The 56,107-nt window shown below is 67.8% G+C and carries 41 protein-coding genes and 1 pseudogene (1 of these 42 running past the window's edge); 16 read left to right on the plus strand and 26 right to left on the minus strand.

The window, feature by feature from the left end; genetic code table 11:
* From C556_RS19950 to galU, 3 genes are all read right to left on the minus strand, one after another.
* Positions 1-440 carry the 5' portion of an adenylyl-sulfate kinase gene (locus tag C556_RS19950; RefSeq protein WP_018748010.1) on the minus strand. It extends 100 nt beyond the left edge of the window, so the window shows 440 of its 540 coding nt (coding positions 1-440); the start codon lies at positions 438-440; the stop codon falls past the left edge of the window.
* A gap of 424 nt (positions 441-864) precedes the next feature.
* Positions 865-1,827, minus strand: coding sequence for a class I SAM-dependent methyltransferase (locus tag C556_RS0109485; protein WP_018748011.1), 963 nt, complete (start codon positions 1,825-1,827; stop codon positions 865-867).
* Between the two features lie 541 nt (positions 1,828-2,368).
* Positions 2,369-3,433 (minus strand): UTP--glucose-1-phosphate uridylyltransferase GalU, encoded by a 1,065-nt coding sequence (gene galU / locus C556_RS0109490; protein ID WP_018748012.1) that lies wholly within the window; start codon positions 3,431-3,433, stop codon positions 2,369-2,371.
* A 347-nt stretch (positions 3,434-3,780) separates the two neighbouring features.
* Between galU and C556_RS0109495 the strand changes: the two genes are divergently transcribed.
* Complete coding sequence (locus tag C556_RS0109495; RefSeq protein ID WP_018748013.1) at positions 3,781-4,359, plus strand: acetate uptake transporter; 579 nt, start codon at positions 3,781-3,783, stop codon at positions 4,357-4,359.
* Positions 4,360-4,549: 190 nt separating this feature from the next.
* Here C556_RS0109495 and ligA read toward each other — a convergent pair whose 3' ends face one another.
* From ligA to C556_RS0109525, 6 genes are all read right to left on the minus strand, one after another.
* The gene (ligA, locus tag C556_RS0109500; RefSeq protein ID WP_018748014.1) at positions 4,550-6,955 is read right to left on the minus strand and encodes an NAD-dependent DNA ligase LigA; all 2,406 of its coding nucleotides are present in this window, start codon (positions 6,953-6,955) and stop codon (positions 4,550-4,552) included.
* Between the two features lie 51 nt (positions 6,956-7,006).
* A complete protein-coding gene (locus C556_RS0109505) occupies positions 7,007-8,143 on the minus strand; it encodes a cell division protein ZipA C-terminal FtsZ-binding domain-containing protein (RefSeq protein ID WP_026262960.1) in 1,137 nt (378 codons plus the stop codon).
* A 191-nt stretch (positions 8,144-8,334) separates the two neighbouring features.
* Complete coding sequence (smc, locus tag C556_RS0109510; RefSeq protein WP_018748016.1) at positions 8,335-11,817, minus strand: chromosome segregation protein SMC; 3,483 nt, start codon at positions 11,815-11,817, stop codon at positions 8,335-8,337.
* Positions 11,818-11,982: 165 nt separating this feature from the next.
* Positions 11,983-13,071 (minus strand): iron-sulfur cluster carrier protein ApbC, encoded by a 1,089-nt coding sequence (gene apbC, locus C556_RS0109515; protein WP_018748017.1) that lies wholly within the window; start codon positions 13,069-13,071, stop codon positions 11,983-11,985.
* A gap of 182 nt (positions 13,072-13,253) precedes the next feature.
* Positions 13,254-13,556 (minus strand): PsiF family protein, encoded by a 303-nt coding sequence (locus tag C556_RS0109520; protein WP_018748018.1) that lies wholly within the window; start codon positions 13,554-13,556, stop codon positions 13,254-13,256.
* A 267-nt stretch (positions 13,557-13,823) separates the two neighbouring features.
* Entirely contained in the window at positions 13,824-16,079 is a 2,256-nt protein-coding gene (locus C556_RS0109525; RefSeq protein ID WP_018748019.1) for a patatin-like phospholipase family protein, read from the minus strand.
* A gap of 148 nt (positions 16,080-16,227) precedes the next feature.
* On the opposite strand from C556_RS0109525, the gene C556_RS21620 reads away from it, so the two are divergent.
* The 3 genes from C556_RS21620 to C556_RS0109540 all read left to right on the plus strand — a co-directional run bounded on the left by C556_RS21620 (position 16,228) and on the right by C556_RS0109540 (position 18,727).
* Positions 16,228-16,902: a glycerophosphodiester phosphodiesterase gene (locus tag C556_RS21620; RefSeq protein WP_018748020.1), complete on the plus strand. Its 675-nt coding sequence runs from the start codon at positions 16,228-16,230 to the stop codon at positions 16,900-16,902.
* 60 nt (positions 16,903-16,962) lie between these two features.
* Positions 16,963-18,276 (plus strand): anaerobic C4-dicarboxylate transporter family protein, encoded by a 1,314-nt coding sequence (locus C556_RS0109535; RefSeq protein WP_018748021.1) that lies wholly within the window; start codon positions 16,963-16,965, stop codon positions 18,274-18,276.
* 115 nt (positions 18,277-18,391) lie between these two features.
* Positions 18,392-18,727, plus strand: a complete 336-nt coding sequence (locus C556_RS0109540; protein ID WP_018748022.1) for a hypothetical protein — start codon at positions 18,392-18,394, stop codon at positions 18,725-18,727.
* Positions 18,728-18,742: 15 nt separating this feature from the next.
* Here C556_RS0109540 and C556_RS24080 read toward each other — a convergent pair whose 3' ends face one another.
* Positions 18,743-20,530, minus strand: coding sequence for a PAS domain S-box protein (locus C556_RS24080; RefSeq protein ID WP_211214704.1), 1,788 nt, complete (start codon positions 20,528-20,530; stop codon positions 18,743-18,745).
* 238 nt (positions 20,531-20,768) lie between these two features.
* Here C556_RS24080 and C556_RS19960 point away from each other — a divergent pair, with 238 nt between their 5' ends.
* Positions 20,769-22,514, plus strand: coding sequence for a sensor domain-containing diguanylate cyclase (locus tag C556_RS19960; RefSeq protein ID WP_018748024.1), 1,746 nt, complete (start codon positions 20,769-20,771; stop codon positions 22,512-22,514).
* 27 nt (positions 22,515-22,541) lie between these two features.
* Here the strand turns inward: C556_RS19960 and hslO are convergent, their stop codons facing one another.
* From hslO to orn, 5 genes are read right to left on the minus strand one after another with little or no spacing between them, the layout of a single operon-like run.
* A complete protein-coding gene (gene hslO / locus C556_RS0109555; RefSeq protein WP_018748025.1) occupies positions 22,542-23,408 on the minus strand; it encodes an Hsp33 family molecular chaperone HslO in 867 nt (288 codons plus the stop codon).
* A gap of 39 nt (positions 23,409-23,447) precedes the next feature.
* Positions 23,448-23,924 carry a NanQ anomerase/TabA/YiaL family protein gene (locus tag C556_RS0109560; RefSeq protein WP_018748026.1) on the minus strand — a complete coding sequence of 159 codons (477 nt, stop codon included), beginning with the start codon at positions 23,922-23,924 and terminating at the stop codon, positions 23,448-23,450.
* Positions 23,921-24,496 (minus strand): Ntn hydrolase family protein, encoded by a 576-nt coding sequence (locus C556_RS0109565; protein WP_018748027.1) that lies wholly within the window; start codon positions 24,494-24,496, stop codon positions 23,921-23,923. The genes C556_RS0109560 and C556_RS0109565 overlap by 4 nt, the downstream gene beginning before the upstream one ends.
* A 56-nt stretch (positions 24,497-24,552) precedes the next feature.
* Positions 24,553-25,041 carry a CinA family protein gene (locus C556_RS0109570; RefSeq protein WP_018748028.1) on the minus strand — a complete coding sequence of 163 codons (489 nt, stop codon included), beginning with the start codon at positions 25,039-25,041 and terminating at the stop codon, positions 24,553-24,555.
* Positions 25,041-25,610, minus strand: coding sequence for an oligoribonuclease (orn, locus tag C556_RS0109575; protein ID WP_018748029.1), 570 nt, complete (start codon positions 25,608-25,610; stop codon positions 25,041-25,043). The genes C556_RS0109570 and orn overlap by 1 nt, the downstream gene beginning before the upstream one ends.
* Positions 25,611-25,850: 240 nt before the next feature.
* Here orn and C556_RS0109580 point away from each other — a divergent pair, with 240 nt between their 5' ends.
* From C556_RS0109580 to rsgA, 3 genes are all read left to right on the plus strand, one after another.
* On the plus strand, positions 25,851-27,098 hold the full coding sequence (locus C556_RS0109580; protein ID WP_018748030.1) for a M48 family metallopeptidase: 1,248 nt from the start codon (positions 25,851-25,853) through the stop codon (positions 27,096-27,098).
* Between the two features lie 93 nt (positions 27,099-27,191).
* Positions 27,192-27,506, plus strand: coding sequence for a 4a-hydroxytetrahydrobiopterin dehydratase (locus C556_RS0109585; protein ID WP_018748031.1), 315 nt, complete (start codon positions 27,192-27,194; stop codon positions 27,504-27,506).
* Positions 27,507-28,397, plus strand: coding sequence for a ribosome small subunit-dependent GTPase A (gene rsgA / locus C556_RS0109590; protein ID WP_018748032.1), 891 nt, complete (start codon positions 27,507-27,509; stop codon positions 28,395-28,397). It abuts the gene before it with no gap.
* Positions 28,398-28,601: 204 nt separating this feature from the next.
* Here rsgA and C556_RS0109595 read toward each other — a convergent pair whose 3' ends face one another.
* The 3 genes from C556_RS0109595 to C556_RS0109605 form a co-directional block, all read right to left on the minus strand.
* The gene (locus C556_RS0109595) at positions 28,602-29,297 is read right to left on the minus strand and encodes an endonuclease/exonuclease/phosphatase family protein (RefSeq protein WP_018748033.1); all 696 of its coding nucleotides are present in this window, start codon (positions 29,295-29,297) and stop codon (positions 28,602-28,604) included.
* A complete protein-coding gene (locus C556_RS0109600; protein ID WP_018748034.1) occupies positions 29,294-31,459 on the minus strand; it encodes a VTT domain-containing protein in 2,166 nt (721 codons plus the stop codon). The genes C556_RS0109595 and C556_RS0109600 overlap by 4 nt, the downstream gene beginning before the upstream one ends.
* Before the next feature lie 130 nt (positions 31,460-31,589).
* Positions 31,590-32,147 (minus strand): DUF2062 domain-containing protein, encoded by a 558-nt coding sequence (locus C556_RS0109605; RefSeq protein WP_018748035.1) that lies wholly within the window; start codon positions 32,145-32,147, stop codon positions 31,590-31,592.
* A gap of 127 nt (positions 32,148-32,274) precedes the next feature.
* Between C556_RS0109605 and C556_RS0109610 the strand changes: the two genes are divergently transcribed.
* On the plus strand, positions 32,275-34,476 hold the full coding sequence (locus C556_RS0109610; RefSeq protein ID WP_018748036.1) for a RelA/SpoT family protein: 2,202 nt from the start codon (positions 32,275-32,277) through the stop codon (positions 34,474-34,476).
* Positions 34,477-34,612: 136 nt separating this feature from the next.
* Here the strand turns inward: C556_RS0109610 and C556_RS0109615 are convergent, their stop codons facing one another.
* The 4 genes from C556_RS0109615 to C556_RS19970 all read right to left on the minus strand — a co-directional run bounded on the left by C556_RS0109615 (position 34,613) and on the right by C556_RS19970 (position 37,177).
* Positions 34,613-35,233: a PEP-CTERM sorting domain-containing protein gene (locus tag C556_RS0109615; RefSeq protein WP_083930532.1), complete on the minus strand. Its 621-nt coding sequence runs from the start codon at positions 35,231-35,233 to the stop codon at positions 34,613-34,615.
* A 367-nt stretch (positions 35,234-35,600) separates the two neighbouring features.
* Positions 35,601-35,828 (minus strand): hypothetical protein, encoded by a 228-nt coding sequence (locus tag C556_RS0109620; RefSeq protein ID WP_018748038.1) that lies wholly within the window; start codon positions 35,826-35,828, stop codon positions 35,601-35,603.
* Complete coding sequence (locus C556_RS19965) at positions 35,828-36,613, minus strand: hypothetical protein (protein ID WP_018748039.1); 786 nt, start codon at positions 36,611-36,613, stop codon at positions 35,828-35,830. The genes C556_RS0109620 and C556_RS19965 overlap by 1 nt, the downstream gene beginning before the upstream one ends.
* A gap of 3 nt (positions 36,614-36,616) precedes the next feature.
* Positions 36,617-37,177, minus strand: a complete 561-nt coding sequence (locus C556_RS19970) for a PAAR domain-containing protein (protein WP_018748040.1) — start codon at positions 37,175-37,177, stop codon at positions 36,617-36,619.
* Between the two features lie 317 nt (positions 37,178-37,494).
* Here C556_RS19970 and C556_RS24085 point away from each other — a divergent pair.
* Positions 37,495-37,623, plus strand: a pseudogene (locus C556_RS24085) (ribbon-helix-helix domain-containing protein); the annotation flags it as partial.
* Positions 37,624-37,746: 123 nt separating this feature from the next.
* On the opposite strand, the gene C556_RS0109640 reads toward C556_RS24085, so the two are convergent.
* Positions 37,747-38,664, minus strand: a complete 918-nt coding sequence (locus tag C556_RS0109640; RefSeq protein ID WP_018748042.1) for a DUF7916 family protein — start codon at positions 38,662-38,664, stop codon at positions 37,747-37,749.
* 185 nt (positions 38,665-38,849) lie between these two features.
* Between C556_RS0109640 and C556_RS0109645 the strand changes: the two genes are divergently transcribed.
* From C556_RS0109645 to cqsA, 3 genes are all read left to right on the plus strand, one after another.
* Complete coding sequence (locus C556_RS0109645; RefSeq protein WP_018748043.1) at positions 38,850-40,727, plus strand: methyl-accepting chemotaxis protein; 1,878 nt, start codon at positions 38,850-38,852, stop codon at positions 40,725-40,727.
* A 318-nt stretch (positions 40,728-41,045) separates the two neighbouring features.
* On the plus strand, positions 41,046-42,932 hold the full coding sequence (locus tag C556_RS0109650) for a methyl-accepting chemotaxis protein (protein WP_018748044.1): 1,887 nt from the start codon (positions 41,046-41,048) through the stop codon (positions 42,930-42,932).
* A gap of 585 nt (positions 42,933-43,517) precedes the next feature.
* Positions 43,518-44,768: an alpha-hydroxyketone-type quorum-sensing autoinducer synthase gene (gene cqsA / locus C556_RS0109655; RefSeq protein ID WP_018748045.1), complete on the plus strand. Its 1,251-nt coding sequence runs from the start codon at positions 43,518-43,520 to the stop codon at positions 44,766-44,768.
* A 242-nt stretch (positions 44,769-45,010) separates the two neighbouring features.
* Here the strand turns inward: cqsA and C556_RS0109660 are convergent, their stop codons facing one another.
* From C556_RS0109660 to fumC, 3 genes are all read right to left on the minus strand, one after another.
* Positions 45,011-46,018: a response regulator gene (locus C556_RS0109660; RefSeq protein ID WP_018748046.1), complete on the minus strand. Its 1,008-nt coding sequence runs from the start codon at positions 46,016-46,018 to the stop codon at positions 45,011-45,013.
* A complete protein-coding gene (locus C556_RS0109665; protein WP_083930534.1) occupies positions 46,015-47,328 on the minus strand; it encodes a sensor histidine kinase in 1,314 nt (437 codons plus the stop codon). The genes C556_RS0109660 and C556_RS0109665 overlap by 4 nt, the downstream gene beginning before the upstream one ends.
* Positions 47,329-47,719: 391 nt before the next feature.
* A complete protein-coding gene (gene fumC, locus C556_RS0109670) occupies positions 47,720-49,120 on the minus strand; it encodes a class II fumarate hydratase (RefSeq protein ID WP_018748048.1) in 1,401 nt (466 codons plus the stop codon).
* Positions 49,121-49,259: 139 nt separating this feature from the next.
* On the opposite strand from fumC, the gene C556_RS21625 reads away from it, so the two are divergent.
* The 3 genes from C556_RS21625 to C556_RS24090 all read left to right on the plus strand — a co-directional run.
* Positions 49,260-51,068, plus strand: a complete 1,809-nt coding sequence (locus C556_RS21625; RefSeq protein WP_018748049.1) for a PAS domain-containing protein — start codon at positions 49,260-49,262, stop codon at positions 51,066-51,068.
* Positions 51,065-53,491 (plus strand): two-component system response regulator, encoded by a 2,427-nt coding sequence (locus C556_RS0109680; protein WP_018748050.1) that lies wholly within the window; start codon positions 51,065-51,067, stop codon positions 53,489-53,491. Before C556_RS21625 ends, C556_RS0109680 begins: the two co-directional genes overlap by 4 nt.
* 190 nt (positions 53,492-53,681) lie before the next feature.
* Positions 53,682-56,107, plus strand: a 2,426-nt coding sequence (locus C556_RS24090; RefSeq protein ID WP_085951154.1) for a DNA translocase FtsK, incomplete at its 3' end; no start/stop codon positions are given.

Below are 56,107 nucleotides of genomic sequence, written 5' to 3' on the forward strand. Positions count from 1 at the left end.
TCGATCAGCAGATGCGGATCGGTCGGCAATTCATAGGCGGGATTGAGCCCGACCACATCCTGGGATATGGCGGGATCGCTATAGAAGGCACGGCGTTCGAGCAGATGATCCACCGGCGCGACCACGTAGATTTCGCGATACCCGGGAATATGCTCGCGATTCCATTGGCGCACGCTGGCGAACATCGACACCGTCGCGCAGACCACGTCGGCGCCCTGGTCGGCCAGCATGCTGCACAGACGCGCATAGCACATCGCGAGATAACGGCGCTCCTCGACCGAATAGCCGTGCTGCCCGCCGAACACCTCGCGCAGGCGGTCGCCGTCGAGCAGGATCGCGCGGCATCCGGCATCCAGCAGCCGGCGATACAGTGCACCGCCCAGGGTGGTCTTGCCCGCGCCGGCAAGGCCGGTCACCCAGAATACGCGGCCGCCGCTCATCGCCGGCCCCCGCTCGCCCGCGCGCCATTTACCGGCCGATCCGCGGCCGGCGGTTTACCGGACCCATGCAAACCATGCATTTCGAATAACGCCTCGATTCCTTTCCGGATCTTTGCATCTTAAGGGAAGAAACGCGCGCCGTATCGGCGTCGTGAGGCCATGGGCCGTCCGGCCAGGGCGCCGGCATCGCCGGAGAAAAGATCGCCCCGATAAATCAGCAGCTTCCAAAAACCGGGCCGTTTCATTTGCGCAACGCCGCCAAACCGCCGCGCGGCACCAAGCGCATTGAAAGCATCAGCCGACAGGCCCCTTCATGTGGCGGAATGGGGCGCCGCTTCCGGGGCAACCATGCCGGCGGCACGGCCCGCGATTGAAAGGATTGGACTCGCAGCGGCATGCCGCTCGCGCCCGGGGGAGCGTCGAATCAAGACTCGTCGCCGAGCCTCAGCAGATAGGTATCCTGCGCTCGGGTGGCGCGAATGATTCGGCGACCGTATTCATTGACGGCCAGATAAAGGTCTATCGACCCCTTCTGCGCGACCTGAGCCTGCAGGACTTCCGGCACGTCGTAACCGATGGTGGAAACAGGCTGGTCCATCCCGTGCTGCTGGGGAGAAAGGCCCATGTACTCCCATGAGCTCAGCATGGAATGTCGAGCCCAATTGTCATTGGCGGGCAGGGCATTGCCGCGATCCACTGCGCGGCAGACGATGGAAATGAATCCACATTCCTTGCCCGGCACGAACAGCGCCGAATCGGAGGGGTGTCGGCTATAGAGGCAGTCGATGGGGGCAAAGTTGAAGTATCGGAGCATGTACTCCAGCAGCGGAATCGAGGGATACCAGAAAGTGTTCGGCTCGGTCTGAAGTTTGCCGGCCGTATTGAAGTGCATCACGTCTGACTGCTCGTTGACCACATTGGTCGATATCATGAACAGCCCATTCTTTTTGACCAACGGGCGAATGCAGGCCAAGGTGTGCATCGGCGAAAATACATGGTAAAGAACGCCGGAAAGATTGACGTAATCGAAGCTTCCTTCATTCGCCAACTTCTGATCGAGGTCGTACATCAGGCCAACTTCGCGGAAATCCCAGTTTGCGTTGTAAGCCTTTTTGAGCCAGTCCATCTTCTGAGTACAGTGAGGCACCGCATCGACCGCCAATACCCGATTCGCCCCCTTGCGATTCATTAATACAGGTATCACCCCTTCCATGGTGCCCAAGTCCAAGCAATCCTGTTTCTGCAAATGAGCCTGTCTCATCAGTATGCGCGGCATATAAGGAAAGTCGGGCGGATAGGCGCCTTGAACCACCATCCCGGGAGAGAGTTCCACGGTGTAGTACCACCAATCTTTGGCGGCCTGTTCCAATTCTTCATTGCTGAGCATCAGTAGGGACTCCTGTGCATTTCCGTGGATGTGGATGTTCAAGGGCGTTCGAAGCAAGCCACTGCTTGCGAGCCTGGGTCGGGGCCAGTGGCCAGTATCGGTCGGGCCAGCCTGCCGCTGCATTGGGATACGATGCCACGACTCAACCCTGCGAAGATTGAAGCGGCCAAGCGAAATGAGCATAGCAGCCGCAACGCGACAGTGACCAGATTCCGCGGATGTTTTACAGGTAAGGGTTTGATTCAAACCAAACAACCGCTGGCTAAAGCCAAGGGCTTGTTTTACCGCCCGCAGGGCCGGATACACATTGACCAAACGACGCGTCGTTCAGCCGCGCGCCATCCACGACACATCATCCGTATTCGGCATCAAAATCGCTGCGCCGGTTAGGATTTGGATCTTTTTTTCGCCATCCGCCCTCCCCTGTAGCGGCGAGGCATTGCCACAGCCAAAACCGACCGGCCAAATCCAGCGGCCTTAACTTGTGAGGAACAATTAAAAAGGGCGGGTTACCCCGCCCTGTCGCAATCAGCCGCCCCACTCACACCGCTTTACAAAAATCCTTGAGGTAGGCCGCGAATTCCGGGCCGACCTCATCGTGCTTCAGGCCATAGGCCAGCGTGGCCTTCAGATAACCCAGCTTGGAGCCGCAGTCGTAGCGCGTGCCCTTGAGGGTGTGCGCCAGCACGTGCTGTTCCTGCATCAGCGCGAAGATGCCGTCGGTGAGCTGGATCTCGCCACCCTTGCCCGGCTGCACGTTCTGCAGGTGATGGAAGATGCGCGGAGTGAGGATGTAGCGGCCGACCACCGCCAGGTTGGACGGTGCCTCGTCGGGCTTGGGCTTCTCGATGATGTTGCTGATCTTCAGGCGATTGTTGCCGCCTTCCTGCACCTCGACGATGCCGTAGGAGCCGGTGTCCTCGTGCGGCACTTCCTCCACCCCCAGCACCGAGCAATGGGTGTCGCCGAACACCTCGACCATGCGCTTCATCTCGGAGGTGCCGTTGCCGTCGATCAGGTCGTCGGCCAGGATCACCGCGAACGGCTCGTCGCCCACCACCGGCTCGGCGCACAGCACCGCGTGGCCCAGGCCCAGCGCCTCGGGCTGACGGATGTAGATGCAGCTCACCGACTTGGGGATGATCGATTGCAGGATGTCGAGCAGCTTGCGCTTGCCCTTGGCGGCCAGTTCGCTTTCCAGCTCGTACGCCTTGTCGAAGTGGTCCTCGATGCTGCGCTTGTTGCGGCCGGTGATGAACACCATCTCGGTGATGCCGGCCTCCAGGGCCTCTTCCACCGCGTACTGGATCAGCGGCTTGTCCACCACCGACATCATTTCCTTCGGGCTGGCCTTGGTGGCGGGCAGGAAGCGCGTGCCCATGCCGGCCACCGGAAAGACTGCCTTGCGAACCTTCTGCATCGTGAATTCCCCTCTGAAATCGGAAGCGGTCAGCAAACCCAGGCGCAGCGCAGCGCCCAGCACCTGATCGGCGTGGCGCTGGGGCAGATCGTCCGGCCACTGCGACACCGCCGAGCGCCCCAGCCCGAGGGCGGCGGCCAGGCGGCTTTGCGTGCCGAACAACTGGATGGCTTCGAGTTTGCGCATGCGGCCATGTTCATTAAATTGAACATCGTCGTCAATCGCCGTTTGAAAATTCCTGACGTTCAGAAAATTAAACAATCCTGATATGGCAGGCCCGTTGCGGGGTGCGCCGGGCCGGGTTGCAGATCTTCCAAGACGGGCGGTCACCCACGGCCCCTGGCCGGGCCCGGGTGATTACGCGGCGCAAGCAGCCGTTACGCACGGAAACTCCTGCCAAGGTCAGGGTTTGCCGGTAGTCAAGGCAATGCGAAATGGCGCGGCCGGGGGGATGGCCCGATTCGGCGGGCGCCGTAGCATGCAGCCGTTTCGCCTTCGGGCGCCCGCTTTGCCAACTTCCAGGAATCACCCCCATGTCCGCTTCGTCGTCCCCGTTCGCCAACCCCGCGCCGCTCGGCCTGATGGGTTTCGGCATGACCACCATCCTGCTCAACATCCACAACGCCGGCTTCTACCCGGTGAGCGCGATGATCATGAGCATGGGCCTTTTCTACGGCGGTCTGGCGCAGATCTTCGTCGGGGTGATGTGCTTCAAGCGCGGCGATACCTTCGGCACCACCGCGTTCATGTCCTACGGCCTGTTCTGGCTGACGCTGGTGGGCCTGTGGCTGCTGCCGGCGCTGAAGCTCACCGCGCCCACCGAGCCGGGCTTCATGGGCATGTACCTGGCGCTGTGGGGCGTGTTCACCCTGTTCATGTTCTTCGGCAGCCTGCGCTACTGCCGCGCCAAGCAGTTCGTGTTCGGCAGCCTGACCGTGCTGTTCGCGCTGCTGGCCGCGCATAACTTCGCAGGCAGCGAGCTGGTGGGCGTGATCGCCGGCTACGTCGGCATCGTCTGCGGCGCCAGCGCCATCTACTGGGCGATGGCGCAGGTGCTGAACGAAACCTACGGCCGCGCCGTACTGCCGGTGGGCGAACTGCGCCCCGCCTGATCCGCATCCGCCCCGGTTTCGGCCGGGGGGATGGAAAGAAACCCCACACCTTGAACCACAGAGGACGGTGAGAGCACAGAGATACACGGAGGAAACCAAAGCGGGAGGGTAAACCTTCTGGCGCTTTGCCTTTCTCTGTGTGCCTTCGTGTTCTCGCCGTCCTCTGTGGTTCAAGGTTCAGGGTTCAGCCCTACCCCGCCAGCAACTTCCTCAACCCCTCCTCGTCCAGCACCGGCACGCCCAGTTCCTCGGCCTTGGTCAGCTTGCTGCCGGCCGCTTCGCCGGCGACGACGTAGTGGGTCTTCTTCGACACGCTGCCCGATACCTTGCCGCCGGCCGCCTCGATCAGCGCGCCGGCTTCGTCACGGCTCAGCGTGGGCAAGGTGCCGGTGAGCACCAGCGTCTTGCCCGCCAGGATGCCTTCGCTGGCCGCCTGGGCCGGCAGCGCGGCGTGCAGTTCGCGGCACAGCGCGTCCAGTTCGAGCAGGCGCTGCCGTTGCACCGGCTGTGCCAGCCAGTCGCGCAGCGCGGCGACCACGTCGGCGGGCAGGCCCGCCAGCAGCGCGTCGTCGGCGTCGGCCAGCGCCGCCAGTGTGGGCAGCGCGTCGGACAACTGGCGGCTGCGCACGGGGGTGAGGCGGGCGACGCCCAGCGCGCCCAGCAGCTCGGCCGACGGCTTCGATCCGCCGGCGAACAGCTTGTCGCGCAGCTTGGCGCTGGGCGCGTGCTCGTCGGCGATGGCGATGCCGTGGGCCAGCAACTGGTCGATCACCTGTTCGTTCTTCGGTTCGGCGAAGAACTCGGCGATGGCCTCGGCCACGGTGCCGCCGACATCGGGCAGCACCCGCAGCAGCGCCGCCGGCGCACGGCGCACCACCGCCAGGCTGCCCAGCCAGTCGGCCAGCGTCTTGGCGGTGGATTCGCCCACGTGGCGGATGCCCAGCGCGAACAGGAAGCGCGCCAGCGGCGGTCGCTTGCTGGCGGCGATGCCCGCGATCAGGTTCTCCGCCCATTTGGTCGGTATCTTGCCGGCCTGCACGGTCTCCGGCGTCACGCCGTCGCGCTCGTCGGCGCGGCGCTTCATCTCCAGGAAATCGTCCAGCGTCAGCGCGTACAGGTCGGCCACCGAGTGCACGTAGTCCAGCTCGACCAGGTTGTCGATGTAGCGCTCGCCCAGACCGTCGATGTCCATCATGCGGCGCCCGGCGAAGTGGCGGATCGCCTCCTTGCGCTGGGCCGAGCAGATCAGCCCGCCGGAGCAGCGCGTCACCGCCTCGCCCTCCTCGCGCACCACGTGCGAGCCACACACCGGGCACTGCGCCGGCAGGCGGTACGGCGGGTGCAACGGTTGCTGCGCGGCGTCGAACAGGTCGCCGCCGGGCACGGCCTGCATCGGCCGGCGCTCCAGCACCACGCCGACCACTTCGGGGATCACGTCGCCGGCGCGGCGCACGATCACGGTATCGCCGATGCGCACGTCCTTGCGCTCGACTTCGTCCTGGTTGTGCAAGGTGGCGTTGGTCACGGTCACGCCGCCGACGAACACCGGCTGCAGGCGCGCCACCGGCGTCAGCGCGCCGGTGCGTCCCACCTGCACGTCGATGGCCTCGACCACGGTCAGCGCCTCTTGCGCCGGATACTTGTGCGCCACCGCCCAGCGCGGCTCGCGGGTGCGAAAGCCCAGCTCGCGCTGCAATGCCAGCGAGTTCACCTTGTAGACCACGCCGTCGATGTCGAACGGCAGCGCGTTGCGCCGCTCGCCCATCCCGGCGTGGAACCGCGCCAGCGCCTCGCCGCCCTGCGCCACGGTGCGCTCGGCGCACACCGGCAGGCCGAACGCCTTCAGCGCGTCGAGCACGCCGCTGTGCGTGGCGGGCATGGCCGGCCAGTCGCGCACTTCGCCCAGGCCGTAGGCGAAGAACGACAGCGGCCGGCTGGCGGTGATGGCGGGGTCGAGCTGGCGCAGGCTGCCGGCGGCGGCGTTGCGCGGGTTGACGAAGGTCTTGCCGCCGGCCGCGAGCTGGCGCTCGTTCATCTTTTCGAAATCGGCGCGCCGCATGTAGACCTCGCCGCGCACCTCCAGCACTGCCGGCGGCTCGCCGTCCAGCCGCAGCGGGATCTGCCGCACGGTGCGGATGTTCTGGGTGACATCCTCGCCGGTGGCGCCGTCGCCGCGGGTAGCGGCCTGCACCAGCACACCGGCCTCGTAGCGCAGGCTGATCGCCAGCCCGTCGAACTTCAGTTCGGCGGCGTATTCCACCGGCGCGTCGGCGGCGTCCAGGCCCAGCTCGCGGCGCACGCTGGCGTCGAAGGCCAGCGCGCCCTGGTCGGTGACGTCGGTCTCGGTGCGGATCGACAGCATCGGCACCACGTGGGTCACCGACGGGAACTGCGGCAGTGGCGCGCCGCCGACCCGGCGGGTGGGCGAATCGGGCGTGCGCAGTTGGGGGTGCTGCGTCTCCAGCGCCTCCAGCTCGCGGTAGAGCCGGTCGTACTCGGCGTCGGGCACGGTGGGCGCATCCAGCACGTAGTACTCGTGGCCGTACTGATGCAAAAGGCGGCGCAGTTGCGCCGCCCGTTCTATGGCTTCGTTCATGGTATTCATCCAACGGGGTCCGGCCCGCCACGCGGGCCGGGAAAAACAGAGCTACGCAAACAATCGCAATGCCGACACCGAGCCCGGCGCGATGCCGCGATCGTCCATCGTGGCATACAGCCGCGCCAGTTGCCGGCGGATGTTGTCCAGGCTGGCGGCGGCTAGCGGCCGGCCGTTGTCGTCGACCAGCGAACCGCCCAGGCTGCCGGCCAGTTGCTGCGCGAAATCGGACAGGTAATCGAACACCGCCAGGCCGCCGGCCACGCGCGGTACGTCGAACAGCAGCGTCAATCCGTCCGAGGTCGGCCCCAGGCCGGCCTGATCCTGGTTCGACACCGCGAACAGCGTCTTGCCCGACTCGCTCTTGTAGACGAAGGTGCCGTCGGCGGCGCGGCTCAGGCCGGCGTTCTCGGCCAGCAGGCGCACCCGCTCCAGCGGGAACGGCCGGCCGGAGGAAGCGATGTTCAACCCGATCAGCACGTCGACCGACGCGCAGAATTCGTCCAGATCGCGCGCGGCCGCTAGCTTGGCGGCGCGCTGCGGAAAGGTGGCCACCGCGTCGTGCGCGTCGGCGAATTGCTGCACCGCCATGCAGAAGGCGTTCAACTGCTCGCCGGTCAGCGCGCCCTGGCGATCCGCCAGTTGCAGGGCGACGCGCAGTTCGCTGTAGCTGGCGTTGCTGCCGCCGCCCACCTGCTCCCAGTGATCGTGCTCGGTCAGGCCGATGGCCTGCACCCGCTTGGGCGCGGGAAAGCGCGGCACGTCGCCGGCGGGGATGTTGTCGCGGGCGTGCACTTCGGCGATAAAGTCGAGCGCGGGGTCGAGCAGGCTTTCCGCCAGCGCGTCGCGGTCGTCCTCGTCGCGCGGGCGCGGGGCCGGCGGCGCGGCCGGCACGGGTTCGGCGGCGAATTGCGGGGTCAGCTGCGGTTCGATCGGTTCGGGCGGGACGATGGTCGCGCCGGGGGTGGCGGGCGGCTCGAAGCGGGTGGGTTCGTCGAGCGCCGGCTCGAAGCGCTCGCCGCCGCGCACCATGTTCTTGGGGGTGTCCATCAGCACGTCGGGCTGGTTGCGGGCGAAGGCGCGCTGGGTGTTCTTGCGGTAGCGGTATTCCTGCCACCAGTTGAAGAGGTAGACGGCGCCGACGATGGCTCCGGCCACGATCAACGATCCAAGCTGCAAATCAGTCATGTTCTCTGGCTCTGGCCGCGGCTGGAACGGCCTCTTTCGTTCGGTATGGGGTGCATTCAATCACAAGCGCAGCTTGCTTCAAAGCTTTGGTTTTCAGCCGGTAGCCGTCAGGCCGGGCGCGTGGCGGAACGTTCCCCGCCAGCGTGCGATTGTGCCACGCGGCGACGGCCTCCGCCGCGCCGCTCGCGCGCTCAGACGGTGGCCGGTTCGCGCATCGACAGCGCCTGCTCGATATCCACCGCCACCACCCGCGACACGCCCTGCTCCTGCATGGTGACGCCGACCAGCTGGCTGGCCATTTCCATGGTCAGGCGGTTGTGGCTGATGTAGAGGAACTGGGTGCGCTCGGCCATCTTCTTCACCAGGCTGCAGAAACGCAGGGTGTTGGCGTCGTCCAGCGGCGCGTCCACTTCGTCCAGCAGGCAGAACGGCGCGGGGTTGAGGCGGAACAGCGAGAACACCAGGCTCAGCGCGGTCAGCGCTTTTTCGCCGCCCGACAGCAGGTGGATGGTGCTGTTCTTCTTGCCCGGCGGCTGCGCCATGATGGTCAGCCCGGCGTCGAGGATCTCCTCGCCGGTCAGCACCAGTTCGGCGTGGCCGCCGCCGAACAGCGTGGGGAACAACTCCTGGAGGTTGCCGTTGACCGTGTCGTAGGTCTCTTGCAGCAGCGCCCGCGTTTCGCGGTCGATGCGGCGGATGGCGTTCTCCAGCGTGTCGATGGCCTCGGCCAGGTCGGCCGACTGCGCGTCGAGGTACTGCTTGCGTTCGCGAGCGGCGTTCAGTTCCTCCAGCGCCGCCAGGTTCACCGCGCCCAGGCCGTTCAGCGCCTGCCCCAGCCGGCCGATCTCGGCGGTCAGGGCGTTGACCTTCAGGCCGGTGCCCAGCTTTTCGCGCAAGGCGGTCTCGTCGGCCCCGGCCTCGGCCAGTTCCTGGGCGAAGCGTTCGGCGGCGAGGCGTGCTTCCTGTTCCTTCAACCGCAACGCGTTCACCGCTTCGCGCGCCGGTTCCAGCCCGATCTCGATCCGCTGCTTGTCACCTTCGCGCTCGCGCACCTGGTTGGTCAGGCCGTTGAGCCGGTCGCGGGTGGCGGCCAGCGCGCGTTCCTTTTCGGCGCGCGCGTTCACCGCGTCCTGGAAGCCGACGTCGAACTGGCCTTCGTCGACGCTCTCCAGCTCCAGCGTCAGTGTCTCGCCGCGCTCCAACAGGCGTTGCCGCTGTTCGTCCAGGTCGCCGCCGCGCCGCGCCAGTTCGGCCAGTTTCTGTTCGGCGGTCTGCACCGCGAAGCGGGTTTCCTGGGCCTGGCGTTCGGCCTGCCGCAGGCGGCTGCGTTGCAACTCGCACGCCGATTCGGCTTCGGCACGGGCCAGGCGCGCGTTGTCGAGCGCATCCTCCAGCGGTGCCAGTTCATCCTCGGCCTGCAGCCGGCGTTCTTCGCATTCCAGGCTGGCGACGGTTTCGTCCTCCAGCTGGATTTCCAGTTGCGCCAGTTCGTCGGCCAGTTGCTGGTGGCGGCGCGCGGCCTGCTGACTGGCTTCGTCGCGCCGCGCCAGTTCGCGTTCGCGCTGCGCCAGCGCCTGCTGGGCCTGCTGCAATTGCTGGCGCTGCGTGCGCAGGCCGGTGTCGGCATCGGCCTGCGCCTGGGTGGCCTGCGCCAGCGCTCGCTCGGCGTCGGCCAGTGCCGGGCGCAACTCGTCCAGTCGCGCGCGGATGCGCTCCAGCTCGACGCGACGCGCCACCATGCCGGCCAGATGACCGTCGGCGGCGCGGTAGACCACGCCGGCCCGCCCGACCAGGTGCCCGTCGCGCGTCGCCAGCCGCTGCCCCGGCGCCAGCGTGGCGCAGCGGGCCAGCGCGTCGTCCAGCGTGTCGGCGCATTCGATGCCGGCCAGCCAGTCGTCCAGCGCGCTGTCGGCGATGGCGTCGTCGCTGCTCACCCTGGCGCGCAGGCCGCTGCGCGCGCCGGCCACCGCGGCGGGCCAGGCCAGCACCAGCGCGGCGGGCGCGGCCGAGCGCGGGGCGTGCGGCGCCAGCCGCGCCTGCAGGCGCGCACCCAACGCGGCTTCCAGCGCGGTTTCCCAACCGGGCTCGACGCGCAGCACGTCGAGCAGTGCCGTGGCGTCGCTCAATCCCTGCTCGGCCAGCCACGGCGCCAGCTCGCCCGGATCGCCGGCTTCGGTCAGTTCGCTGAGCGCCGCTTCGCGCGCAGCCAGGGTCGCCAGTTCCAGCGACAGTGCCTCGCGCGCGGCGCGCGCCTGCTGCTGGTCGGTCCGGGCCTGCTCCAGCCGCGCTTCGCCCTCGGCCAGCGCCAGCGCGCCCTCCTCCTGCGCCAGCGCGGCGGCATCGCGCGCTTCGGCCAGCGCGTCGCGCTCGGCGTCGTGGGCCGGCGCCAGTTGGGCGCGCTCGTTCAGCAGGCGCTGCTGGCGTTCGCGCAACTGGGCGACGGTGCGTTCCAGGTGTTGTGCCTGTTGCCGCGACAGCTGCACGGTGTTGCGCGCGGCGGCCAGTCGCTCGCGCAGGCGGTTGAATTCGTCGTCCGCCGCCTTGAGCACGCCTTCCAGCTCGGGCAGGCGTTCGTTCTCGGCATCCAGCGCCAGCGCGCTTTCCTCGGCGGCGTAGCGCGCTTCTTCCTGGCGGGTGCGCCAGATGTCCAGCTCGTCGCCGGCGACACGATCCTGGGCGTCCAGCCGGCCCAGTTCAGCGCGGGTTTCGTCGAGCTGCTGGGTCAGCCGCTCGCGGGTCTGCTTGAGGTGCAGCAGTTGTTGTTCCAGCCGCGCCACGGCGGCGTTGGCGTCGTACAGCTCGCCCTGCGCCTGGTGCACGGCGTCGCTGGCGGCGAAGTGGTCCTCGCGCAGTTGCTCCAGCGCCGCCTCCAGTGCGCGCAGTTCGGCCAGTTGCGCTTCCAGCGCGTTCTGCGCGGCGTCGATGTCGCGTCGCGCGGCCTCGACTTCGCGGGCGGCGTCGAGCTTGCGCTGCAAGGCCAGCAGGTTCTGCTTTTCGGTGATGGCGTCCTTCAGCCGGTTGTATTCGGCGGCGACCTCGGCCTGGGTTTCCAGCTTGGCGATCTGGCGCGCCAGTTCCTGCACCAGATCCTCGACGCGGTCCAGGTTGTCGCGGGTGTCGGCCAGCCGGCCTTCGGTCTCGCGGCGGCGTTCCTTGTACTTGGACACACCGGCCGCTTCCTCCAGGAAGTGGCGCAGCTCCTCGGGCTTGGCCTCGATGATGCGGCTGATCATGCCCTGCTCGATGATGGCGTAGCCGCCCTTGCCGACGCCGGTGCCGAGGAACAGGTCGGTGATGTCGCGCCGTCGCACCTGCAGGTTGTTGATGTAGTAGCTGGATTCGCCTTGGCGCGTGAGCACGCGCTTGATGCTGATCTCGGCGTACTGGCTCCACTGCCCGGCGGCAAGGCCGGCGGCGTTGTCGAACACCAGTTCCACCGAGGCGCGGCTTACCGGCTTGCGCGCGCCGGAGCCGTTGAAGATCACGTCCTGCATCGATTCGCCGCGCAACTGCTTGGCGGACGATTCGCCCAGCACCCAGCGCACGGCGTCGATCACGTTCGATTTGCCGCAGCCGTTGGGGCCGCAGATCGCGACCAGCTGGCCGGGCACGTGCACGGTGGTCGGATCGACGAACGATTTGAAGCCGGCGAGTTTGAGGTGGGTGAGGCGCACTGGATCGGGGGAGGACGGCAGGTGCGCCGATTGTAGCGGCGTCGACGCCACAGGGCACGCGGGCTGTCCGGCGCAGACGATAAAAGGGACACGCGATCGTGTCCCTTCCATGCCCTGGATTGCAAATCGCCCCGCCAGCGCCGCATGGCGGAGCGCGGATGCCGATCAGGTATTGCTGATGACGATCTTGGGGAATTTGGCCGAGAAATCCTGCGCCTTGACCGCGATGCGCGCGGCCACCTTGCGCGCGATGTCGCGATAGAGGCCGGCGATGCGTCCTTCCGGCTCTGCCACCACGCTGGGGGTGCCGCTGTCGGCGTTCAGGCGGATCGACAGGTCCAGCGGCAGCTGGCCCAGCAGTTCGGTGCCGTAGTCGGCGCTCATCCGCGCCGCGCCACCCTCGCCGAAGATGGGTTCGGCGTGGCCGCAGTTGCTGCAGATGTGGATGCTCATGTTCTCGACGATGCCCAGGATGGGCACGCCCACCTTCTCGAACATCTTCAGGCCCTTGCGCGCATCCAGCAGCGCGATGTCCTGCGGCGTGGTGACGATGACGGCGCCGGTGAGCGGCACCTTCTGGCTGAGGGTGAGCTGAATGTCGCCGGTGCCGGGCGGCAGGTCGATCAGCAGGTAATCCAGTTCGCCCCACAGCGTGTCGTTCAGCAGCTGGGTCAGCGCCTGGGTCACCATCGGGCCGCGCCACACCATCGGCTGCTCGGGGTCGATCAGGAAGCCGATCGACATGGTCTTGATGCCGTGGTTTTCGATCGGCTCGATGTGTTTGTTGTCCGGCGACACCGGCTGGCGCCCGGCCACGCCCAGCATGGTCGGCTGCGACGGGCCGTAGATGTCGGCGTCGAGCAGGCCCACCGTGGCGCCCTCGGCGGCCAGCGCCAGCGCCAGGTTGGCGGCGGTGGTCGATTTGCCGACGCCGCCCTTGCCCGAGGCGACGGCGATCACGTTCTTGATGCCCGACAGCAGCGGCAGGCCGCGTTGGGCGGCGTGCGCCACCACCTGGCTGCTGACATTGACACGCGCGCTGTGCACACCGGGCACCGCGCGCAGCGCGGCCTCGACTTCGGCGGCGATCCCGGCATGGCGGCCGGCGGCCGGATAGCCGAGCACGATGTCGACGCTGACCGCGCCGTCCTCCTGCTTCAGGTTGCGCACGCACTTGGCGGACACGTAATCGCGCCCGGTGAGCGGGTCGACCAGTTGCGCCAGGGCGGATTGCAGGGCGGAAAGTTCGGGCATGGCTTGCGTCCTTGTAGCACGCGCCCGGCCACGGGGGTGCGCCGGCGCGATGGGCATTGCGGGAAGGCGCAAATTGTACAACCGCGGGCCGGGGTCGGGGCGCGCCGCCATGAAAAAGGCGCGGCCGGAACCGCGCCCGCTTCGTGCTGGCAGCGCCTGGGCGAAGGCGCCGCCGGCCGGGATCACTTCTTCAGACAGTCGCTCATGAACTTCTTGCGATCGTCGCCCTTGAGCGCCTTGGCGCTGGCTTCCTTGTTGCAGTAGCCCATCTTGTCCTGCTGCTTGGTGGGCTTGGCGCTGCTGGTGGCGGAATCCTTCTTCAGGCACTCGCTCATGAACTTCTTGCGCTCGTCGCCCTTGAGCGACTTGGCGCTGGCCTCCTTGTTGCAGGTGGCCATCTTGTTCTGCTGGTCGTTGGCGGCCTGGGCGCCACCGGCCAGGGTGAGACCGGCCAGCAATGCCAGCAGGGCGGGAATCGATTTCATGTTGTGGACTCCTGATTGGGGGATAAGGACAACGCCCTCAATGATAGCCGCGAGTAAGCACCGTTTCCGCGTGTCGCAGCCCACAAACAGACAAGGATGGTCATCCGAGCACAGCGAGGCTCCCTCGCCGCGGCGAGGGCGGGGGGAGTGGAATCGATCAAGGAGTACCGCTCCTGGCACCCCAGCCACGATGAGCGCCCGGCTCTGCCGGGTGCTTACCTCGCGCCGAGGTCCATCGCTGCATGCCAGCACACAAGGTACGTGCACTCAGAATGGATTGCCCAGCGTGACGTAGTAACGCATCTGCTCGTTGTCGCCATAGGCCAGCCCCAGGTAGAACGGGCCGAGGAAGGTTTCCACGCCCAGGTAGCCGACGAGGGAGTAGTGCCAGCCATCGAAATCAGTCAGCGAACGGCTGCTTTCGCTCTGGTCCATGTTCCCCACTTCGAGGGCGCCGCCCAGATAAGTACCCTTGCCGCTTTCCGAGAACAGCTTTATCGGGCGGTACAGCGCCAATCGGCCGTAGAGGAACTGGTCGCCCAACAGCTCCTGGTAGTGATAGCTCGACAGATTGAGGAAGCCCCCCAGCCAGCGCAGTTCGCTCAGGCCTGAATCACCCTCGCGCATGACCTGGCCCCGCAAGGCGAGGTGTCCGCCGAAGTCGCCTACCTTGAAACCATGCGTCATTTCCAGGCCATAGCGGCCGTACTGCTGGAAGTCGGAAAGGCCGTCGGTGCTCAGGCCCGCAGCGGTGGGTATCGTGATCGGGTCCACCGTGGTCTTGCCTTCCAGCGCTTCGTAGCCGTAGAGATGCAGCAAGGTGCCGCTGGTGGGGAAGTTCAGGTTGTCCAGCTGGTCGTAAAACAGGTTGAAGCGGATGCCCCAATCCCATTGGTCGCCACTGGGCAGGACGTTCGACCCGACCTGCCGCGTCATCCGGTAGAAATTGACCTCCGGCCCGATGCGCAGCTCGCCGTAGCGCGCCCAGGACGAGCCGAGGTCCAGGCCCACCTGGCTGTGGGTGTAGCTGTATTCGGCGGCCTGCTCGCCGTCGAACCAGATGGCGACGGGGCTCTTGGACAGGCTGGCGCGCGGCGCGACGAAGGCGTAGCCGTCGATCTGCAGCGGTTGGTAGAACTCGGCCACCAGCAGGTTCTTGTCGCCGACCGACACCAGCGCCTGGAACTCGCCGCCGAGGCTGTTGATCCACGGCCGCCGGTAGCGCGCGGTCAGGCTGTACGGGTTGGAGCGGTCGAAGTCGGTGCCGAGTGCCAGGCCGAAGTTCAGGTAGTTGGGCCCCCAGTCCTTTTCCACCGGGGTCAGGGTCAGCATCTGGCCGGAGCCCCGGTCGGACAGCGAGTAGTCGAGCTGGGTGAAGTCGCCGCGCGAGTACAGTTCCTCCAGCCCGGCCTTGAAGTGCTTGTCGTCCAGCGGCTCGCCGGTCTTCACGTCGAGCACCTTCTGCATCACCTCGGGATTGACGTACTTGAGCTTGGCCACCTCGATGCCGGTGATCGGCTTGGGATGCAGGCGTTTCTCGGTGTAGGCCGCCTGCCAGGCGCGGTAGCTGTCCGGTGACACGGCGTAGCGCCGCAGCTGGTCCAGCGATTTGCGCGCGGCGCGCTCGCCCAGCGCGATGAAATCCTTGGCCTTGGCGAAGTCGGAACTGGCCAGCTCGCCCAGGTCGGGCGTGAGCAGTACATCCACCGCGGTCAGGCTGCCGATCTGCGGCCGCTGGTTCTGCAGGATCATCAGCCGGGTGTATTGATCCGCCACGCTGAAGATGTTGCCGATGGCGTCGCGCTTGAGCGGCGGCGATGCCACGTCCACCGCGATCACCACGTCGGCGCACAGCTCGCGCGCCACGTCCACGCCCAGATTGCGCGACAGGCCGCCGTCGGCCAGCAGGTGGCCGTCGCGCGTCACCGGCGGGAACACGCCGGGCACCGCCATGCTGGCCAGCATGGCCGACACCAGGTCGCCGTCCTTCATCACCAGCATCTCGCCGTTTTCCAGGTCGGTGGCGATGGCGCGGTACGGTACCGGCAGGTCGTCGAAGCTGGCCACGGTGCCCGAATAGGTCAGCTGGCGCAGGAACAGCTCCACTTTCTGGGTATTGATCGCCGACTTGGGCAGCGACACCACGCCACTGTCGGACACGCCGATATCCACCGGCAGCAGCGCCAATTGGTCGGCCTGCTTCTGGCGGAACGAGTTGGCCTGGCGTGGCAGGCGCGAGCTGAGCAGATCGTCCCAGGCCGCGGCGTCCACCCGCTCGGCCAGATCCTCGGCGGTGCGGCCGGAGGCGAAGCTGCCCGCCACCAGCGCACCCATACTGGTGCCCACCACGCAGTCGATGGGGATGCGTTCCTCTTCCAGCACCTTGAGGATGCCGATATGCGCCAGGCCGCGCGCGCCGCCGCCGCCGAGCACCAGCCCGATGCGCGGCCGCGGCGCGGTTCCGGCGGCGGCCACGCTGGTGGCAAGCGCCATGCATGCGATGCCGAACAGGGTCTTCTTCACAGCCTCGCCCCCTTGAGCGATATGTCTACAATTGGGTGAAGGACCGAAAGGAGCTTCGGTCCCCGATGAAAGATTCGCCGAGCCATGTCAGCGTCGATGCTGGGCTTTTCGGCGTCAAGTCAAACCCGGTCGGGAGTGTAGCGGATTCATGCGACTCATCGCGCACAGGGGGCTGGGCCGCTGCGCCCCCGAGAACACCCTTGCGGCCTTTGCCAGCGCGCTGTCGGTAGGCTTCCATGGCATCGAAACCGATGTCCGGCTTTCCGTCGACGGCGAACTGATCCTGTTCCACGATCGCCTGTCGCGGCTGGGCCTGCCGGTGGCGGCGATGACGCGCACCGAGCTGTCGCAGTCCGAAGGCTACCTGGTGCCGACGCTGGCCGAGGCGCTGGAAGCCTTCCCGGACGCGCTGTGGAACATCGAGCTGAAGGCGCCGCCCGCCGCCGTGCCGCTGTGCTCGCTGCTCAAGCAGATGTCCGGCAAGCGCCAGGTGATCGTCACCTCGCTGCGGCACGAGATCATGCCGGTGGCGGCCGAGACCTTGCAGCTGGAATGCGGGCTGATCGTCTGGCACCGCCCGATCGCGCTCAATACCCTGCTCTACGCCGCCATGCCCTACCCGCGGCTGCGCATCCTGGTGTGGCATTACGAAGCCATCGAGCTGTCGCTGTTGCAGCAGGCCAACGCGCTGGGCTTCCGCAACTACATCTTCGGCGCGCAGACCGAGCACGAGCACGCGATCTGCGCCGAGCTGGGCATGCACGGCATCATCACCGACTACCCCGAGTTCGTCGGCCTGGAGTACGCCACATCCTTGCAATGAACGCCTGACCGACCGCCCCGCAGTGGGCGGCTCATCACAACGATCCAAAGAGATACCGACATGCTTGTCCTCGAATTCGCGGTGGTGCTGGGCGCCATCCTGGTCGGCGCGCGCCTGGGCGGCATCGGCCTGGGGGTGATGGGCGGGCTGGGACTGGCGATCCTGTCGTTCGGCTTCGGGCTGCGCCCCACCAGCGCGCCCATCGACGTGTTGCTGATGATCGTCGCCGTCATCACCGCCGCCGGCACGCTGCAGGCCGCCGGCGGCATGGATTACCTGGTGCGCCACGCCGAGCGCCTGCTGCGACGCCATCCCACCCGCATCACCTGGTTCGCCCCGCTGGTCACCTATACCTTCACCCTGTTCGCCGGCACCGGCCACGTGGCCTACGCGGTGCTGCCGGTGATCGCCGAGGTGGCGCGCGAGGCCGGGGTGCGCCCGGAGCGGCCGCTGTCGATCGCGGTGATCGCTTCGCAGGCCGCGATCACCGCCAGCCCGATCTCGGCCGCCACCGTGGCGCTGCTGTCGCTGCTGGGCGGCGACATCCACCTGTCGGACATCCTGGTCGTGGCGATTCCTGCCACGCTGGCCGGGGTGCTGGCGGGCGCGCTGGTGGCCGGCCGGCTGGGGCGCGAGCTGGAGGACGATCCGGCCTACCAGGCACGGCTGGCCAGCGGCGAGGTGGCGCCGCGCCACCTGGCCGACAGCGCCCCGCTGCCGCCGCACGCGCGCCGCTCGGTGGTGCTGTTCCTGCTGGCGGCGGCGCTGGTGGTGCTGCTCGGCTCGTTCCCCAGCCTGCGCCCGGCGTGGCCGGTGCAGGGCCAGATGACCGAGCTGGACATGGCCAGCGCCATCGAGATCGTGATGCTGTCGGCCGCCGCGCTGATGTTGCTGCTGTGCCGGGTCAATCCGGACGAAGTGGTGCGCGGCAGCGTGTTCCGCGCCGGCGCCGCGGCGGTGATCGGCATTTTCGGCATCGCCTGGATGGGCGACACCTTCATCGAGGCCAACATGGCGTTCTTCTCCAGCGAGATCCACGCCAGCGTCACCCGCGCGCCGTGGCTGTTCGCGCTGGCGCTGTTCGTGATGTCGATCCTGTTGTATTCGCAGGCCGCGACGGTGCGCGCGCTGGTGCCGCTGGGCATCGCGCTGGGGCTGCCGTCGGCGTCGCTGATCGCGATGTTCCCCGCCGCCAACGGCTACTTCTTCATCCCCAACTACCCGACGCTGATCGCCGCGATCAGCTTCGACGCCACCGGCACCACCCGCATCGGGCGCTGGCTGCTGAACCACAGCTTCATGCTGCCCGGCCTGACCAGCTGCGCGGTGTCGGTCGCCTGCGGCTTCGCCTTCGCCCACTGGTGGGGACCGTGACAACCGACTGTGCAGAAATACCCGTGCCGCAACCAACGCGCATCGGGAAACGTCCGACAGGCAATGTGCGCCGCCGTGCGCACCATGGAAGCCGTCGAACATGCCAGCCGTCCGCATGCCTGTCCAAGCCCTTGCCCAGTCGAACCAGCCGCAGCAGCAATACGTGGTGCCGCCCCGCGCGGCGGCGCGCGCCGGGGTGTTCTCCGGCATCCTCGCCGAGATGCTGGGCAGCGACGTGCTCCCACCACCGGTGACCGCGCCGCGCCCGGACTCCGCAGCGCAGTGGCTGTCGGGCAACGGCGCCCAGAGCGACGGCTCCACCCGGCAATGGCTGACGCAGCGCCAGGCGCAAGGCCCAGCCCCGACCGCGCCGGCGGCGTCGCCACGCGCCGCCCAGGGTTATCTCGCGGCGGCACCGGCCGGTGGCGGCCGTATCGATCTGCACGCCTGACCGGCCATTCCGCGCTCAGTGCCCGCTGCCCAGGCGCCGCAGCGAATCGGCCAGCTCGGCCACGCGGCGCCGGGTTTCGTCCACCAGCAGGTTGATCTCCCCCGCCGACTCCGCCGAGCGCGTGGCCAGCTTGCGCACTTCGTCGGCCACCACCGCGAAGCCGCGCCCCTGCTCGCCGGCGCGCGCGGCCTCGATGGCGGCGTTCAGCGACAGCAGGTTGGTCTGGCTGGCGATGCTGTCGATCACCGAGACGATGTTGCTGATCTGGTCGCTGGACGCCAGCACCTGCGTCATCGCCACGTTGGTCTCGTCCACCGCCTGCATCCGCGCGGTGATGTCGGTGCCATCCATCAACACCTTGCGCAGCTTGCCGTCCTGATCCTGCACCGGCGTGAACGACGCGCCCAGCCACAGCTTGCTGCCCTCCGGACAGGTCAGCGGGAACTCGGCGGTGAGGAATTCGCCGGCGGCCAGCCGCCGCAACTGCTCGGCGTCGAGGATGCGGGTGTACGGCGGCATGTGGCTGCGCACCTCGTCGAAGCCGCGGGCGCGAAAATGCTCGATCAGGTAGGGGCTGGCCTCGGTGAGCGTGCCGTCCGCCAGCCATTCGGCCACCGCGTCGGACCGGCCGATGGCCTCCAGCCGCACGTTGAATTCCACCGCCTTTTCCTTGGTGTCGGTGATGTCGGCCTGGATCGAGATGAAGCGCTCCAGCCTGCCCTTGTCGTCGAACACCGGGTTGATCGCCAGCGAGATCCAGTGCGCCTGGCCGTGGCGGTTGTAGTTGAGGATCTCGTCCTTGAACGGCTGGCGCGCGGCCAGCTTCTGGCGGATGCGCTCGACGGTGGCGCGGTCGGTGCGCTCGCCTTGCAGCACCGCGCCCGGCTTCTTGCCGCGCATGTCGTCGAGGGTGTAGCCGGTCATGCGCTCGAAACCGGGGTTCACGTACTCCACCCGTCCTTCGGCGTCGGTGATGATGACGGCGTTGTCGGTTTCGTTGGCCACCAGCGACAACAGGCGGAACTGCTCGCGGCGCGCCACCTCGGCGGTCACGTCCTTGACGAAGGCGGTGTAGAGGATGCGGCCCTCCAGCTCCACCCTGGACAGCGCCAGCGAAGCCCAGCGGCGGCTGCCGTCCTTGCGCTCGACCGGCACCTCGCGCGTGGTGCCGACGATCTTGTCCTGCCCGGTGCGGCGGTTGGCGTTGACGTACTCGTCGTGATTGGCCTGGATGCCGCGCGGCACCAGCATCTTGACGTTCTGCCCGATCACCTCGGCGCGACCGTAGCCCCACAGGCGCTCGGCGGCGGCGTTGAAGAAGGTGACGAGGTTGTTCTCGTCGATCATCACCACCGCGTCCAGCGCCTGCTCCAGCGTCTGGTTGATGGTTTCGCGCGCATTGCGCTCGCGGGTGATGTCCTTGACGAAGGCGGTGTACGAGATGCGGTTGCCCACCTGAACCTTGGACAGCGACAGGTTGGTCCACACCCGGCCGCCGTCCTTGCGTTCCAGCATCACGTCGCGGCTGGTGCCGACGATCTTGTCCTGGCCGGTGCGGCGGTTGGCGTTGACGTATTCGTCGTGATTGGGCTGGATGCCGCGCGGCACCAGCATCTTGACGTTGTGGCCCAGCACTTCCTGCCGCGAATAGCCCCACAGCCGTTCCGCCGCCGCGTTGAAAAAGGTGACGTTGTTGTTGGAATCGATACTGACGACGGCGTCGATCGCCTGTTCCAGGACCTCACGGAGGTGATCGGAGCCGCCGAGCGCAACCCGGCCCCACATTTTGCGCAAGCTTGTCATTGTTTCATCCTGTCAAATGAATCGGAGTAAGCCTCGCCCCTGTAGGGACGAAGCCAGTCTGCGACTGCCTTCCGAGCAATTTTTCTGGCGAATTGCTTAACAATGAAATTCGTACAACGTCAGCACAAAAGATATTCAAACGCGGCTGTATGACGACGAATGGTTGCCCCCCCAGGCGGATGGTTTCGCTGGGTATACTGCCGCACTCGATTCGCCTCCTTTCAGCCGGAATTCCCCAGTGAAACGACGTCGCCTCGGCAGCGTGCTCGCCTTCTTTTTCGCCGCCACCGCCGCCGCGGTCGCCGCCACGGTGTCGCTGCTGGTGGGCGAGATCGCCAGCCAGGACAGCCGGCGCCGCATCGGCGAGGAACTGGAGGAACTGGCCAGCCAGTTGCGCGACCGGCTGGACGCCGGCATGGGCGAGCGGCTGCACGATCTGCAACTGATCGCCGCGATGCAGCAGGCGGACGAGCCCTCGCCGCGCCGCGGCGCCGAGCAGCAGGTGCTGGAAAAGCTCAAGGCGTCGTTCGCGCAGTACTCGTGGATCGGCTTCGCCGACGTCCAGGGTCGGGTGCTGTACTCGACCGGCCACCTGCTCGAAGGCGTGGACGTGGCCGAGCGCCCGTGGTTTCGCAACGGCCTGCTCGGGCCGTTCGCCGGCGACGTGCACGAGGCCAAGCTGCTGGCCAGGCTGCTGCCCCGCCCCGACAACGGCGAACCGCTGCGCTTCGTCGACGTGGCCACCCCGGTGCTCGGCGCCGACGGCGCCATCCAGGGCGTGCTGGGCGCGCACCTGTCGTGGGAATGGGCGCGCCGTGTGGTGGACCGCACCTTTCACGTCACCGGCACGGTGCGCGAGATCGAGGTATTCATCCTCAGCCGCGACGGCAAGGTGCTGCTGGCGCCGCCGGGCAAGGAAAAACACAACCTGCCCGAGGTGCCGCGCGGCGCCGTCTCGGAAATCCTGTCCTGGTCGGACGGCCAGCCCTACCTGACCGCGATCAGCCATTCCGCCGGCTTCGGCAGCGATTACCACGGCTTGGGCTGGCAGGTGGCGGTGCGCCAGCCGATCGAGGTGGCCTACCAGCCGATCCGCCAGTTGCAATGGGCGATCCTGCTGTGCGGCGTGATCGCCGCGCTGGGTTTCGCGCTGCTGGGCACGCGACTGGCGCGCAGCCTGTCGCAGCCGCTGCTGGAGCTGGCGCAGGCGGCCGACCGGCTGCGGCTGGGCGAGCCGGACGTGTGCATCCCGGAAACCGACCAGTACCGCGAAGCCGCGCGGCTGTCCGCCTCGCTACGCCACCTGGTGGAAGGGCTGACCAGCGAAAGCGCCAAGCTGGCGACGCTGAACGCCTCGCTGGAGGAACAGGTGCGCGACCGCACCGAGATGCTCGACCGCGCCAACCAGCATCTGCTGGGCACCTTGCAGGAACGCGACGAGCTGGTGAACCGGCTGAAGCAACTGGCCAATACCGACAGCCTGACCGGGCTGCTCAACCGCCGCGCCTTCTTCGAACGCGCCGACCAGGAACGGCGTCGCGCCGAGCGCCACGGCACGTCGCTGGCGGCGGTGGCGCTCGATATCGATCATTTCAAGCGGGTGAACGATCAGCACGGCCACACGGCCGGCGACGAGGTGCTGAAGGCGCTGGCGCGCACCTGCCATGTGACGCTGCGGGACGTGGACCTGATCGCGCGCTTCGGCGGCGAGGAATTCATGCTGCTGCTGCCCGACGCCTCGCTGGCCGACGCCATCCGTGTGGCGGAGCGCCTGCGCCAGACGGTGGCGGCGCTCCAGGTGCCGCTGCCGGCGGGCGGCACGCTGGCGATTACCATCAGCCTGGGCGCCGCCGTGCACCGGCACGGCCTGCCGCTGGGCGAACTGCTCGACCAGGCCGACCACGCGCTGTACGCCGCCAAGCGCGCCGGGCGCAACCGGGTGGAATACCTGCCGGACGATACGGTGGAACTCCCGGCGGACTAGGCGGCTGTGGCGGTCTGGCCGCCGCGCTCAGTGCACCTGCGGCCCGGCGGCGTCGGTGCCGTGGCCGGCGAACAGCTGTGCCACGTCCACCGCGTCGAAGTGATAGGGCTTGCCGCAGAATTCGCAGGTGACGTCGATGTCGCCGCGCTCGGCCAGCACCTCGTTCACTTCGTGGCGGCCGACCATCTTCAGCATGCCGCCGACCCGCTCGCGCGAGCAGGTGCAGGCGAAGCGCGGCGCCACCGGGTCGAACACGCGCACCTGTTCCTGGTGGAACAGCCGGTACAGCGTCTCGCGCACCGGCAGGTCGAGCAATTCGTCGTCGGTCAGCGTTTCGGACAGCTTCTGTACCCGCTCCCAGGCATCCGGGTCGCCGGTGCCTGCCGGCATCTTCTGCACCAGCATGCCGGCGGCGCGCCCGTCGCGGCAGCTCAGCCACAGCCGGGTGGCCAACTGCTCGGAGCGCTCCATGTAATGCTCGATGATCTGCGCCACGCGCTGGCCGGGCTCGAAGCCGACGATGCCCTGGTAGGTCTCGCCTTCCTTGGGCTCCAGCGTGATGACGAAGCGCCCGCGCCCCAGCAGTTCGGCCAGCGACACGTCGGGCACCTCGCCCTCCCAGCGCGCGGTGGCGCGCAGCGTCATGTCGCTGGTGCATTCGACGACGATCAGCCGCACCGCGCCGGTGCCGTGCAGCTGCATGATCAGGGTGCCGTCGAACTTGAGCGTGGCCGACAGCAGCGAGGCGGCGGCCAGCAACTCGCCGATCAGGTGGCGCAGCACCGGCGGGTAGTCCTGGCGCGACAGCACTTCCTTGAAGGTGGCGTCGAGCTGGACGATCTCGCCGCGCACCGGCGCGTCGTCGAAGAGAAAGCGTTCGAGGGTATCGGTCATGAGGATTTCCGTATTCGTTCGGCGGGTGGGTCGCGGCGCTCAGTCCACCAGCAGGCTGCGGTGGATCTTCACCACCGCCTTGCGGATCGGGCCCGGTTCGCCGCTGGCGCAGCACGGGCGATGCATCTCGCCCGGGAAGAACACCAGGAACATGCCCGGATCGAGATCGATGAATGCCTCGCGCGGCGACGGCGTATAGAAGGCGATATCGTGGCTGGCACGCCGGTCTTCCAGTAGCTGTTCGCTGCCGTCCGGCAGCGCCACGCCGTAGCGTTCGCGCCCGGACAGCAGCAGCTGGATGTCGGCGTGTTCCACGTGCGCCTCCGGCCGCTTCTGCTCGGCCGGCGTGGTCAGCGGGGTCTGGATCAGCAGCGCGATGCGCTCGCCTTCGAGCGGATAACGCCCGGCGGCCAGCGTGTCGAGCGGCATGGTTTCCAGCAGGCGCAGCGCGCGATGGATCGCGGCCGGATAGTGCGCGGGATGCGCACGCCAGTGGTGCAGGCTGCCCAGGATCATGATTGCTTCAGCTCCACCGTGTACAGGGTGAGCGGCAGGCTGGAGCTGATGTCGAACGCGCAGCCCGCCTCGATGCCGATGCGCGCGATGTCGGCGGCGGTCAGATCCGGCCGGTCGTAGACGGCGTGCATGGCGCCGATGGCGTAGTCGCGGCCGCTGCCGATGCCCCAGAAGCGCTCGAATTCATACACTTCGCGCAGCGAATAGACGCCGAAGATGCCGTGCGGGTTCGCCAGCAGCACCGTCATCTGGCTGGATTCGTAGGGATCGTCCTCTTCCTCTTCGGTCTTGAGGTAGAAGTCTTCCTTGAGCTTGGGATGCAGCTTGCGAAAGCTCTCGAAGATGCCGGCGCGGTCGGTGAAATCGAGGGTCTTCACCTTCTTCAGCGCGGCCTGCAACACCAGGTCGTGCGCGGCGCTGCCGGAGATCGAGAAATGGCTGCCATGCGCCTGGAAGATCTTGTTCCACTTGGCGTCGAAACCGGCGCCGAGGGCGGTATCGCCGAAGGTGGACTGGCTGTCGGCGGCAATCGCCACCTGGTTGTCTTTCTTGACGACGACGACGGTGGTCATCGGTATTCCTTGCTTGGGATGGGTTGCGACGGAACGGCCCGGTTGCCGTGCCTGGATCAGTGGCCGTCCTGGATCAATGCCACCAGCCGCGCCAACGCGTGGCGCACCGTGGCGGCGCGCACCGCGGCACGATCCCCCGGGAACTGCTGGCGCTCGGTGACGATGCCCTGCGGCGTGGCCCAGGCGAACCAGACGGTGCCCACCGGCTTGTCGGGGCTGCCGCCATCGGGGCCGGCCACGCCCGAGACGGCCACCGCGTACTGCGCGCCGGCGCGTTCGCACGCGCCCTGCGCCATGGCGGCCACCACCGGCTCGCTGACGGCGCCCAGACCCTGGATGAAGGCCGGCGGCACGTCCAGCATGTCCACCTTGGCGACGTTGGCGTAGGTGACGAAGCCGCGCTCGAACCACGCCGAGCTGCCGGGCACGTCGGTGATGGCGCCGGCGATCAGGCCGCCGGTGCACGACTCCGCCGTGGTGACGCTGGCGCCGCGCGCCGCGAGCAGGCAGCCGAGTTCGGCGGCCAGGGCAAAGGTCTCGCGCATCAGTCGATCGGCATCTGCGCGCTGGGCACCTTCAGGAAGTGCTCGCGGTAGAACTTGAGTTCGTCGATGGATTCGTGAATGTCGGCCAGCGCGGTGTGCTTGCCCTGCTTCTTGAACATCCGGTGCACCTCGGGCCGCCAGCGACGGCACAGTTCCTTGAGGGTGGAGACATCCAGGTTGCGGTAGTGGAACCACGTTTCCAACTCGGGCATCCAGCGCGCCATGAAGCGGCGGTCCTGGCAGATCGAGTTGCCGCACATCGGGCTGGCGTTCTTCGGCACGTGCAGCGCCAGGAACTCCAGCGCCTGCGCCGTCACCGCGGCCTCGTCCAGCGTCGATTGCTTCACGCGATCGATCAGGCCGGAGCGGCCGTGGGTGCCCTTGTTCCAGTCGTCCATGCCGTCGAGCACCGCGTCGCTCTGGTGCACCGCCCACACCGGGCTCTCGGCGACGATGTTGAGGTTGGAATCGGTGATGACGATGGCCAGCTCGATGATGCGGTCCTGCTGCGGATCGAGCCCGGTCATTTCCATGTCGAGCCAGATCAGGTGGTTTTGGTCTTGCGGCATACCAGCCTCGGGGATATTGCAAAAGCGCCATTCTAGGGCCTGTTCACACTATTTTCACGACAGCGTTCGGGGCAGTGCCGGTGTGCGGCAAGGCGCAGGACGCGCGACGGTATGAATACCGTGAGCGGCGTGCAACGCAGCAGCGCGCCGGCGCGCCGTTCCCACCAACGGCCACGGAGCCGGCGCCGGGCTGTGCCATAATCGCCCCTTTCGCCGTAAGCCGCCGTTCGCACCTCACCCATGACCGCTCACCAGTTCTCCGCCCTGTTCGTGTTCGCGCTGTGCGCCAGCGTGCTGCTGCAACTGTGGCTGGCCCAGCGCCACGCCAACCACGTGCGGCGCCACCGCCAGGCGGTGCCGACCGAATTCGCCGAATCGATCACCCTGGCCAGCCACCAGCGCGCCGCCGACTACACCGCGGCCAAGGTCAAGTTCGGCATGATCGTCACCGTGTTCGAAGCCATCGTGCTGGCCGGCTTCACCCTGGGCGGCGGCATCGAGTGGCTGATGCGACTGGCCGACGGCTGGTTCGGTCCCGGCATCCTGTCCGGCGTGGCGATGATCGCGCTGCTGGGCGTGGCCAACGCGGTGCTGTCGCTGCCGTTCTCCTGGCACTCCACCTTCGGCATCGAGGCGCGCTTCGGCTTCAACCAGACCACCCCACGGCTGTTCCTGGCCGACCTGGCCAAGAGCGCGCTGCTGGCCGCGGTGCTGGGCCTGCCGCTGGTGGCCGGCGTGCTGTGGCTGATGTCGCGCATGGGCGACGCGTGGTGGCTGTGGGTGTGGGCGGCGTGGGTGGCGTTCACCTTCGTGATGATGTGGATCTTCCCCACCTGGATCGCGCCGCTGTTCAACAAGTTCGAGCCCTTGCCGGACGAGGCGCTGCGCCTGCGCATCGAGGGCCTGCTGGCGCGCTGCGGCTTCAAGGCCGCAGGCATCTTCATGATGGACGGCTCCAAGCGCTCCAGCCACGGCAACGCCTACTTCACCGGCTTCGGCAAGACCAAGCGCATCGTGTTCTTCGACACCCTGCTCAAGCAACTGAACGGCGACGAGATCGAAGCGGTGCTGGCGCACGAGCTGGGCCACTTCAAGCGCCGCCACATCATGCAGCGCATGGTCTGGACCTTCGCCCTGATGCTGGGCCTGCTGTGGCTGCTGGCGCAGCTGATGCACGAACCGTGGCTCTACCAGGGCCTGGGGGTGCAGAGCGCCAACACCGCCACCGCGCTGACGCTGTTCTTCCTGGTGCTGCCGGTGTTCACCTTCCTGTTCGGCCCGCTGGGCTCGTGGCTGTCGCGCAAGCACGAGTACGAAGCCGATGCCTTCGCCGCCGGCGAAACCCGCGCCGCCGACCTGATCGCCGCGCTGGTCAAGCTGTACCGCGACAACGCCGCCACGCTGACGCCCGATCCGCTGCACAGCGTGTTCTACGACAGCCATCCGCCGGCCGCGCTGCGCATCGCGGCGCTGAAGCGGCTGGCCTGAGCGCTGGCACCCCAAGCACGGTGATAACGTATGGCTTGCGTTTAAATGTCGATTCGCCATAGAACGGGACATCTCCTCCCCGGAAGCCCCGTCATGTCACTCGCCACCGAACATTGCCAAGCCGATGCCGCCGCCCTGTCCACGGTCGAGGCGGAAATGCTGCTCACCGAGCTGAACGACTGGCTGATCGCGCAGAAGCCGCTGGAAAAGACCTTCCGCTTCAAGAACTTCCACGAGACCATGGCCTTCGCCAACGCCGTGGCGTGGATCGCCCACCAGCAGGATCACCACCCCGACCTGGAAGTCAGCTACAGCCGCTGCAAGGTGGCGTGGTGCACCCACTCCGCGGGTGGGCTGACCCGTAACGATTTCATCTGCGCCGCGCGCGTGGATGCCTTGCAGGGCTGAATGAACGCCAACACCGCCACGACCGCCACCATCGTCGCCAGCCATGGCCGCGCCTATATCGTCGAGCAGGCCGACGGCACCCGCCTGAGCGCCAGCGCGCGCGGCAAGAAGACCGACTACGCCTGTGGCGACCGGGTGCGGATCAAGGTGCTCAACGCCGAGCAGGCGGTGATCGAAGGCGTGGAACCGCGCAGCACCCTGCTCTACCGCTCGGACCAATGGCGCGAGAAGCTGATCGCCGCCAACGTCACCCAACTGGTGATCGTGGCCGCGCCGGTGCCCAGCTTTTCCGAGGAGCTGATCGGCCGCTGCCTGATCGCCGCCGAGGCCGAGGACATCGCCCCGCTGATCGTGCTCAACAAGTGCGACCTGCCCGAGGCCGACGCCGCGCGGCAGAAGATGGCGTTCTGGCGCGCGCTGGGCTATCGCGTGCTGGAGCTGTCGGCACAGCAGCAGATCGCGCCGCTGCTGCCGTACCTGCAAGGCCAGACCAGCGTGCTGGTCGGCCAGTCGGGCATGGGCAAATCCACCATCACCAACGCCCTGCTGCCCGACGCCCGCGCCCGGGTGAACGAGATCTCGGTGGCGCTCGATTCGGGCAAGCACACCACCACCCACGCCACGCTCTACCACCTGGACGCCGCGTCGCACCTGATCGATTCGCCCGGCCTGCAATCGTTCGGCCTGGCGCACGTCACCGCCGAAGCGCTGCCCGGCCTGATGCCCGACCTGCGCGAACACCTGGGCGGCTGCCGCTTCCACAACTGCCGCCACCGCGCCGAACCCGGCTGCGCCCTGCGCGCCGCCACCGACCAGGGCACCATCCGCCCCGACCGCCTGGCACTGCTGCACCGCTTGCAGGATGAGTTGGCGGCCGCGGCGGCTTACTAGTCGGCGGGAGCCAAACCTTGGACCCCACACCTTGAACCACAGAGGACAGTGAGAGCACGGAGTTTCACGGAGAAAACAGAAAACCAACGCGAAAACCCTGGCAATCAACTGCCAAGCTTCTGTTCAGGTTTTCTCTGTGCCCCCTCCGTGTTCTCACTGTCCTCTGTGGTTCAAGGTGTGGGGTTTGGTTTGGCAACGCCCAAATCACCCCGCAATATGCGCCACCAGCGGCAGATGGTCGGAGGCGAGGCGCGCCAGGTGGCTGCGGTGGGTCCACACCTTGACCAGCCGCTGGCGGGGATGGATCCAGATGCGGTCCAGCGCGAACAGCGGCCTGAGCGACGGGAAGGTGTTCGGCGCGGGGGTCTTTTCGAAGCGCGTGGTCAGCCAGCGCAGCGGGCGGCCCCACATGAACCACTCGTTCAGATCGCCCAGCAGCAGCACCGGCATGGCGTCGGTGTCGAAGGTTTCCAGCAGCTTCTTCACCTGCGCGCGGCGCTCGGCGGGGCGCAGGCCCAGGTGGGTGGCGACCACCCGCAGCGGGTGGCCGTGGCAATCGATGTCGGCGTCGAGCGCGCCGCGCGGTTCGCTGCGGCCGAAGCGCAGGTCGAGATAGCGCACCGCGTTGACCGGGTAGCGGCTGAGCACGGCGTTGCCGTAGTGGCGCCCCGGGCGGTCGATGGTCGGGCCGGCCACGGGGATATAGCCGGTGGACGCGGCCAGCGCGGCCAGCACGTCGGGGCGGCGGTCGTCGCCCAGCGGTACTTCCTGCAAGGCCACCACGTCGGCGCGGATTTCGTTGAGCACGTCGGCGATGCGCTGCGGCGCGAAGCGGCCATCGCCGCCGATGGCGCTGTGGATGTTGTAGGTGGCCACGGTGAGCGGCCAGGGCGCCTTCATCGCGCGCCCTCGGTGCCCAGGCGCTCGGCGGCGCGACGGCGCAGCACGCGGCTGGCGGCGTAGGCGATGCCCACCAGCACGGCGGCGATCACCCCTAGCACCGCGAAGGCGCCGACGCTGGGATCGCGGATCGCCTCGGTGAAATGGTGCAGGAACAGCAGCATCACCACCGAGCCCGGCGTCATCCCCAGCAGGGTGCCGAGCATGAAGTCGCGCAGCCGGATATGCGACGCGCCGCAGACGATGTTGACCAGCGCATACGGTCCCAGCGGAATCTGCCGCAGCAAGGCCACGCTGATCACGCCGCGCTGCGCCAGGGTGCGGCTCAGCCGCGCCAGCTTGCCGCCGGCCAGCCGCCGCACCACGTCGCGCCCCAGCCAGTGGCCGATGCCATAGGTGACCGCCGAGGTGAAGGCGGTGCCGGTGACGGCGTAGGCCAGCCCGGCCCACGGGCCGAACACCAGCCCGGTGGCGGCGACCTGCACCGAGTGCGGAATCACCAGCAGCGCCGCCAGCAGGTAGGCCAGCAACACCAGCAGCGGGGTGAACGGCATCTGCTGCAATTGCTCGCCCACCTGCGACAGCGTCTCGGGGTGCATGTATTCGGAGAGCGGCGTGAAGCGCCACACCGCGGCCAGTGCGCACAATGCCACCGCCACCGTGCCGAACGCCATCAGCCGCCCGCGCAGCGGTGCCTGGGTCTCGCGCGGGACGAACTGCGCCAGCAGCCGCTCCGGCGGCACGATGCGCTCGGGGTCGAGCAGATCCAGCGCCGGCACCAGCGCCTCCGATTCGGGCGAGGCCACCGGCTCCAGCTCGACCAGGGTACGGCCTTCCTTGCGCAGCGCGGCGATGGCCGGCAGCAGGCGCCCTTCCCGCTGCACCGCTTCGGCCACCCGCTGCGGCGCCACGTCCAGGTGTTCGCCGAGCAGGCGGTCGCGCACCAAGGCGATGGCGGCCCGGATGCGCGCGTCGCCCCGTGCCTCGATGGCGACGTTGCATTCGGTGTCGAGCACCATCGAGCGGTTGTTGAGGTTGGCGGAGCCGATGGACAGCAGTTCGTCGTCGATCACCATCACCTTGCTATGGACGTTGACGCACTCCGGGTCCAGCCGCGGGATATGCGGGCACAGCATGCGGTAGCGGCCATGGTGGTCCACCTGCTTGAGGCGCGCGTGCAACCGGGCGCGTTGCGTGCCCATGGTCATCTCCTCCAGCCAGCCGCTCTCGGCGCGCCGCGACACCACCGCCACATCGGGCCCGTCGGCCTTGACCAGCTGCGCCGACAGCGCCTCGGCGACCAGGCCGGAGGTGAAGTACTGGTTCTCCAGGTAGATGTTGTCGCGCGCCGCGGCCAGCGCGTCGGCATACAGCGCGCGGATCTCCTGCACCCCGGCGCGCTCGTCGAACTCCGGCTCGGTGCGGGCGATGGCCAGCTGGATGTCGGTGAAATCGGGCTCGACATGGGCCGGCCAGCGGTCGCCCCCGGCCAGCGCCTCCAGCGGCTTGCGCGGATAGCAGCCGGCGGCGCGATACCAGCGTTCGCGCACCAGATCGCCGGCGGCGGCGGCGGCCGGACCGTCGAACATGATCTGCACGTCGTGGAACGGCGGGTAGCACTTGCCCTCGCCCGCCACGCGGCGCGTGTCGTCGCAGGCGTGGGCCGGCGTATCCCAGCGGTCGTGGGTCAGGTCCAGCCCGCCGATGAAGGCCAGCTTGTCGTCGATCACCACCACTTTCTGGTGATGCGAGCCGCCCAGCGGCAACTGGCCGTCCATGCGGAAGTGCAGCCGGCGATGGGTGCGCCAGCCGAGCTTGTAGTTGGGCAGCCATTCGCGGTCCAGCGCGAACAGTACGGTGTAGTCCCAGGTCAGCACGTGGCAGTGCAGGCCCTTGCGGCGCGCCACCACCTGGTGCAGGAACTCGCCCAGTTCCTCGGGCAGGCCGTCGTCGGCGCCTTCGGGCACCAGCCGCATCCGGCTGTCGATGTCCCAGCCCACGATCAGGATGCTGCGGCGGGCGTCGGCGATGGCCGCGCGCACCGCGCGGAAGTACGCCTCGCCATCCACCAGCACCGCGGCGCGATCGGCGTGCTCGACACGCCAGCAGTTGTGGCCGGGCCGCAGCAGGCCGCCCACGTCGTTGGTATCCGTATCCACCATCGTCTCCCGTCGATGGCCCGACTGGCGCGGGCCTCTTTCTCTTTGTCGGGGCGCCCCCGGGGTGCGACAACGGGAAAAAGCACGCAACCGCCGGCACGGCGGGAAGAGGAAGAACGACGAGAGAAAAAGGTTACCCTTCGACCGGCCGGCGGCGCCGGCTGCGGCCGCGCAGTTGCCACAGCACGTGCACGCGCCAGAACAGCTTCACCGCCAGGTAGCCGCCCACCGCCAGCAACGCGGTCAGCACCGGCAGCCCCACCAGCAGCGGCACGCCCAGCGACAGCGTCCAATCGCACATGGCGCGGCCCCATTCGAACCAGGTGTGGTCGGACCACGACGGCATCGGCGGCATGCGGTCGGTGCCGCGACGGCCGGTGACGAAGCCTCCGATCTGCACCGCCACCCAGTACAGCGGCCCGATGGTCAGCGGGTTGGTATAGAACGTGGTGAAGACGGCGACCGGCAGGTTGACGCGGAAGCCCAGCGCCAGCAGCGCGGCGGTGATGATCTGCAACGGCCCGGGGATCATGCCGCCGACGGCGCCGGCCGCGACGCCCCCGGCGACCGAGTGGCGGTTGAGGTGCCACAGGTTGGGGTGCATGAAGCGATGCGCGTAGCGACGCAGGAAAGCGTTCTGGTTGAGCTTGTCCTGATCGGGCAACACGTTGCGGAGGAACTTGCGAGGCATGGAAGGAATCTGGCTGTAGGGGACGCCCCCGGCTTTAAGAGACTGGCCGAAACGGGCAAAATTCCATCAGTTTTTTTCAATATCCGCGCAACGGCAGGGATGGCCGTTCGCGCAATGGGATCGTCATATGGTTGCAGTCACTCGTCCGCTTGCCCAATCCATCGCGGAAGCGGCCGACCCGGTGCACTGGCTGGCCCAGCTCGCCCCCCGCTACAAAGCCGAGGACCTCGAACGCCTGCGCGGCGCCACCGACTGGGTGCGCGAATGCTACGGCGATGCCCGGCTGGAGGAAAGCACCGGCCCGCTGTTCCATCACGCCGTGGCCGCGGCGTCCATCGTGGCCGACCTCAACCTGGACGCCGATACCGTGATCGCGGCGCTGGCCTACGCGGTGCCCGAGCGCCGCGCCGGCGCGCTCGACACCCTGCGCGAGCGCTACGGCGACAACGTGGCGCGGCTGGTCGAGGGCGTGGGCCGGGTGAAGAAGCTGGACACGCTGGCCCACGCCTCGCAAGGCAAGCCGCAGGAGGCCGCCGCCCAGATCGAGGCGGTGCGCAAGATGCTGCTGGCCATGGTCGAGGACATGCGCGTGGTGCTGATCGTGCTGGCCTGGCGCACCCAGACCATGCACGAACTGGTGAACGCCCCCGACGAGCTGCGCCGCCGCCGCGCCCGCGAAACGCTGGACCTGTTCGCCCCGCTGGCCAACCGGCTGGGGGTGTGGCAGATCAAGTGGGAGCTGGAGGACCTGGGCTTCCGCTACCTGGAGCCCGACACCTACCGCAAGATCGCCAAGCTGCTGGACGAGCGCCGGGTGGACCGTGAGCGCTTCATCGGCGAGGTGCTGGGCACGCTGCGCCGCGAACTGGCCGGCGCCGGCATCCACGCCGATCTGACCGGCCGCCCCAAGCACATCTACAGCATCTGGAAGAAGATGCAGAAGAAGAAGCTCGACTTCTCCGAGCTGTACGACATCCGCGCGGTGCGCGTGCTGGTGGACGATCTCAAGGATTGCTACACCGTGCTCGGCATCGTCCACAACCTGTGGCAGCCGATCCCCGGCGAATTCGACGACTACATCGCCCACCCCAAGGGCAACTTCTACCGCAGCCTGCATACCGCCGTGATCGGGCCGCAGGACAAGGCGCTGGAAGTGCAGATCCGCACTTTCGAGATGCACGAGCACGCCGAGTACGGCGTGGCCGCGCACTGGCGCTACAAGGAAGGCGGCCAGGGCGACAGCAAGTACGAAGAGAAAATCGGCTGGCTGCGCCAGTTGCTGGACTGGCGCGAGGACATGGCGCAGGAGACACAGCTGGCCGACGCCTTCAAGGCCGAGCTGTTCGACGACACCATCTACGTGCTGACCCCCGCCGGCCGCGTGATCCCGCTGCCCAAGGGCGCCACCCCGGTCGACTTCGCCTACCACCTGCACACCGACCTGGGCCACCGCTGCCGCGGCGCCAAGGTGGACGGCGCCATCGTGCCGCTGTCCACCCCGCTGGAGACCGGCCAGCGCGTCGAGATCCTGGCGGCCAAGGAAGGCGGCCCGCCGCTGGACTGGCTGCACCAGGGCTACGTGAAAAGCCACCGCGCCGCGCAGAAGATCCGCTACTGGATCCGCCAGCAGAACCTGGACGTGGCCATCGAATCGGGCCGCGCCATCTACGACCGCGAGGCCGCGCGCATGGCGCGGCGCGACGTCAATCAGGACGCCGTGGCGCAGCGCATGGGTTTCAAGGCCATCGAGGACCTGCTGGCCGCGCTGGGTCAGGGCGAGGTCACGCTGCGCGCGCTGGACGACGCGCTCACCTTCGACGACAAGCCGGCGGTCGAGGCCCCGGTCAGCGCCGAGGACGTGATCAAGGCCGCCCGCGCCGACCAGAAGGGCGAAGGCATCCTGATCGAGGGTGTGGACAAGCTGATGACGCTGCTGGCCAAGTGCTGCAAACCGGTACCGCCGGATGCGGTGGTCGGCTTCGTCACCAAGGGCCGCGGCATCTCGATCCACCGCAGCGACTGCACCACGCTCAAGCGCCTGGCCGCCGCCAGCCCCGAGCGGCTGATCAAGGCCGACTGGGGCCGCCAGACCAGCAACGTGTTCGCCACCGACCTGATGGTCGAGGCCCACGACCGTCCCGGCCTGCTGCGCGACCTGAGCGACGTGATGGGCCGCGAGAAAATCAACGTCACCGCCGTCAACACCCTGTCCAAGGACAGCCGCGCCCGGATGCGCTTCACCGTCGAGATCCGCAACGCCGACGAACTGGCACGCATCGTCGCCAAACTGAACGAAGTGAACGGCGTGCTAAGGGTGGATCGGATGTGATGGGTCGGCGAAACCCCAAATCTTGAACCACAGAGGACGGTGAGCGCACAGAGGATCAGTGAGAAAGGCCTGACCTTGCGGTTTTCTCCGTGTAACTCCGTGTTCTCACCGTTCTCTGTGGTTCAAGGTGTGGGGCTCAAGCCTTAGAGGTGCGCCGCGCCCGCATCACCCCCAGCAATCCCAGTCCGATCAATGCATAGGTGGCCGGTTCCGGCACCGGGCTGACGTTGGCGACGTTGAGCCGCACGGCAGGCATCACGTAGTTGGCGGTGCCTTTGCCTTCGGTGCCGTCGATCCGCGTGAAGTGGCCCTGGCTGAACGGCTGGTTCTGGTTGTCGTAGAAGAAGTTGGTGTACGGGCGGCCGAAATAGGAGAACTGCACGTGGTACAGGCTGCCGGCCAGCAGGCTGGTCTCGGGCAGCGTCAGGTCCAGCCACGACAGCGCGCTGGCGTCGGCGCTGGCGACCGAGCCTTGCCACAGCGTTTCGTCCTGGTAGATCAGCCCGTTGTCGACGTGCACCCGCGACAACGCCAGCCCCAGCGTGCCGGGCCGCAGTTGCTGGAACACGCCGATGGCATCGATGGTCAGGTTGGCGGTGGGACTGAACAGCACGCCCCGGCCCTGGGCCCAGCTGTCGTTGCTGTTGTGGGTGGTCAGCACCACCGCGCCGGGCGGCACGAACTCCACCACCTGGGCGTGCAGGCACGGCGCCAGCAGGGCGCCCAGGGTCAGGCCGAACACATGGACAATTTTCATTTCATGGCTCTCGCATCGGGCGAACGTTGATCGGAACGCGGCGTTTCACTGCGCCGCCGGATCAAGCTATGCGATGGCAACGTCGCCGCCGCGATCACACGATGGGCGTCGCCGTCGGCATGCCGTGCGGAGCACGGATCGGGCCAAACCCCAAATCTTGAAACACAGAGGACACGGAGAACACAGAGCAACACGGAGAAAACCAATCAGCAAGCACCGGCCTCGCCAGGCGGCAGGCGGCAGTCGGCATGTTCTGTAGCACGGTGCGCGATTTGGCACCTTTTAGCGCGCGATTTGACACGGGGTACTTTCGATAATCCACATGACAAATGGCCCGCAAATACGGGCCATTGTTCTGGACGGCGAGCTAGGCTCGAAGCATCAAGTAGGCCAGGCACAGCCCCAGCACCGTGAACTTGAGCAGCAACCGATTTCGCAGTGAACGCACTTCCCGCTCGTCCTCCGCCGTCATGGTTTCCGACGTGTCTTGCGTCCAGTCATCGGGATAGGCGCCGCGCATGGCTTGGTAGAAGTCCAACACAATGCCTGCCAATGCGGCAAAGCCCAGGGCGATAGCCAACCAGCTCAGAACCATCATTTTTCCGGGTAGTAGTAATCGAACGCCGTATCGGAGGCCAGCCCCGTCAATGCACCGCCAACCAGTGCGGAGAGGCCGACGACCCATCCTGCGGGATTGGACACCACAAGCGCGACGCCAGCGCCGGCCCCCAAAGCCCCCAACAGGCTGGCGCCTGTCGTGCTGGCTTCCTTGAGCGCCTGGCGCTCCTTGTCTTCGGCTTCCGCCACACTGTAAACCGATACCGCCAGGGAGAAGATCAGCAGCGCACGACCGGACATTTTGAAGTAGCGGATTTGGACGTTTACCTTTGGGTTCGTCCTGCCGGCGCTCTGGATAATTTCCAAATACACCTGATCCTGCTGCGCAGCCGAAAGCGCATTGAACGGGCTGCGGAACATCGCCACCGCCTTCTCTTCGCAAAGTACCGACAGCAACTTGCCCTGCTGCTTGATGTGCTTTGCTAATGCCAGCCCGTAAGAGCTGGTTCTGGCCCGCGTCAAATCCATGATGTGGTTGCGGATGGCATTGGCAGTCTGAGCGCCTTCGTGAGGTGTGATCTCGCGCAACTTTACTCGCGCAAGAATCTCGTTGGAGGCGGCCTTGACCTTCGCCTGATAGTCCGCCCGAAGCTGAGCATCGTTGATGAACATGATGGAGAACGCAAAAGCTTCGTTCTCCATCATGGTCAATGCGGTCTTGAGTTCGCTCCCCGCAACGGGGTAGGTGCTGCCGTCATTGCTGGGGGTCGAGACGACGGTATCAGTCCCAAAGGTCTTGGATGCAGGGTAGAAGTTCGCCATGAGCTACATCATCAGTTCGTCGATACCGAGGATTTCCACGGTAATGGGCTTGGCGGCACTGCCGGTGTAGATACGCTGGGTCAAGCCTTCTTCATCGGTGACCCCCTCGAACTTGCCAACGTCAGTCGCAACCCGATAGGGCTGCCGTGCCAGAGGCACGCCGGTCAACTCATCCGTGAGCAGCATCTGGTGGTCGAAGGATGAACCCGCTTCCTGCAAAAGGCTGTTCATGGCCGTTGCGGCCTTGCCCATCGACAGGCCAGCGACTGCGGTTGTCGCCGCCGATCCTCCAACCGGTTCATGGGTAGCCAGTGTTTGCTTGCCAGGAATCAGCACCGCCCCGCACGCGGTCTTGTCGCCGGCGCGCGCAAGATGGCGCCCCATCAATTCGATGTTTCCGCCACCTTGCACAATCGCAAAGCTGCCTTTGCACTTTGGGCAGTAGGTCATGTCGCCCACGGTTGCGACGGGTTTGCCTTGGAAGGTCATGGGGGACTGGGCGGAGGCCACCGTACCGCCGTGGCTGGTGGTGTCGCCCAACACAATGAAGAGCTTTCCGGGCATGCTTACAAGCTGCAACTGAATAGTTGTTGGCAATGGTAAGTCCGGGGTCTGGCCTCGACAAACCAATGCCCGCATTCGTTGTTGCAGCGCAAAGTTCTAGCGTAGACGCGCCTTTTCGTGTGCCACGGGGGCCAAACGCAGCGATAACGGCCTAGGCTGTGACCACAAATCCTTCCAGCTCACCATCCGGCGTCACCGCCAACCTGGCCAGCTCCCCCACCTCCCACATGAACGCCGCCTGCACGTGCGCATGGCACGCCAGTGCCACGGCGCCTTTCGTACGATTCACTTTGAATCAAAACGAATCGGGAGGCCCCATGGCTCAAGGTGAAACCAAGGTTCTGACGGCGCATGTGCGGTTGCCACTGGCGGAAAAAGTCGATCAGATGGCCGCGCGCCTGGAGCGCTCTCGCGGCTGGATCATGAAACAGGCGTTGTCCGCATGGAGCGACCAGGAAGGAGCAGGCGGGCCTTGCCCGCCCAGAGTTAATTTTCTCCGTGAAACTCCATGTTCTCACCCTCCTCTGTGGTCCAAGATTTGGGGTTTCAACCCTCCCCGCCCCGCAACCTCACCGCACCGCCGAGCGCGCCATGCGGATGTAGGTGTGGCGCCGGCCGCGGATGGCGATCGACAGCGCCATGATGTTCTCCGGCACGGCGATGCCGGTGAAGCCGCAGTCGCCGATGTGCAGCATGTCGGCGCCGGCGCGCTTGGCGGACAGCGCGATCTCGCGCACGGTGGCCTCGTCGGCGCCCTCCTGGCTGGTGCCGATGGCCGCCAGCACCAGGGCGCCCGCCTGCTTCACCCGCGCGATGGTGTGCGCCAGATCGTCCTCGCGCACGCCGGGCACGGTGCCGGGTGCGGGCAGCAGCACCACGTCGGCGCCGGCCTGGGCGAAGCGCACGGCGGCGTCGCCGGGCGCCGCGTCGCGGGTGCCGGACGAGTGCATCTTGCCGGCGATCACCAGCCCGCCGAAGTATTCGCGCGCGTCGCCGATGGCGCGCTCGATCTGCGCGTTGGTCACGCCGGTCTTGGGGTTGCCGGTCAGGCAGACGAAGTCGCAGCCCAACGCCTTGGCCTGGGCCAGCGCGCGCGGCGTGGCGGTGCGGCCCTCGGCGATCGCCTCAAGCTGTTCCAGCGCGTCCGACTGCGCCGCCACCGGCTCCAGGTTGACGCCCACCGGCAGGCCGGTCAGCCGCTTGAGCACCGGCACCGGGCTGCTGTGGTCGCCGCCGTCCGCCGGCACGCGGGCGTGGTCCAGCCCGACCACCACCGGGGCGAATACGTCCAGCATGTTGAGCAGCAGCAAGTCCGCGCCGAACGCCTTGACGATCTCGCCATTGGTCACGTCCGGGTACAGCGGCGGCGCGACCACGATGGTCTCGGCCACCACCGTGCGGCCTTCGGCCGCCAGGATCGACTGCTTGAGGGATTCCCTGTCCAGCGCGCGGAAATCGGACGCGCTGCAATCGAGGATGCGCTTCATCGGACACTCCTTTAGCGAGACGAAAACGCTACCGTGCCACGGTCGTCCGGCCAGGGGTAGGGGCTGCGATAACCATTAGGCATGGCCCCTCTCGATTTAGGCCCTTTCTCATTGCACCGCAACAAACCGCTGGTTATACCTGTCATGGTTTTTCCTCAGTAAAACCAGAGACATAGAGGTTCGCCATGCAATCCCTCAAAACGAAGTTGACGGTGTTCGTGGCCGCATTGCTCGTGGTGCTCACGCTGATTCTCAGCACCACCATGTACGTGAGCATGCGTTCGCAGATCGACGACGGCCTGCAAAACGAGATCCAGGGCACCGCCCAGGGCTACGAATCGATGCTGCGCACCTGGGTTCAGGACAAGGGCCAGATCGTCACCTCGCTGGCGCAGTCGCTACGCACCGCGCCCGACCCCGTGCCGGCACTGCAACTGGCCGCCGGCTCGGCCAAGTTCGACAGCGCCTACCTCGGCACGCCGGACAAGCGGATGATCGAAAGCCGCAAGCTCGGCCTGCCCGACGACTACGATCCGACCAGCCGCCCCTGGTACAAGCAGGCGCAGGCGGAGGATCGCACCATCCTGACCCCGCCCTACATCGATGCGTCGAGCGGCCGGCTGATGTTCTCGTTCGCCGCGCCGGTCAAGGGCGAGGACGGCTCGTTCAAGGGCGTGACCGCGGCCGACATCTTCCTCGACGACGTGGTCCAGGACGTGCTCGCCATCAAGCTCAACGGCGGCGGCTACGCCATGCTGCTGGGCGACGACGGCTCGCTGCTGGTCCATCCGAACCAACAACTGGTGCTCAAGTCGGCGCAGGAACTGTCGCCCACGCTGACGCCCGAACTGCTCAAGTCGCTGACCGCCCACCCGCGCCTGACGGAGATCAGGCTCAAGGACGGCAGCTCGCAGTTCTTCTACCTGAAGACCGTGCCCGGCACCGGCCTCAGCCTGGGGATGATGATCGACCGCGCCCAGGTGCAGGCGCCGCTGACGCGCCTGCTGGCGATCATGGCGGCGATCACCATCGGTGTGCTGCTGGTGGCGGTGCCGCTGGCGGGCTTCGTGGTGAACCATATGCTCAAGGGCCTGGGGCGCCTGAGCGTGGCGCTGAACGAGATCGCGGAAGGTGGTGGCGACCTGACCCGCAAGCTGGGCGTCGAGGGCAACGACGAAGTGGCCGGCGCCGCGGGGGCGTTCAACCGCTTCGCCGAGCAGTTGCGCGGCATGTTCAGCGAGATCCAGGGCGAATCGGCGCGGCTGACCTCGGGCGTGAGCGACATCAACGACGTGGTGCGCCTGCTATCCGGCGATTCGCAACGGTTGTCCACGCTGGCCGGCGAGATCATCGAGCAGATCACCGCCAGCACCAGCCACATCGCCGACAGCGTCAGCGACACCAACAACCTGGTGGGCGACACCGACAAGCTGTCGAACGAATCGGCCGCCGCCATGCGCGAAGTGGCCGAAGAGATCACCAAGTCGGCGCACGAGGTGGAAAACCTGGCCTCGCTGCTCGACAGCCTGTCGCGACGCTCGCAGGACATCAGCGGCATCATCCAGGTGATCCGCGAGATTGCCGACCAGACCAACATGCTGGCGCTGAACGCCGCCATCGAGGCGGCCCGCGCCGGCGAGCAGGGCCGCGGCTTCGCCGTGGTGGCCGACGAGGTGCGCAAGCTGGCCGAGCGCACCAGCGAGGCCACGGTGGAGATCACCACGCTGATCGACGGCGTGCGCAGCGAAAGCGAGGCGGCGGTGGTCAACATGCAGAAGACCCACCAGGCGGTGCAGGCTGGCGTCAAGCTGTCGCACGTCGCCGCCGACAAGGTGGCGCACATCCGCGGCAACATGGAGCACGTGCTGCGCCGCGTCAGCGAGATCGCCGTCGCCACCCGCCAGCAGCAGGACGCCACCGCCGTGATGCGGCAAAGCGCCGAGGGCGCCACCTTGCAGATGCACGAATCCACCGCCGCGCTGCAAAAGGCCACCAACGCCGCCGACGAACTGGGCAAGCTCGCCACCTTCCTGCGCGACATGTTCAGCAAGTTCCGCCTGTAGGCGGCTACCACCGCCGCGGGCCGCCCGGTCCGCCGCGAACCAAGGCCGGGATACCGCGAGGTGCCCGGCCTTGTGTTTTGCCGCCGCCTCCACGGCACCTCGCTCCATCCCTTCCGGCGTGGCACAGCCATTGCCTGCGCCCTCGCCCCGGAGTCGCGGCGCAGCGCCCGCCATCCGCGCGCGCCAAAGAAATCCCGACAGCCGACGCAAGGTAGATCAAACATCGCATTCGCCGACCTTGGCGAAAACCAATGGTTATCCCTATGCTGCGTTAAAAGCCGTGCGCGGCGAAGAACACATCATAAGCAGGGGCAAACCATGAAATCCTTACGGGCCAAGTTGACGGCGTTCGTCGCCGTCCTTACGGTCGTGCTGACCGCCATGCTCACGCTGGCCGCCTACAGCCGGATGCGGGTGGAGATCGTCGATCACGGTCTGACCAACGAGATCCGCGGCGTCGGCCAGGGTTACCAGTCGATGCTGCGCACCTGGGTCAAGGACAAGGAACTGATCGTCAGCGCGCTGTCGCAATCGCTGAGCACCGCCTCCGAACCCACCCCCGCACTGCAACAGGCGGCCCAGGCCGCCGGTTTCGACAGCGCCTATCTCGGCCAGCCCGACAAAGCGATGCGCACCAGCCGCCCGCTGGACCTGCCCGCCGACTACGACCCCACCGGCCGCCCGTGGTACCAGCAGGCGCTGGCGGCCGGCCATACCATCCTCACCCCGCCCTACGTCGATGCGTCGAGCAAGCGGCTGATCTTCTCCTTCGCCGCACCGGTCAAGGCGCCCGACGGCACGCTCAAGGGCGTGGCGGCGGCCGACATCTTCCTCGACGACGTGGTCAAGGACGTACTGGCGATCCAGCTCACCGGCGACGGCAGCGCCTTTCTGCTGGGCGACGACGGCACGGTGCTGGCGCACGCCGACGGGCAATACGTGCTCAAGCCCACCACCGCCGTCTCGGCGCAGCTGACGCCCGAGCTGCTCAAGCGCCTGGCCGCCACGCCCGCGCTGGCCGAGATCGAGATCGCCGGCGTCGACAAGTTCTTCTATCTGCAACCCGTCACCGGCACCGGCCTGCAACTGGGGCTGGTGATCGACCGCGACAAGGCGCTGGCACCGCTGCGCACGCTGCTGATGCTGTGCCTGGGCGCCATGCTGGTGGTGCTGGTGCTGGTGGTGCCGCTGGCCAGCTTCGTGGTGAACCGCATGCTGGTGGGGCTGTCGCGGCTGCGCAATGCGCTGAACGAGATCGCGCAGGGCGGCGGCGACCTGACCCGCAAACTGGAGCTGAACGGCGAGGACGAGATCGCCGAGGCCGCCAACGCTTTCAACCGCTTCACCGACCAGTTGCGGCAGATGTTCCGCGACATCCAGCGCGAGACCGAACGCCTGACGCTGGGGGTGCGCGACATCAACGACGTGGTGCGGCAGCTGTCCGGTGATTCGGAACGGTTATCGGCCTTGGCCGCCGCCAACGGCGCCACCATCGAGCAGATCACCGTCAGCATCAGCCACATCGCCGACAGCGCGCGCTACGCCAATCAACTGGTGACCAGCACCGGCGCGCTGTCCAGCGAATCGTCGGCCTCGGTGCAGGAGGTGGCCGGCGAAGTGGGCCGCTCCGCCGCGGAGGTGGAAAACCTGGCGACGCTGCTCGAAGGGCTGTCGCGGCGCTCGCAGGACATCAGCGGCATCATCCAGGTGATCCGCGAGATCGCCGACCAGACCAACCTGCTGGCGCTGAACGCCGCCATCGAGGCGGCTCGCGCCGGCGAACAGGGGCGCGGCTTCGCCGTGGTGGCCGACGAGGTGCGCAAGCTGGCCGAACGCACCAGCCAGGCCACGGTGCAGATCACCGGCCTGATCGAGGGCGTGCGCACCGAGAGCGAGGCGGCGGTCAACAACATGCAGAAGACGCATGCCGCGGTGCAGAGCGGCGTACAGCTGTCCACCCATGCCGCCAGCAGGATCGCCGGCATCCGCGGCAACATGGAAGAGATGATGATCAAGATCGGCGACATCGCCGACGCCACCCGCGAGCAGCAGAACGCCACCACCGCCATGGCGCAGAGCGCCGAGCACATCACCAGCCAGATGACCGAAACCGACGCCGCGCTGCACCAGGCGACCCACGCCGCCAACGAGCTGAACCAGCTGGCCAGCTTCCTGCGCGAGATGTTCGGCAAGTTCCGGCTGTAGGGCGGATCGACCTTCAAACGCGGGTGCGAAGCACGAAGGCCGGCGGGCGGCGACCAACGCAAGCCGACCTTCGCTCCCCTCGCCCGCTCCTTCCCTCGCCGGCCCGGCGACGCCGTCCCCACGGCTTTTGCTGACAAACCACAGCGGCCTGTCGTAGGCCGCTTTTTGTCGTCGCACACCTACTGAACCCTTGCACCTCCCGCCTTGCAAGGCCGTTCCCCTACACTGTCTTTGTAGCGAATACGCCCCTTCCCGGCGAAAAAGCCGTCCTCAAACGGACCCGAACCCAACTGATCAAGACAGATAATTTTCAACCTCGCGCTGTCAAGTTGTTGCTTGTGAGGGCAGCGACAGCATTCACATGTAAGACAAGCGCTTCCATTGCTATGACGAAAACAGCGCAGACATTGCGGCCTGTTTTCGCGCCATAGCCCGGCAGCCGTCCGGGCGGCCCCATCACAGCGAGCAGGCCAGGGAATGGCTCGCCGATGTTCACACATCCCCAACTGCGCTTCCCGGAGCCGGCGCGCCCGCGCCCCCGCTCCAACCGACGCCCCCGTGGCGAATCAAAACAAGGAGCCGACCATGAACACCACCCTTCCCACCGCCATCGTCAACGCCGCCGAACCCGCCTTTCTGACCGAGCGTGTCGAGCGCTACTACCGGGAACGTGTCCGCGATACCTGGGATGGCGGCCACATCATGCGCGGGCGGACTCCGGGGCGCGATGCGCTGCACCTGAGCAGCAACGACTACCTGGCGGTGGCCAACCACCCCAGCATCGTCGCCGCCGAGATCGACAGCCTGTTGCAGCACGGCAACGGCGCGATGATGTCGGGCATCTTCCTGTTCGGCGAGGCGCCGCAACTCAAGCTGGAGGCCGAGTTCGCCGCCTTCATGCAGGCCGAGGGCGGCGTGCTGTGCCAATCCGGCTACAACGCCAACGTCGGCCTGTTGCAGGCCATCGCCAACGAGCGCACCCCCGTGTACGTGGACATGTTCGCCCACATGTCGCTGTGGGAAGGCATCCGCAGCGCCGGCGCGCAGGCGGTCGCGTTCCACCACAACGATCTCGATCACCTGGCGCGCCAGCTGCATCGGCACGGCCCGGGCGTGATCCTGGTCGATTCGGTGTACAGCACCCGCGGCGACGTGTGCCCGCTGCGCGAGGTGGCGGCGCTGGCGCAGCAGCACGGCTGCGTGCTGGTGGTGGACGAATCGCACTCGCTCGGCACCCACGGCCCGCAAGGCGCCGGCCTGGTGGTGGAACTGGGGCTGACCGGGCTGGTGCACTTCCGCACCGCCAGCCTGGCCAAGGCCTTCGCCGGGCGCGCCGGCTACATCGCGTGCTCGGCGCGCTTCGCCGAATACTTCAAGTTCGAGGCCAACCCCGCCATCTTCAGCTCGACGCTGCTGCCGCACGAAGTGGCGGGCCTGTCCGCCACGCTGAAGGTGATCCGCGAGGAGGAGTGGCGCCGCACCCGGCTGCATGCCAACGCCCGCGCGCTGCGCGCCGGCCTGGATGCGCTGGGCTACAACCTGAACGACAGCCAGACCCAGATCGTCGGGCTGGAAGCCGGCACCGAACGCCAGACCATCGCCCTGCGCGACGCGCTCGAAGCGCGCGGCATCTTCGGCTCGGTGTTCTGCGCGCCGGCCACGCCCAAGCATCGCGCGCTGATGCGGCTGTCGGTGCACGCCGCGCTGGATGAAGTGGCGCTGGCGCGCATCGTCGCCGCCTGCCGCGACCTGCGCGAGGAAGTGGGCTTCGTCGACTGGGCCTCCACCCGCCGCCGCGCCCGCGACCGCGTGGTGGCGTTGCGCGACGCGGCCTAGGGTTTTTTTGGCGGGGCTGAACCCTAAGTCTTGAACCACAGAGGACACGGAGAGTACAGAGGAACACGGAGAAAACCAGAGGAAAAGAGGGATGACGCATCCTGCGGACCTTCGGGTGGGCAGCACCATCGCGGTTTCCCCAACTCGCTCCTCTCTTCGGTTTTCTCCGTGAAACTCCGTGTTCTCCGTGTCCTCAGTGGTTCAAGGTGTGGGGTTCAGCCATCCCCAGCCACCACGCCGCCTCACCCCGCGCAGTCCAGTCGTTCCAGGTAGCGGCGGTACGAGCGGATGGTGCCGGGCGAGACGCCGGCCGGCTGGGGGATCAGCGCGTAGTAGTAGAGATCGCGCCCATGGAACGCTTCGGCGGGGTACAGCGCGGCGTACCAGTTGTCGTCCACCATCGGGAACTGGCGGCAGGCGTGGCGGTACAGCAGGCCGCTGCCCTGGCGCAGTGCTTCCAGCACCTGCGGCGGCGCGCCCAGGTCAAACGCCTCGTCGTGCTGCGCCACCAAGTCCTGCTCGGACAGCACCACCAGCAGTTGCGCGTTGGCGCCGTCGTCCAGCAGCAGCAGGCCGGCCGGGTCGGCGTGCACGTAGTGCTCGATCACGCCCAGCTGCCGGCACAGCCCGCCGAACCAGCCGGAGAACGCCTCGTCGCGCAGGAAGGGATGCGAGGCCAGCGCCAGCACGTTGGCCAGCGGCTGGCACAGATCGCGGAAATACGCCTGCTGCAAGGCGCGGATATCCTGGGTCAGCCGCATCACCAGATCGGGCGACTGCTTGGGCAGGAAGCGGTCGATCAGCCCCTGGTTGAACGCCTGCACCGCGATCTTCTCGTCGGCCTTGCCGGTCAGCAGAATCTTCTTCACCGCCGGATCGCGCACGTGGCGGCAGTACTCCAGCCCGTCCAGGCCGGGCATGGCGTAGTCGATCACCAGCACCGTCACCAGATCGAAGCGGCCAGGGTTGTAGACCTCGCGCAGCACGCGCTCCAGATCGAACTCCATCAGCCGCTGGCCGGGCTGCGGGCGCTCCTGGAACTGGAACAGCGAGCAATAGCGGTCCACCAGCGCCGACGCCGGCGGCGACTGGTTGAGCGTCGCCAGCGACACCAGCGGGTTGCTGTGCAGCCGACAGGCCAGATCGGGGTCGAGCGCCAGCGCGAGGTTGGCGAGGTAGTCGGCGTTGTCGTCGACGAACAGCACACTGCTGGGAAAGTAGAACGGAACGATGTCGCGCGGCTTGATCACTTGGGCGCGGCCACCGGCAGGGTGATGGTGAAGCAGGCGTATTCGCCGAGTCGGGATTCGCATTCGATCCGGCCGTTGAACGAACGGATCACGTTGCGGCAGAACGCCAGCCCCATGCCGGTACCGCGCACGTCGGCATCCTGGTCGTCGCTGCCGGCGCGCGAGTAATAGGCGTCGAAGATATGCGGCAGCACCTCGGGCGCCATGCCGCTGCCGCCGTCGCGGATCACAAAGCAGCCGGTGCCGTCGTCCCCGCGCATCACCCGCAGCTCGATCTCACCCTTGCCGGCCTTGGCGATGTGGTGCAGCGCGTTCTTCAGCAGGTTGAACAGCACGTGCACCATCAGCAGTTCGGTGCCGCGGAAGGTGAAATCGCGCTCGACATTCACCCGCAGCAGCGCGCGCTCCTCCGGGGTGAACGGGTAGCGCGCCAGCGCCACCTCCAGGCAGCGCTCCATGCTGCACGGGTAGAGCCGCACTGGCGACACGCCCTGCGGCCGGGCATTCATCAGCAGCATGTCGATCATGGTGCTGGAGTAATCGACCTCGGCCTCGATGCGGCCCAGCACGTTGCGCAGCGAATCCAGGTGTGCGGCGCGCAGCGGCGGCACCGGCAGGCCGTGGCGCACCGCCTGCACGTAGCCGTCCACCAGCGTGGGCAGGTGCTGCGCCGCGCCGGCCGCGCCGGTCTTGATGCCCAGCAGCGGCGTGCGCAGTTCGTGGGCGATCGAGCTGGCGATCGACAGCATGGCGCGCGAACGCTCCTGCTTGATCATCTCGTCGCTGTAGTTGGCGGCGCCGCCCAGCACCAGGGCGAACAACAGGATGGGGATGTACTGCGCGTTGAGCGGGTCGAAGGCGATGCCATGGCCGGTGAGCATGAACAGCGCCACCGCCAGCAACGTGCCCAGGCAGGCGTGGATCGCCAGCGTCAGCCAGTCGTGCGCCAGGATCATCACGAACACCGCCGCCAGCGCCGACATGGCCCACGCCGGCTCGCCGCCATTCATCAGCAGCATGTAGACGAAGAAGAACGGCAGGGCCAGCAGCGTGGCCACCCACCAGTAGATCGGCAGGTAGCGCTTGAGCGGCCGCGGCCACCAGCGCGCCAGCATCACCGGGATGAACAGCAGGCTGCCCACCAGGCGCAGCGGCAGGTTCTCGTAGGGTTGGGGATACAGGTAGTGCCAGACGACGTAGTAGAGCGGGAAGCCGACCACCGCCACCAGGCCGAAGATGAAAAAGCGCGGACCCAGGTAGCGCACGTTGTCCGCCACCCGTCCAAACACCTTGCTGCTCCCTGATGTCATTGTTCTGGTCAGTTCCATCCCACGCACCGGACCGCGCCCCAGGCAGGTCCACCGGATCCTCGTCTCGCCGTCCCGCCACGGCGGGAGCGAACGCAAGCATAGCCGCTCGTGCTGTCCCTAGGCCAGCGCTGCTGACTTGCCGGGTAATGCCTCGGACGGGATTGCGATCGATTTTATTGGGTTTGAACAGGGGTTTACGCCCCCTCGACAGCAAGGCAGCGCCGACTGTCCCCCCACTCCAATACGGCAATCGAGGCAAACCGTTACGCTGAGGACGGTTTTCCCGACGTTCGTCGGTCCGCCCCGCGCTCGGGCCCCCTTGTGCCGCCGTCGACACGGATTCGGGTGGCCATGACGCCGCCGGCGCCAACCGCTACGCCGGCCAGGCGCGTCAGTCCGCGCTGGGCCGGGTCATCGCCAGCGGCACGATCCAGCGTGCGTATTCCTCGTCGGTGAGATAGCCCAGCGTCAGTGCCGCTTCCTTGAGCGTGGTGCCTTCCTTGTGCGCCTTCTTGGCGATGGCGGCCGCCTTGTCGTAGCCGATGTGCCGGTTCAGCGCGGTGACCAGCATCAGGTTCTGCGCCAGGTTGGCGGCGATGCGCGGCAGGTTGGGCTCGATGCCGCGCGCGCAATGCTCGTCGAACGCCAGGCAGGCGTCGGCCAGCAGCTCGATGCTTTCCAGCACGTTGTGCACCATCACCGGCTTGTAGACATTGAGCTGGAAATTGCCCTGGCTGCCGGCGAAGGCCACCGTGGCGTCGTTGCCGAACACCTGGGCGCAGACCATGGTCATCGCCTCGCACTGGGTGGGGTTCACCTTGCCCGGCATGATCGACGAGCCCGGCTCGTTCTCCGGGATGTCGTACTCGCCGATGCCGCAGCGCGGCCCGCTGGCCAGCCAGCGCACGTCGTTGGCCATCTTGAACAGCCCGCCGGCCAGGGTGCGCAGCGCGGCCGACACCTGCACCAGCGCGTCGTGCGCCGACAGCGCGAAGAACTTGTTGGGCGCGTCGACGAAAGGCTGGCGCGTCAGCGCGGCGATGCGCGCGGCGGCGCGCGGGCCGAACTCGGGATGCGAATTCAGCCCGGTGCCGACCGCGGTGCCGCCGATGGCCAGTTGCAGCACGCCCGGCAGCGCCTGGCGCACAGCGTCCAGGCCGAAGTCGATCTGCGCCACCCAGGCGCCGATCTCCTGCCCCACCGTGATCGGGGTGGCGTCCTGCAAGTGGGTGCGCCCGGTCTTGACCACCTCGGCGTAGTCGTCGGCCTTGCGCGCCAGCGTGTCGCGCAGCCGCGCCACGGCCGGCAGCAGCCGGCCGTGCACCTGCTCCACCACGGCGATGTGCATCGCGGTGGGAAAGGTGTCGTTGGAACTCTGGCCGCGATTGACGTGATCGTTGGGATGCACCGGCGTCTTGCTGCCCAGCCTGCCGCCGGCCAGCTCGATGGCGCGGTTGGCGATCACCTCGTTGGCGTTCATGTTCGACTGCGTGCCCGAGCCGGTCTGGAACACCACCAGCGGAAAGTGCGCGTCGAGCACGCCCTCGATCACCTCGTCCGCCGCCTGCACGATCAGCCGCGCCACGTCCGGCGGCAGCTCGCCCAGCTCGGCGTTGGCCTCGGCCGCGGCGCGCTTGAGCAGCCCCAGCGCGCGGATCACCGGCCGCTGCCAGCGGAAGCGCGCCACGCCGATGGGAAAGTTGATGGTGGAACGCTGGGTCTGCGCCCCCCAATAGCGGTCGGCGGGCACGTCGATGGCGCCCATGGAATCGGTTTCGCTGCGCACGGTCATGGCTGGCTCCTGTGAAAGCGCTTCCCATCAAAGCTTTCTGCCGCTTGGCGTCTTCTAATCAGCAATACGTAACCAAACGGCCATGTATGGGCAGGCGACTGACTAAGATGGACCCATTCTGCCACGCAAGGGAACGCGCATGCGCCGCTCCATCTCCCTGCCCGATCCGTCCGACCCGGACACCTTGCTGACTCAGGTACTGGCCGCCTTGCCGGTGGGCGTGGCCATCCTCGACCCCGCGCTGCGCTTTCGTTACGTCAACGCCGAACTGGCGCGCAGCACCGGGGTGGCGCCGGCGGACCACCTGGGGCAGACGCTCGACACCGTGCTGCCCGGCGCGGCACCGGCGATCCGGCCCTTGCTGCAACGGGTGCTCGACAGCGGCGAGCCGCTGACCGGGCAACTGGTCGCCGGCGAAAGCGCGGTGCCCGGCCACCGTCGCCAGTGGCACGCCGACTACCGCCCGCTGCGCGACGACGACGGCGCCGTGGCCGGGTTACTGGCGGTGATGCGCGACGTGACCGAGCAGCGCGAAGCCAGCCGCGCGGCGCAGGAGAACGAACGGCAACTGCGCGGCATCCTCGACAACCTGCCCGCCTACGTCGGCCTGCTGACGCCGGACGGCACCGTGCTGGAGGTCAACCGTCCCCCGCTGGAAGCCGCCGGCCTGCGGCGCGAGGACGTGTGCGGCCGCAAATTCTGGGAAACCGGCTGGTGGCGGGACGACCCGCAGGCGCGCCGGCAGATCGAAGCCGCCACGCAGCGAGCGGCCCAGGGCGAATTGCAGCGCTTCGACACCGAGCTCAGCCTGGCGGGCGACGCGCGCACCGCCATCGACTTCACCCTGGCGCCGCTGTTCGACGACCAGGGCGCGGTCACCCACCTGATCCCGTCCGGCATCGACATCACCGCGCGCCGGGCCGGCGAAGCGGCGCTGCGGCTATCGGAACAGCGCTTCCGCCAGGTGGTGGAGAACGCCCCCGACGGGCTGGCGATGGTGGACGAGCAAGGCCAGATCCTGCTGGTGAACGCCGGCATCGAGCGCATGTTCCTCTACCGTCGCGACCAACTGATCGGCCGCAACGTGATGGTGCTGATGCCCGAGCGCTACCGCGCCGCGCATCCGGCGCTGATGGCCGGTTTCATGCGCGAGCCCAGCGCGCGCGACATGGCCGGCCGGCGCGAACTGTTCGCGCTGCGCAGCGACGGCAGCGAGTTCCCGGTGGAGATCGGCCTCAACCCGGTGTCGTCCGAAGGCGGAATGCGGGTGCTGGCCACCATCGTCGACGTCACCCGCCGCAAGGCCGACCAGGCCGAGCTGGAGCGCGCGCTGGCCGAAAAGACCGCGCTGCTCCAGGAAGTGCACCACCGGGTGAAGAACAACCTGCAGGTGATCTCCAGCCTGCTCAGCCTGCAATCGCGCAGCGCCAGCGACGAAGCCCGCCGCGCGCTGGCCGAAAGCCAGAGCCGGGTGAAGGCGATGGCGCTGATCCACCAGTTGCTGTACGAGCGCCACGATTTCTCGCAGGTGGACATCGGCCTGTATCTCAAGCGCCTGTGCCGGTTGTTGCAGGACACCCAGCACAAGCACGGCGCGCCGGTGACGCTGCACCTGGCCGTGCAGCACGACGTGGCGCTCGACCTGCAACGCGCGGTGCCGTGCGGCCTGTTGATCAACGAATTGGTGACCAACGCCTACAAACACGCCTTTCCCGCCGGGCGCGCCGGGCGCATCGAGGTGCAGCTGGCGCTGGGCCCGGACGGCGCGCGCCTGGTGGTCGGCGACGACGGCATCGGCCTGCCCGACGATATCGAGCAGGGCGGCGGCTCGCTCGGCTTCCAGCTGATCCCGCTGCTGGTCGATCAGCTGGGCGGCCAGCTCGCCATCGAACGCGGCGACGGCACCCGCTTCGTGGTGACCTTCCAACCGGACGGAGACGCCTCTTGAACCCGAACCCGCGCATCATGATCGTCGAAGACGAGCGCATCGTTGCGCTCGACCTGAAGCACAGCCTGGAATTCCTCGGCTATCAGCCGTGCGGCGTGTTCGCCAGCGGCGAGGATGCCATCGGCCAGGTGGCCGCCGCCCGGCCGGATCTGGTGCTGATGGACATCAACCTCGGCCCCGGCATCGACGGCACCGAGGCCGCGCTCGCCATCAACACCGCGCACAAGGTGCCCATCGTCTTCCTCACCGCCTACGCCGAGGAAAAGACCCTGTCGCGCGCCGAGCGCAGCATGCCCTACGGCTACCTGCTCAAGCCCTACGAACTGCGCGAGCTGGACGCCACCCTGCGCATGGCGCTGGCGCGGCGCCAGGCCGAGCTGGAGGTGGAGCACGCCGAGGAACGGCTGCGGCTGGCGATCGACGCCGCCGAGCTGGGCGTGTGGGAATGGGATCCGCAATCGGACGACTTCCAGTGGCAGGGGCACCTGGAGGGCATCCTCGGCGGCGTGCCGCGGGTGTTGCGCGGCGAGCAGGACGCCTTCCTCGACTTCATCGACGAGGAAGACCGCCCCGCCGTCGCCGAGCAGCTGGCCCGCCACGCCACGGTGAGCAGCACGGTGCGCATGCGTCAGCCGGGCGGCGACCTGGGCTGGATCGAGCTGTACGCCAAGCGCTATGTCGAGCACGGCCGCGAGCGGGTGATCGGCGTGGTGCGCGACGTGACCGAGCGCCAGCGCAACGAGGAAAAGCTGCGCCAGGCCAACGTGGTGTTCCAGACCACCGGCGAAGGCGTGCTGATCACCGACATCGAGCACCGGGTAATCGCCACCAACCCGGCCTTCACCCTGCTGACCGGCTACACCGCCGAGGACATCCACGGCCGCGACCCCGACCAGTTCCTGCACGCGCGGCGCCACAGCGATCACTTCTACCCGCGGCTGATGGAATCGCACCACGGCTACTGGCACGGCGAGATCCTGTGCCTGCGCCGCGACGGCACCCCGTTCCCGGCGTGGGAACACGTCTGCGCGGTGCGCGACGAGCACGGCCAGCTGCGCAACTACATCATCACCTTCTCCGACATCAGCCAGATCCGTCAGGCCGAGGAACAGATCAACCACCTGGCCTACCACGACGCGCTCACCGGCCTGGGCAACCGCCACCAGCTGGCGGTGCGGCTGGAGACCGAACTGGAGCGCGCCCGCCTGGCGCACCTGCAGGTGGGCGTGATGTTCATCGACCTGGACGGCTTCAAGCTGGTGAACGACACCCTGGGCCACGCCGCCGGCGACCAGCTGTTGCAGACCGTGGCCCGCCGCATCAAGAGCGCCCTGCGCCGCACCGACATCGCCATCCGCCTGGGCGGCGACGAATTCGTGGTGATCGTGCCCGACGCGCGCCGGCTGGACGACTACGCCACGCTGGCCGACAAGCTGCTGGACGCCGTGCGCGAAGAAATCGAGCTGCGCAGCGAGCGGCTGAGCATCTCCGCCAGCATCGGCATCGCCGTGTTCCCCGACAACGGCGAGGACAGCCAGACCCTGCTCAAGTCGGCCGACAACGCCATGTACGACGCCAAGCTGCGCGGCCGCAACCGCTTCGCCTTCTATTCGCCGGACATGGCCGAGCGCGCCCACGAGCGCATGGCGATGGAACAGGGGCTGATGCAGGCGCTGGCCACCGACGCCCTGCGGGTGCACTACCAGCCGGTGATCTCGCTGGCCGACGGCCAACTGGTGGGCATGGAGGCGCTGCTGCGCTGGCAGCACCCCGAACTGGGATTGGTGCCGCCGGCGCGCTTCATCCCGGTGGCCGAGGAAAGCGGCCTGATCGACCGCATCGGCGTCTGGGTGCTGCGCCAGGCGTGTCAGCAGGCGCTGAGCTGGCAACGCGCCGGCCACCGTCCGCTGCGCATCGCGGTGAACGTGTCGGTGCGGCAACTGGCGCAGGATCACCTGGTGGAACACGTCGCCGCGGTGCTGGCCGAAACCGGCCTGCCGCCGCAGTGCCTGGAACTGGAGATCACCGAGACCGCCATCCAGTCGATCGAGCACAGCCGCGAGCGCCTGCGCCAGTTGAAGGCGCTGGGCGTGATGCTGGCGATCGACGACTTCGGCACCGGCTTTTCCTCGCTGAGCCTGCTCAAGCACCTGCCGATCGACCGCATCAAGATCGACCGTTCCTTCGTCACCGGCCTGCCCGGCGACAGCAACGACGCCGCCATCACCCTGGCCATCGTCGCCCTGGCCCGCAGCCTCAAGCTCGCCCTCACCGCCGAAGGCATCGAATCGCCCGAGCAGCTGGAATTCCTGCGTCGGCACGACGTGGCCGACGCGCAGGGCTACCTGTTCAGCCGGCCCCAACCGGCCCCGGCGCTGGAGCCGCTGTTGCTGCATGGGCACTGGCAGCCGACCGTGCACTGAGGCCCGGGCACGGTCTTCCCGGTGCGGGGCGCCGCCGGGCCGGGCTTCGAGCGGGCGCGGCCCCCGCGCTGGGCGCCACCGGATGTGGTAAGCTGCGACGCTTGCCGAGCATGGCTTATCCATCCGTCAAGCCATTGATCCGAATCGCTTTTTGCCGCCGGCCACCGCAACCGGCCCGCGCCGCCGCCCGATGACCATGTCCCTCCCGCCTTCCTCCCCCGCCCCGTCCGGCCACGCCCGTTTCCGCCGCACGCTCGGCTGGGGTTTCGTCACCCTGGTGACCACCGTGATGAGCGTGACCGGCGCCCACGCGCCGCTGCGCCTGTTGCTGGGCATCGCCGCGTGGCTGCTGCCGCCGCTGCTGGCCTGTGCCACCTGGCGCGCCTGGCGCGGCCACCGCGCGCTGGCGCCGCGCCCCTGGCAACTGTTGGGCGCGGCGGTGCTGCTGGCCGGGCTGGCCAGCGGCGAATTCCTGCTGCACGGCACCCCGGTGCTGGGCGAATGGCTGACCGTCGGCGCGACGCCGCCCGCGCCCTATGCCGCGCTGGCGCTGCTGTGCCTGGGCATCGGCGCCGGCGTGCCGTTGCTGGCGGGCCGGCGCTGGCCCGAACTGCTCGAAGCCGTGGGCACCGCGGTCGAGCGCCCCGGCGACCTGCTGGCCCGCAACCGCGAACGGCTGGCGCGCTGGCGCGAGGAACACCGCGCCGCCGTCGCGCATACCGCCGTGGTGGAGCCGCCATTCCAGGCCGAGACAGCGCCAATGCCGCCGCAGGCGGAACCCGCGCCGGCCCCGCTCGACCTCGACACCCTGCCGATGGCCGCGCCGCGCAGCGTCGTGCCCGAGCCCGAGGAAGCCGCGCCGCCGGTCGCCAAGGCCCGCCGCATCGAGCCACCGGCACCGCGCATCGTCCCGTCCCGGACCGCGCCGGAACCGAAAACCGCAGCGCCCCCCCTGCCGCCCCTGCCGGCCGCGCGCGACCTGCCGCGCCTGGAGATGGCGCAACTGCTGGACAACCTGCAACGCGCCGCGCGCCGGCGCCCGACACGCCCCGCCAGCGCCGCGCCGACGCCGCCGCAATCGCTGCCGGTGATCGACCCCTCCGAAATCCGCGCCCGGCTGCGCGAGATCCACGGCGAGCGCGTCGCGCCGGTCCAGCCCGTTCCGCCCCGCGCCGCCGCGCAGCAGCCGGTGGTGATCCGGCACGTGCGCAAACCCGCGCCGGAAGCCGCCAAGCCGCAACCGGCCACGCCCGCCACTCCGGCCGCGAGCACCCCGCTCGCTCCGCCCGCATCGCAGCCGACCCCGACGACCCTGGCCGCCGCCCCAGCCCGCGAGCTGCCGCCGGCGCGCACCCTGCTGCCCGAAGCGCCAACCGCCTCGGTCGCCATGCCAACGCTGGCTGCCGCCCTGCCCACCCGGCCGACCGCCACCCAGGCGATCGCGCCCCGGGCATTCGCGCCCCGAGCGATCCAGCCGGGGTTCGACACCAGCCAGATCGAAGTCATCGACATCGCGCCGCTGCCGGATGACCTCGGCCCCGAAGTGGACGACACCCCGGCACTGAGCTGGCCATCGCTCGGCGTGCCCGACGCCGCGCCCATCGCGCCGCAACCGATCGCCGCCCCCGCTCCCCAGGCGATCGAGCCGACCCCCGTCGCGCCGACGCCGCCGACCTTTGCCGAGGATGCCCCGTGGCTGGCGCCGGCCGCCGAAGCGCTGGCCCCGGTGGCCCCGGCCCCGCGCCCCGAACCACGCCATTACGACGACACCATCCTGCCGCCGGTCGCGCTGCTGCGCGCCGCCGACCCGCAGGTGGCGGTGGCGATGAGCGAGGAAGAACTGCTGGAACGCAGCATCGTCATCGAAGAGAAGCTGGCCGAGTTCAAGGTGAAGGTGCGGGTGCTGGACGCCTGCGCCGGCCCGGTCATCACCCGCTACGAAGTGGAACCCGCCGTCGGCGTGCGCGGCGCGCAGATCGTCAACCTGATGAAGGACCTGGCCCGCGCGCTGGGGCTGGTGTCGATCCGCGTGGTCGAGACCATCCCCGGCAAGACCTGCATGGGGCTGGAGCTGCCCAACCCGACGCGGCAGATGATCCGCCTTTCCGAGATCTTCTCCTCCGCCGAATTCGAAGAAGGCCAATCCAGGCTGACCATGGCGCTGGGCAAGGACATCACCGGCAAGCCCATCGTCACCGACCTCGCCAAGGCCCCTCACCTGCTGGTCGCCGGCACCACCGGCTCCGGCAAGTCGGTCGGCGTCAACGCCATGATCCTCAGCCTGCTCTACAAGGCCACCCCCGATGAAGTCCGCTTCATCATGGTCGACCCCAAGATGCTGGAGCTCTCCGTCTACGACGGCATCCCCCACCTGCTCGCCCCCGTCGTCACCGACATGAAGCTCGCCGCCAACGCGCTCAACTGGTGCGTGGCCGAGATGGAAAAACGCTACCGCCTGATGAGCGCGCTCGGCGTACGCAACCTCGCCGGCTTCAACCAGAAGGTGAAGGAAGCCGAGAAGGCCGGGCAGAAGCTGACCAACCCGTTCACCCTGACCCCGGACGACCCGGAGCCGCTGAGCCACCTGCCCTTCATCGTGGTGGTGGTCGATGAATT

Source organism: Chitiniphilus shinanonensis DSM 23277 (assembly GCF_000374805.1).
In the GTDB taxonomy this organism is placed as follows: Bacteria; Pseudomonadota; Gammaproteobacteria; order Burkholderiales; family Chitinibacteraceae; genus Chitiniphilus; species Chitiniphilus shinanonensis.

Bases quoted from the DNA above. Each gene is read 5' to 3' on its own strand.
- C556_RS0109495 (WP_018748013.1), top strand. From the start codon at position 3,781: ATGTCCGCTTCGTCGTCCCCGTTCGCCAACCCCGCGCCGCTCGGCCTG.
- hslO (WP_018748025.1), bottom strand. From the start codon at position 23,408: ATGACCGATACCCTCGAACGCTTTCTCTTCGACGACGCGCCGGTGCGC.
- C556_RS21625 (WP_018748049.1), top strand. From the start codon at position 49,260: ATGCGCCGCTCCATCTCCCTGCCCGATCCGTCCGACCCGGACACCTTG.
- rsgA (WP_018748032.1), top strand. From the start codon at position 27,507: ATGAACGCCAACACCGCCACGACCGCCACCATCGTCGCCAGCCATGGC.
- C556_RS0109640 (WP_018748042.1), bottom strand. From the start codon at position 38,664: ATGAAGCGCATCCTCGATTGCAGCGCGTCCGATTTCCGCGCGCTGGAC.
- C556_RS0109595 (WP_018748033.1), bottom strand. From the start codon at position 29,297: ATGAAGGCGCCCTGGCCGCTCACCGTGGCCACCTACAACATCCACAGC.
- C556_RS0109585 (WP_018748031.1), top strand. From the start codon at position 27,192: ATGTCACTCGCCACCGAACATTGCCAAGCCGATGCCGCCGCCCTGTCC.
- galU (WP_018748012.1), bottom strand. From the start codon at position 3,433: ATGCGCAAACTCGAAGCCATCCAGTTGTTCGGCACGCAAAGCCGCCTG.
- C556_RS0109540 (WP_018748022.1), top strand. From the start codon at position 18,392: ATGCCTGTCCAAGCCCTTGCCCAGTCGAACCAGCCGCAGCAGCAATAC.
- cqsA (WP_018748045.1), top strand. From the start codon at position 43,518: ATGAACACCACCCTTCCCACCGCCATCGTCAACGCCGCCGAACCCGCC.
- C556_RS0109580 (WP_018748030.1), top strand. From the start codon at position 25,851: ATGACCGCTCACCAGTTCTCCGCCCTGTTCGTGTTCGCGCTGTGCGCC.
- C556_RS0109520 (WP_018748018.1), bottom strand. From the start codon at position 13,556: ATGAAATCGATTCCCGCCCTGCTGGCATTGCTGGCCGGTCTCACCCTG.
- C556_RS0109535 (WP_018748021.1), top strand. From the start codon at position 16,963: ATGCTTGTCCTCGAATTCGCGGTGGTGCTGGGCGCCATCCTGGTCGGC.
- C556_RS0109565 (WP_018748027.1), bottom strand. From the start codon at position 24,496: ATGACCACCGTCGTCGTCGTCAAGAAAGACAACCAGGTGGCGATTGCC.
- ligA (WP_018748014.1), bottom strand. From the start codon at position 6,955: ATGAACGAAGCCATAGAACGGGCGGCGCAACTGCGCCGCCTTTTGCAT.
- C556_RS19965 (WP_018748039.1), bottom strand. From the start codon at position 36,613: ATGGCGAACTTCTACCCTGCATCCAAGACCTTTGGGACTGATACCGTC.
- C556_RS0109605 (WP_018748035.1), bottom strand. From the start codon at position 32,147: ATGCCTCGCAAGTTCCTCCGCAACGTGTTGCCCGATCAGGACAAGCTC.
- fumC (WP_018748048.1), bottom strand. From the start codon at position 49,120: ATGACCGTGCGCAGCGAAACCGATTCCATGGGCGCCATCGACGTGCCC.
- C556_RS0109615 (WP_083930532.1), bottom strand. From the start codon at position 35,233: ATGAAAATTGTCCATGTGTTCGGCCTGACCCTGGGCGCCCTGCTGGCG.
- C556_RS0109645 (WP_018748043.1), top strand. From the start codon at position 38,850: ATGCAATCCCTCAAAACGAAGTTGACGGTGTTCGTGGCCGCATTGCTC.
- C556_RS0109505 (WP_026262960.1), bottom strand. From the start codon at position 8,143: ATGACTGATTTGCAGCTTGGATCGTTGATCGTGGCCGGAGCCATCGTC.
- C556_RS0109485 (WP_018748011.1), bottom strand. From the start codon at position 1,827: ATGCTCAGCAATGAAGAATTGGAACAGGCCGCCAAAGATTGGTGGTAC.
- orn (WP_018748029.1), bottom strand. From the start codon at position 25,610: ATGCCGCAAGACCAAAACCACCTGATCTGGCTCGACATGGAAATGACC.
- C556_RS24080 (WP_211214704.1), bottom strand. From the start codon at position 20,530: ATGACAAGCTTGCGCAAAATGTGGGGCCGGGTTGCGCTCGGCGGCTCC.
- C556_RS0109600 (WP_018748034.1), bottom strand. From the start codon at position 31,459: ATGGTGGATACGGATACCAACGACGTGGGCGGCCTGCTGCGGCCCGGC.
- C556_RS0109650 (WP_018748044.1), top strand. From the start codon at position 41,046: ATGAAATCCTTACGGGCCAAGTTGACGGCGTTCGTCGCCGTCCTTACG.
- C556_RS0109570 (WP_018748028.1), bottom strand. From the start codon at position 25,041: ATGCGCGAGACCTTTGCCCTGGCCGCCGAACTCGGCTGCCTGCTCGCG.
- apbC (WP_018748017.1), bottom strand. From the start codon at position 13,071: ATGCCCGAACTTTCCGCCCTGCAATCCGCCCTGGCGCAACTGGTCGAC.
- C556_RS0109560 (WP_018748026.1), bottom strand. From the start codon at position 23,924: ATGATCCTGGGCAGCCTGCACCACTGGCGTGCGCATCCCGCGCACTAT.
- C556_RS19970 (WP_018748040.1), bottom strand. From the start codon at position 37,177: ATGCCCGGAAAGCTCTTCATTGTGTTGGGCGACACCACCAGCCACGGC.
- C556_RS0109610 (WP_018748036.1), top strand. From the start codon at position 32,275: ATGGTTGCAGTCACTCGTCCGCTTGCCCAATCCATCGCGGAAGCGGCC.
- C556_RS21620 (WP_018748020.1), top strand. From the start codon at position 16,228: ATGCGACTCATCGCGCACAGGGGGCTGGGCCGCTGCGCCCCCGAGAAC.
- C556_RS0109620 (WP_018748038.1), bottom strand. From the start codon at position 35,828: ATGGTTCTGAGCTGGTTGGCTATCGCCCTGGGCTTTGCCGCATTGGCA.
- C556_RS0109665 (WP_083930534.1), bottom strand. From the start codon at position 47,328: ATGACATCAGGGAGCAGCAAGGTGTTTGGACGGGTGGCGGACAACGTG.